62 protein-coding genes, 1 tRNA gene and 1 pseudogene (2 of these 64 cut by a window edge) are annotated in these 53754 nt (G+C 65.4%); 30 read left to right on the plus strand and 34 right to left on the minus strand.

Features of this window, described 5'->3' with window-relative positions; genetic code table 11:
• The 4 genes from ABEJ63_RS12145 to ABEJ63_RS12160 all read left to right on the plus strand — a co-directional run.
• Positions 1-1048 carry the 3' portion of a multicopper oxidase domain-containing protein gene (locus tag ABEJ63_RS12145; protein WP_375796637.1) on the plus strand. Its footprint begins 104 nt before the window's first position, so only the last 1048 of its 1152 coding nucleotides appear in the window; the start codon falls outside the window, past its left edge; the stop codon is at positions 1046-1048.
• 2 nt (positions 1049-1050) lie between these two features.
• Entirely contained in the window at positions 1051-2043 is a 993-nt protein-coding gene (locus tag ABEJ63_RS12150; protein WP_375796638.1) for a halocyanin domain-containing protein, read from the plus strand.
• A gap of 61 nt (positions 2044-2104) precedes the next feature.
• Entirely contained in the window at positions 2105-3082 is a 978-nt protein-coding gene (locus tag ABEJ63_RS12155; RefSeq protein WP_375796639.1) for a nucleoside recognition protein, read from the plus strand.
• A gap of 329 nt (positions 3083-3411) precedes the next feature.
• A complete protein-coding gene (locus ABEJ63_RS12160) occupies positions 3412-3594 on the plus strand; it encodes a hypothetical protein (RefSeq protein WP_375796640.1) in 183 nt (60 codons plus the stop codon).
• On the opposite strand, the gene ABEJ63_RS12165 is transcribed toward ABEJ63_RS12160, so the two are convergent.
• Entirely contained in the window at positions 3591-4484 is an 894-nt protein-coding gene (locus ABEJ63_RS12165; RefSeq protein ID WP_375796641.1) for a MaoC/PaaZ C-terminal domain-containing protein, read from the minus strand. The genes ABEJ63_RS12160 and ABEJ63_RS12165 overlap by 4 nt on opposite strands.
• Before the next feature lie 72 nt (positions 4485-4556).
• On the opposite strand from ABEJ63_RS12165, the gene ABEJ63_RS12170 reads away from it, so the two are divergent.
• Positions 4557-4709, plus strand: coding sequence for a hypothetical protein (locus ABEJ63_RS12170; protein WP_375796642.1), 153 nt, complete (start codon positions 4557-4559; stop codon positions 4707-4709).
• On the opposite strand, the gene ABEJ63_RS12175 is transcribed toward ABEJ63_RS12170, so the two are convergent.
• From ABEJ63_RS12175 to serB, 5 genes are all read right to left on the minus strand, one after another.
• Complete coding sequence (locus ABEJ63_RS12175) at positions 4706-4930, minus strand: hypothetical protein (protein WP_375796643.1); 225 nt, start codon at positions 4928-4930, stop codon at positions 4706-4708. The two genes, ABEJ63_RS12170 and ABEJ63_RS12175, sit on opposite strands and share 4 nt — an antisense overlap.
• Positions 4931-4990: 60 nt before the next feature.
• A complete protein-coding gene (locus ABEJ63_RS12180) occupies positions 4991-6256 on the minus strand; it encodes a YegP family protein (RefSeq protein WP_375796644.1) in 1266 nt (421 codons plus the stop codon).
• A gap of 447 nt (positions 6257-6703) precedes the next feature.
• The gene (locus ABEJ63_RS12185) at positions 6704-7972 is read right to left on the minus strand and encodes an RNA-guided endonuclease InsQ/TnpB family protein (protein ID WP_375796645.1); all 1269 of its coding nucleotides are present in this window, start codon (positions 7970-7972) and stop codon (positions 6704-6706) included.
• A 78-nt stretch (positions 7973-8050) separates the two neighbouring features.
• Positions 8051-8362: a hypothetical protein gene (locus ABEJ63_RS12190; protein ID WP_375796646.1), complete on the minus strand. Its 312-nt coding sequence runs from the start codon at positions 8360-8362 to the stop codon at positions 8051-8053.
• 48 nt (positions 8363-8410) lie between these two features.
• Positions 8411-9043: a phosphoserine phosphatase SerB gene (gene serB, locus ABEJ63_RS12195; protein WP_375796647.1), complete on the minus strand. Its 633-nt coding sequence runs from the start codon at positions 9041-9043 to the stop codon at positions 8411-8413.
• Positions 9044-9119: 76 nt separating this feature from the next.
• On the opposite strand from serB, the gene ABEJ63_RS12200 reads away from it, so the two are divergent.
• Complete coding sequence (locus ABEJ63_RS12200; RefSeq protein WP_375796648.1) at positions 9120-9554, plus strand: hypothetical protein; 435 nt, start codon at positions 9120-9122, stop codon at positions 9552-9554.
• A gap of 138 nt (positions 9555-9692) precedes the next feature.
• On the opposite strand, the gene ABEJ63_RS12205 is transcribed toward ABEJ63_RS12200, so the two are convergent.
• Complete coding sequence (locus ABEJ63_RS12205; protein WP_375796649.1) at positions 9693-10250, minus strand: recombinase RecA; 558 nt, start codon at positions 10248-10250, stop codon at positions 9693-9695.
• Between the two features lie 171 nt (positions 10251-10421).
• On the opposite strand from ABEJ63_RS12205, the gene serA reads away from it, so the two are divergent.
• On the plus strand, positions 10422-12026 hold the full coding sequence (gene serA, locus ABEJ63_RS12210; protein WP_375796650.1) for a phosphoglycerate dehydrogenase: 1605 nt from the start codon (positions 10422-10424) through the stop codon (positions 12024-12026).
• On the opposite strand, the gene thrC is transcribed toward serA, so the two are convergent.
• A complete protein-coding gene (thrC, locus tag ABEJ63_RS12215) occupies positions 12018-13322 on the minus strand; it encodes a threonine synthase (protein WP_375796651.1) in 1305 nt (434 codons plus the stop codon). The two genes, serA and thrC, sit on opposite strands and share 9 nt — an antisense overlap.
• A 48-nt stretch (positions 13323-13370) precedes the next feature.
• Positions 13371-13607: a hypothetical protein gene (locus ABEJ63_RS12220; RefSeq protein ID WP_375796652.1), complete on the minus strand. Its 237-nt coding sequence runs from the start codon at positions 13605-13607 to the stop codon at positions 13371-13373.
• An 87-nt stretch (positions 13608-13694) separates the two neighbouring features.
• On the opposite strand from ABEJ63_RS12220, the gene ABEJ63_RS12225 reads away from it, so the two are divergent.
• Positions 13695-13853, plus strand: coding sequence for a hypothetical protein (locus tag ABEJ63_RS12225; RefSeq protein WP_375796653.1), 159 nt, complete (start codon positions 13695-13697; stop codon positions 13851-13853).
• A gap of 6 nt (positions 13854-13859) precedes the next feature.
• Here ABEJ63_RS12225 and ABEJ63_RS12230 read toward each other — a convergent pair whose 3' ends face one another.
• Positions 13860-14207, minus strand: coding sequence for a winged helix-turn-helix transcriptional regulator (locus ABEJ63_RS12230; RefSeq protein WP_375796654.1), 348 nt, complete (start codon positions 14205-14207; stop codon positions 13860-13862).
• 86 nt (positions 14208-14293) lie between these two features.
• On the minus strand, positions 14294-14671 hold the full coding sequence (locus ABEJ63_RS12235; RefSeq protein ID WP_375796655.1) for a helix-turn-helix domain-containing protein: 378 nt from the start codon (positions 14669-14671) through the stop codon (positions 14294-14296).
• A gap of 152 nt (positions 14672-14823) precedes the next feature.
• Here ABEJ63_RS12235 and ABEJ63_RS12240 point away from each other — a divergent pair, with 152 nt between their 5' ends.
• Positions 14824-15291: a histidine kinase gene (locus ABEJ63_RS12240; RefSeq protein ID WP_375796656.1), complete on the plus strand. Its 468-nt coding sequence runs from the start codon at positions 14824-14826 to the stop codon at positions 15289-15291.
• On the opposite strand, the gene argF is transcribed toward ABEJ63_RS12240, so the two are convergent.
• The 11 genes from argF to ABEJ63_RS12295 form a co-directional block, all read right to left on the minus strand.
• Entirely contained in the window at positions 15286-16173 is an 888-nt protein-coding gene (gene argF, locus ABEJ63_RS12245; protein ID WP_375796657.1) for an ornithine carbamoyltransferase, read from the minus strand. The genes ABEJ63_RS12240 and argF overlap by 6 nt on opposite strands.
• Positions 16170-17222, minus strand: coding sequence for a [LysW]-lysine hydrolase (locus ABEJ63_RS12250; RefSeq protein ID WP_375796658.1), 1053 nt, complete (start codon positions 17220-17222; stop codon positions 16170-16172). The genes argF and ABEJ63_RS12250 overlap by 4 nt, the downstream gene beginning before the upstream one ends.
• Positions 17219-18346 carry an aspartate aminotransferase family protein gene (locus ABEJ63_RS12255; RefSeq protein WP_375796659.1) on the minus strand — a complete coding sequence of 376 codons (1128 nt, stop codon included), beginning with the start codon at positions 18344-18346 and terminating at the stop codon, positions 17219-17221. Before ABEJ63_RS12255 ends, ABEJ63_RS12250 begins: the two co-directional genes overlap by 4 nt.
• Positions 18343-19155, minus strand: coding sequence for an acetylglutamate/acetylaminoadipate kinase (locus tag ABEJ63_RS12260; RefSeq protein ID WP_375796660.1), 813 nt, complete (start codon positions 19153-19155; stop codon positions 18343-18345). Before ABEJ63_RS12260 ends, ABEJ63_RS12255 begins: the two co-directional genes overlap by 4 nt.
• Positions 19155-20186 (minus strand): N-acetyl-gamma-glutamyl-phosphate reductase, encoded by a 1032-nt coding sequence (gene argC, locus ABEJ63_RS12265; protein WP_375796661.1) that lies wholly within the window; start codon positions 20184-20186, stop codon positions 19155-19157. Before argC ends, ABEJ63_RS12260 begins: the two co-directional genes overlap by 1 nt.
• On the minus strand, positions 20183-21052 hold the full coding sequence (gene lysX / locus ABEJ63_RS12270) for a lysine biosynthesis protein LysX (protein WP_375796662.1): 870 nt from the start codon (positions 21050-21052) through the stop codon (positions 20183-20185). Before lysX ends, argC begins: the two co-directional genes overlap by 4 nt.
• A 19-nt stretch (positions 21053-21071) precedes the next feature.
• On the minus strand, positions 21072-21236 hold the full coding sequence (gene lysW / locus ABEJ63_RS12275; protein ID WP_375796663.1) for a lysine biosynthesis protein LysW: 165 nt from the start codon (positions 21234-21236) through the stop codon (positions 21072-21074).
• Between the two features lie 182 nt (positions 21237-21418).
• Positions 21419-22858, minus strand: a complete 1440-nt coding sequence (argH, locus tag ABEJ63_RS12280) for an argininosuccinate lyase (protein ID WP_375796664.1) — start codon at positions 22856-22858, stop codon at positions 21419-21421.
• A 1-nt stretch (position 22859) separates the two neighbouring features.
• A complete protein-coding gene (locus ABEJ63_RS12285; RefSeq protein WP_375796665.1) occupies positions 22860-24158 on the minus strand; it encodes an argininosuccinate synthase in 1299 nt (432 codons plus the stop codon).
• 225 nt (positions 24159-24383) lie between these two features.
• Positions 24384-24728 (minus strand): PGF-CTERM sorting domain-containing protein, encoded by a 345-nt coding sequence (locus tag ABEJ63_RS12290; protein ID WP_375796666.1) that lies wholly within the window; start codon positions 24726-24728, stop codon positions 24384-24386.
• Entirely contained in the window at positions 24729-25109 is a 381-nt protein-coding gene (locus tag ABEJ63_RS12295) for a hypothetical protein (RefSeq protein WP_375796667.1), read from the minus strand.
• A gap of 83 nt (positions 25110-25192) precedes the next feature.
• Between ABEJ63_RS12295 and ABEJ63_RS12300 the strand changes: the two genes are divergently transcribed.
• Positions 25193-25360 carry a hypothetical protein gene (locus tag ABEJ63_RS12300; RefSeq protein ID WP_375796668.1) on the plus strand — a complete coding sequence of 56 codons (168 nt, stop codon included), beginning with the start codon at positions 25193-25195 and terminating at the stop codon, positions 25358-25360.
• Positions 25361-25383: 23 nt separating this feature from the next.
• Positions 25384-25869 (plus strand): 2'-5' RNA ligase family protein, encoded by a 486-nt coding sequence (locus ABEJ63_RS12305; RefSeq protein ID WP_375796669.1) that lies wholly within the window; start codon positions 25384-25386, stop codon positions 25867-25869.
• Here the strand turns inward: ABEJ63_RS12305 and ABEJ63_RS12310 are convergent.
• Positions 25866-28025, minus strand: a complete 2160-nt coding sequence (locus ABEJ63_RS12310; RefSeq protein WP_375796670.1) for an ATP-dependent DNA helicase — start codon at positions 28023-28025, stop codon at positions 25866-25868. The genes ABEJ63_RS12305 and ABEJ63_RS12310 overlap by 4 nt on opposite strands.
• 68 nt (positions 28026-28093) lie before the next feature.
• Positions 28094-29053 (minus strand): cation diffusion facilitator family transporter, encoded by a 960-nt coding sequence (locus ABEJ63_RS12315; protein WP_375796671.1) that lies wholly within the window; start codon positions 29051-29053, stop codon positions 28094-28096.
• Positions 29054-29111: 58 nt separating this feature from the next.
• On the opposite strand from ABEJ63_RS12315, the gene ABEJ63_RS12320 reads away from it, so the two are divergent.
• Positions 29112-29633: a metallophosphoesterase gene (locus tag ABEJ63_RS12320; protein ID WP_375796672.1), complete on the plus strand. Its 522-nt coding sequence runs from the start codon at positions 29112-29114 to the stop codon at positions 29631-29633.
• Between the two features lie 72 nt (positions 29634-29705).
• On the opposite strand, the gene ABEJ63_RS12325 is transcribed toward ABEJ63_RS12320, so the two are convergent.
• Positions 29706-30392, minus strand: coding sequence for an ArsR/SmtB family transcription factor (locus tag ABEJ63_RS12325; RefSeq protein WP_375796673.1), 687 nt, complete (start codon positions 30390-30392; stop codon positions 29706-29708).
• 74 nt (positions 30393-30466) lie between these two features.
• Between ABEJ63_RS12325 and ABEJ63_RS12330 the strand changes: the two genes are divergently transcribed.
• Positions 30467-30601 (plus strand): hypothetical protein, encoded by a 135-nt coding sequence (locus ABEJ63_RS12330; RefSeq protein WP_375796674.1) that lies wholly within the window; start codon positions 30467-30469, stop codon positions 30599-30601.
• 40 nt (positions 30602-30641) lie between these two features.
• Here ABEJ63_RS12330 and ABEJ63_RS12335 read toward each other — a convergent pair.
• Together ABEJ63_RS12335 and ABEJ63_RS12340 are read right to left on the minus strand one after the other, a co-directional pair.
• Positions 30642-30917: pseudogene (locus tag ABEJ63_RS12335) on the minus strand (zinc ribbon domain-containing protein); the annotation flags it as partial.
• Positions 30917-31933, minus strand: a complete 1017-nt coding sequence (locus ABEJ63_RS12340; RefSeq protein ID WP_375796675.1) for a threonine aldolase family protein — start codon at positions 31931-31933, stop codon at positions 30917-30919. The pseudogene ABEJ63_RS12335 and the gene ABEJ63_RS12340, both read right to left, overlap by 1 nt.
• Before the next feature lie 84 nt (positions 31934-32017).
• On the opposite strand from ABEJ63_RS12340, the gene ABEJ63_RS12345 reads away from it, so the two are divergent.
• A complete protein-coding gene (locus tag ABEJ63_RS12345) occupies positions 32018-33100 on the plus strand; it encodes an aminopeptidase (protein ID WP_375796676.1) in 1083 nt (360 codons plus the stop codon).
• A gap of 411 nt (positions 33101-33511) precedes the next feature.
• Here ABEJ63_RS12345 and ABEJ63_RS12350 read toward each other — a convergent pair.
• Positions 33512-33617, minus strand: a tRNA-Arg gene (locus tag ABEJ63_RS12350).
• 270 nt (positions 33618-33887) lie between these two features.
• On the opposite strand from ABEJ63_RS12350, the gene ABEJ63_RS12355 reads away from it, so the two are divergent.
• From ABEJ63_RS12355 to ligA, 8 genes are all read left to right on the plus strand, one after another.
• Positions 33888-35309, plus strand: coding sequence for a DHHA1 domain-containing protein (locus ABEJ63_RS12355; RefSeq protein WP_375796677.1), 1422 nt, complete (start codon positions 33888-33890; stop codon positions 35307-35309).
• A gap of 110 nt (positions 35310-35419) precedes the next feature.
• On the plus strand, positions 35420-37084 hold the full coding sequence (locus tag ABEJ63_RS12360; protein WP_375796678.1) for an ATP-dependent DNA ligase: 1665 nt from the start codon (positions 35420-35422) through the stop codon (positions 37082-37084).
• Complete coding sequence (locus ABEJ63_RS12365) at positions 37081-38061, plus strand: mRNA 3'-end processing factor (RefSeq protein ID WP_375796679.1); 981 nt, start codon at positions 37081-37083, stop codon at positions 38059-38061. The genes ABEJ63_RS12360 and ABEJ63_RS12365 overlap by 4 nt, the downstream gene beginning before the upstream one ends.
• A gap of 37 nt (positions 38062-38098) precedes the next feature.
• Positions 38099-38422, plus strand: a complete 324-nt coding sequence (locus tag ABEJ63_RS12370) for a DUF5783 family protein (protein WP_375796680.1) — start codon at positions 38099-38101, stop codon at positions 38420-38422.
• Between the two features lie 55 nt (positions 38423-38477).
• Entirely contained in the window at positions 38478-38837 is a 360-nt protein-coding gene (locus tag ABEJ63_RS12375; protein WP_375796681.1) for a NifU family protein, read from the plus strand.
• 92 nt (positions 38838-38929) lie between these two features.
• Positions 38930-40138, plus strand: coding sequence for an MFS transporter (locus ABEJ63_RS12380; protein ID WP_375796682.1), 1209 nt, complete (start codon positions 38930-38932; stop codon positions 40136-40138).
• A 66-nt stretch (positions 40139-40204) separates the two neighbouring features.
• On the plus strand, positions 40205-41314 hold the full coding sequence (locus ABEJ63_RS12385; protein WP_375796683.1) for a pyridoxal-phosphate-dependent aminotransferase family protein: 1110 nt from the start codon (positions 40205-40207) through the stop codon (positions 41312-41314).
• A gap of 45 nt (positions 41315-41359) precedes the next feature.
• Positions 41360-43504, plus strand: a complete 2145-nt coding sequence (gene ligA / locus ABEJ63_RS12390; protein ID WP_375796684.1) for an NAD-dependent DNA ligase LigA — start codon at positions 41360-41362, stop codon at positions 43502-43504.
• Between the two features lie 103 nt (positions 43505-43607).
• On the opposite strand, the gene ABEJ63_RS12395 is transcribed toward ligA, so the two are convergent.
• Positions 43608-43769 carry a DUF6757 family protein gene (locus ABEJ63_RS12395; RefSeq protein ID WP_375796685.1) on the minus strand — a complete coding sequence of 54 codons (162 nt, stop codon included), beginning with the start codon at positions 43767-43769 and terminating at the stop codon, positions 43608-43610.
• Between the two features lie 32 nt (positions 43770-43801).
• Positions 43802-44596, minus strand: a complete 795-nt coding sequence (locus ABEJ63_RS12400; RefSeq protein WP_375796686.1) for a PHP domain-containing protein — start codon at positions 44594-44596, stop codon at positions 43802-43804.
• Between the two features lie 120 nt (positions 44597-44716).
• Here ABEJ63_RS12400 and ABEJ63_RS12405 point away from each other — a divergent pair, with 120 nt between their 5' ends.
• A complete protein-coding gene (locus ABEJ63_RS12405; protein WP_375796709.1) occupies positions 44717-45004 on the plus strand; it encodes a DUF2795 domain-containing protein in 288 nt (95 codons plus the stop codon).
• A gap of 39 nt (positions 45005-45043) precedes the next feature.
• Here the strand turns inward: ABEJ63_RS12405 and ABEJ63_RS12410 are convergent, their stop codons facing one another.
• Complete coding sequence (locus ABEJ63_RS12410; protein ID WP_375796687.1) at positions 45044-46042, minus strand: DUF5784 family protein; 999 nt, start codon at positions 46040-46042, stop codon at positions 45044-45046.
• A 111-nt stretch (positions 46043-46153) separates the two neighbouring features.
• On the opposite strand from ABEJ63_RS12410, the gene ABEJ63_RS12415 reads away from it, so the two are divergent.
• Positions 46154-46330, plus strand: a complete 177-nt coding sequence (locus ABEJ63_RS12415; protein ID WP_375796688.1) for a DUF5786 family protein — start codon at positions 46154-46156, stop codon at positions 46328-46330.
• On the opposite strand, the gene ABEJ63_RS12420 is transcribed toward ABEJ63_RS12415, so the two are convergent.
• Positions 46314-47045 (minus strand): hypothetical protein, encoded by a 732-nt coding sequence (locus ABEJ63_RS12420; protein ID WP_375796689.1) that lies wholly within the window; start codon positions 47043-47045, stop codon positions 46314-46316. The genes ABEJ63_RS12415 and ABEJ63_RS12420 overlap by 17 nt on opposite strands.
• Before the next feature lie 196 nt (positions 47046-47241).
• Here ABEJ63_RS12420 and ABEJ63_RS12425 point away from each other — a divergent pair, with 196 nt between their 5' ends.
• The 4 genes from ABEJ63_RS12425 to ABEJ63_RS12440 all read left to right on the plus strand — a co-directional run bounded on the left by ABEJ63_RS12425 (position 47242) and on the right by ABEJ63_RS12440 (position 50174).
• Positions 47242-47523 (plus strand): hypothetical protein, encoded by a 282-nt coding sequence (locus tag ABEJ63_RS12425; RefSeq protein ID WP_375796690.1) that lies wholly within the window; start codon positions 47242-47244, stop codon positions 47521-47523.
• A 39-nt stretch (positions 47524-47562) separates the two neighbouring features.
• Complete coding sequence (locus ABEJ63_RS12430) at positions 47563-47781, plus strand: hypothetical protein (protein WP_375796691.1); 219 nt, start codon at positions 47563-47565, stop codon at positions 47779-47781.
• A gap of 24 nt (positions 47782-47805) precedes the next feature.
• Positions 47806-49539 carry a helicase C-terminal domain-containing protein gene (locus ABEJ63_RS12435; RefSeq protein WP_375796692.1) on the plus strand — a complete coding sequence of 578 codons (1734 nt, stop codon included), beginning with the start codon at positions 47806-47808 and terminating at the stop codon, positions 49537-49539.
• Positions 49540-49703: 164 nt separating this feature from the next.
• A complete protein-coding gene (locus ABEJ63_RS12440) occupies positions 49704-50174 on the plus strand; it encodes a DUF4385 domain-containing protein (RefSeq protein WP_375796693.1) in 471 nt (156 codons plus the stop codon).
• Here ABEJ63_RS12440 and ABEJ63_RS12445 read toward each other — a convergent pair.
• Together ABEJ63_RS12445 and ABEJ63_RS12450 are read right to left on the minus strand one after the other, a co-directional pair.
• Complete coding sequence (locus ABEJ63_RS12445; protein ID WP_375796694.1) at positions 50171-51016, minus strand: hypothetical protein; 846 nt, start codon at positions 51014-51016, stop codon at positions 50171-50173. The two genes, ABEJ63_RS12440 and ABEJ63_RS12445, sit on opposite strands and share 4 nt — an antisense overlap.
• 31 nt (positions 51017-51047) lie before the next feature.
• Positions 51048-51716 carry a YqjF family protein gene (locus ABEJ63_RS12450; RefSeq protein ID WP_375796695.1) on the minus strand — a complete coding sequence of 223 codons (669 nt, stop codon included), beginning with the start codon at positions 51714-51716 and terminating at the stop codon, positions 51048-51050.
• Positions 51717-51799: 83 nt separating this feature from the next.
• On the opposite strand from ABEJ63_RS12450, the gene ABEJ63_RS12455 reads away from it, so the two are divergent.
• Both ABEJ63_RS12455 and ABEJ63_RS12460 read left to right on the plus strand, forming a co-directional pair.
• Positions 51800-52471, plus strand: a complete 672-nt coding sequence (locus tag ABEJ63_RS12455) for a lipoyl protein ligase domain-containing protein (RefSeq protein ID WP_375796696.1) — start codon at positions 51800-51802, stop codon at positions 52469-52471.
• Between the two features lie 38 nt (positions 52472-52509).
• Positions 52510-53754 carry the 5' portion of a dihydroorotase gene (locus ABEJ63_RS12460; protein ID WP_375796697.1) on the plus strand. The gene runs 39 nt beyond the window's last position, so only the first 1245 of its 1284 coding nucleotides appear in the window; its start codon is at positions 52510-52512; its stop codon lies off the right edge, out of view.

Below are 53754 nucleotides of genomic sequence, written 5' to 3' on the forward strand. Positions count from 1 at the left end.
CACAGAGCCCACTGTTGAGGAGCGGGGCGCAACTCGGACGACGGCGACTGGGACGGCGACGAGTCTGCCCACCACGGGTCCGCCGGAGGTTGTCGACCTCAACGAGCAGGGGAATTCGGTAACGCTCCGGACGGTGAAGGCAGCCCACGCAGCCCATCCGGGCGACACGATGGGGGGCCCAGTCGAACTGCCGGTCGTGTGGGCGTGGCAGGCAGACGACGGCACGCCGTCGGTACCAGGTCCAGTCTTGCGCGTCTCCGAGGGGACCAGCTTCGAGGTGACCCTCGACAACACCGGGATGAGTATGCCCCACACTTTCCACGTCCACGGCATCCAAAAGACGTGGAAGAACGACGGCGTGCCGACGACGACCGGCATTACCGTCGAGGGCGGTGAGAAACACACCTACGAGTTTACCGCGAACACACCGGGCACCCACATCTACCACTGCCACTACCAGACGCCACGGCACATGGAGATGGGGATGTACGGGACGCTCCGGGTCGACCCGGAAGGCTACGAGCCGGCTGACAAGGAGTACTTCATGACGGTGAAAGACTGGGATAGTCGGCTCTCTCGGCAGTTCGCTGGCGAGGACGTGAGCTTCGATCTGACAAACCGTCGGCCAGATGTGTTCACTGTCAACGGGAAGTGTGCCCCACGGACGCTCCACCCAGAGGACGGCAGCCCCATCATCGTCAAGCAGGGCGACACCGTTCGAGTCCACTGGACCAACGCGGGGTTCATGAGCCACCCGCTGCACACCCACAACCACCGATTCCGGGTCGTCGAGCGCGACGGCTCGCCGGTGCCCGAGGCCGCTCAGTACGCGCGTGACACTCAATCCATCGGCCCCGCGGAGCGGTACACCGTCGAGTTCGAGGCCGACGCCGACCCGGGCATCTACCTGATGCACTGTCACAAGGTCGATCACGTCCGCAACGGCGGCTCGTACCCTGGCGGGATGCTGACGGGGATTGTGTACGAGTCAGCCATGAAGACGGACCTGTTCGCGAATCTGATGAAGTACGCCGGCTACGAGGTGTAACTATGCCGACGCGACGCGAATTCGTGACGGCGCTGGCTGCCGGGAGTGCGGGCGTCGGCCTCGCGGCCCGACCGACCGCCGCGGAATCGGTCGACCTGACAAAGTGGCTCGCGGACACGGACGGCGTCAATGGCGTCGTCGACCGTCGTGGCCGCGAGGAGGTGGTCGTGACGGTCGGCGCCGAGGGGAACGGTGGCGCGTTTGGATTCGGACCACCGGTCGTCCGCGTCGATCCTGGCACGACCGTCCGCTGGAAGTGGACCGGAAAAGGTGGCGCACACAACGTGGTCGCGAGCGACGGTGCCTTCGAGTCTGATCTCCACAACTCGCAGGGGGCGACATTCACACACACGTTTGAGTCGACGGGTGTGACCCGCTACTACTGTGGCCCCCACCGGGCGATGGGGATGCGCGGTGCCGTCGTGGTCGGGTCTGTATCCGTCCAGCTCCCGGGCGAAGTGACGCCGACGCCAGCAGCGGGCGGAGGCGGCGAGGAATCGAATGCCGCCCGCTCGTTCGACGGCTGGCTCTCGGAGACAGACAACTACGACGGAGTCGTTGACCGTCGTGGCCGCGAGGAGGTGATTATAAAAGTGGGCGCCGAGGGGAACGGCGGGCCGCTAGCGTTTGAGCCGGCGGCCGTCCATGTCTCGCCAGGCACCACGGTCCGCTGGGAGTGGGTCGGTCCGCGCCGCTACGACGTAGTCGACCCCGAGCTGGGCTACGAGTCACGGCAGGTCGCCGGTGCGGGGTACAGCTACGCCGTTGAATTCGGCGGCGACGGACTCTCAACGTACGAGTGTACAAAATACGGCGATCGTGGGATGCGTGGAGTCGTCTTGGTCGGCGAGGGGCCCCGCGAGACGCTGAGTTGGCAAGGACTCGGCGCCGCCGGTGTCATCGGCGGGCTGCTGGCCGCGCCGCTTGCCGCGGGCATCCGGCTCCACAACCGTACTGCCACCCGGTCGGGGAAGTCATTCGGTCCCGAGGAGTAAATCGCCGCGGGGTCAAGCCCCGAGGAGTGAAGCTTAGTTGCTCCCGGTCATCCACGGGAGTATGTGGGAGGTGTGGAGCGTCCTGCCGGCAGTCGGACGGCGGGTGCTGACGGTTGCGGTGTTCATCGCCGTCGGGGTGAGCCTTGCGAACCTGCTCGTCGCCTTCGGCCTCATCGAACAGATTGCCCGTGGGTCGAAGTATCTCACCCGGCCAGCTAACCTCCCCGACGAGGTTGGGTCGGCCATCGTCACGACTGCCGCCTCTACGACGGCCGGGTACGGGATGTTGGCAGACTTCCGTGAGGCCGGTCGGCTGTCAGACCGCGCGACGCTCGTCGCCGTGACGGTGAACACGTTCTTCGGCTTCGTCCAGCATATCTTCACCTTTTACGCTCCTGTTCTGATTCCGATCCTCGGGGTGGAGGTTGGGCTGCTGTATGTCGGGTCACGGGCCGCAATCGCGCTCGCAATCACGCTCGCGGGCGTGCTCGCCGGCGCGCTCCTCCTCTCAACGCCCGACGGGCGCGGGTCCGCGATGCCGGTCGAAGCTGATGGCGGCGGCGTTGGCCGCGAGTATCCCGAGACCACCCGCGGAAAACTGTCGTACGCCGCGCGCACTGGCTATGAGAAGACGCGGTCGATTCTCCCGCGGCTGGCTGGAATCTACGCCATCGTTGCCGTGCTAACAGCGAATATTGACGTGACGCGGGCGACGAGTGCGGCCGAGCCGCTTGTCGCGGTGTTGGGGCTGCCGGGGGCGGCCCTCCCCGTGGTCGCCGTGTTCGCGCTCGATACGACCAACGGGGCACTGTTCCTCTCGTCGCTGCCTGCCGGCACGTTCACCCCCCGTGAGGCCGTCGCGACGATGCTCGTCGGCGGTATCGTCTCCTTTGCTGTCTCCACGTTCAAGCGGTCGATTCCGTTCCAGTACGGTATCTGGGGTGCCGAGTTTGGCTCGAAGGTCATCCTCGTCAACACGACGCTGAAGCTGGGATTCATCGCGACGGCCGTGGCGTTGCTGTTGTTCAGTCCAGTGTGACCGCCTCCTCAGCGTGAACCGCCTCGGGGTCAAGCCCCGTAGCATTCGCCTTGGACCGCCTGTAAACGACGGGATTCTCGCCTCGAAGAAAGATGTCCCTCGGATCGCTGTGATCCATCTTCTGGGCCCCACGCTCTCACGGCACGTGCCCGACCGTAGAGGCTGGTTGTGGCGCTTGCCAATGACCCACATGAACGACCATGTACGAACAGGAACATTCATTACAGACCCGCTCATCGTGATAGGTAAGGATGCTCGCTGTACACCCGCTTCGTTGCTAGTTCTTCCCGTCCCGCGTACAGCACCCGACCGACCACTTCCCACCCCAGATGAGCACGACAACACCCACCCAAGCACGCCCCGGCAGCCGAACAGCGACCCGCGTTGACGAGACGCGCTGGAACGACCAGCGGGCCGTCACCGCCGCCAACGCGCCCCGCACTTTTGACTACCGCCGCCCTGAGCGGCTCCCGAACACGACCGACCGCGAGAACGAGTCCGTTCCCCGTTAGGGCTGTTCGTCAACGAGCACGCGCGCCTCGCCGTCGAGGACGACCCGCTCGTCGCTGTCGATCACTAATGTCTGGAGTCTAAACTGACCGTCACCTAGCGACTCGACCACCTCCAATTCGACACGCACGCGCTCACCGGGGCGGACGGGAGCGGTGAATTCGCAGTCCTGGCCGAGGTAGATTATCATGCCAGGGAGTCGCGCGACAGCCGCTGAGACGACGCCCGCGGTGAGCAGACCGTGGGCGATACGGCCACCGAACCGCGTCTCGCGGGCATACTCGTCGTCGAGATGGAGCGGATTCGTGTCGCCGGACGCCTTTGCAAACGCCTCGACATCGGCGTCCGAGAGCGTCTTTTCGAAGCCGAACGTCTCTCCAACCGCCAGCGTCGCCTCGCCGGCGTCGACGGGAGAGTCGGTGCTCCGGCCCTCAAAGCGCCAGTCGGTCGCGTCGTACAGTTCACCGGGGTCGACCGGGGGCACCGTTGGCTGGCGGTCTGTCTCCTCGAGATGCGGGAGTGCGTACGCGAGGTCTGTCGCCGTCAGTACGCCCGCTAGCCCATCATTCTCAAGGACGATGAGATGGTGGACCGCGTGGGTACGCATCGTCGCGGCCGCTTGGCCGGCAGTCGTGTCGGGGCCGACAGTGACCAACTGTTCGGTCATCGTGCCGGCGACCCGCTCTTGATCCAGGTTCGCTCCTTCGGCGACGGCTTGGCTCAGATCCCGACTGGTAACGATGCCGACGGGAACGCCCTCGTCATCCGTCACGACCACCGAGCCGACGCCCGTACCATAGAGGTGCTCGGCGACGGCACGCAGTAGCGCAGCCGGCCCCACTGTCTCGACGTCCGTGCTCATCAGATCGCGGACGGACAACGGCGGTGACATACCCGGGGGGAAGTGGGGACTACACTAAAGCGTCCGGACAGCGCTTACGAGGGTCCCCTCCGTAACAGATGCGTGAGCGAGGACAAACAGGGCGGCGACGAGCCGAGCGACGCGGAGCTCCGCGCGCGTCTGCGGTTCCTCCGAATCCAGAAGCGGACGGCCAACATCGAGAACCGCGAGGCGGTTGCACGAAAGATACGCGAGCTCGAGGCGAAGTTGGACTAACCGTCAACGAACAGCAGTGTCGCAACACCGACGAGGATAGCCGCGGCGTATGCGGGGTGGCCCGTTGCAAACGCGAGCAGGTCGGCGGCCGTCGGCGTCGGGCCAGCGGCGAGATACGCTGCGGTGGTTCCGCCGAGGGCAGCGAGGCCACCAGACAGCCGCAGAGGGTGGTCGCTCAGCCAGCCACCGACGAATGCGAGGGGTCGTGCGAGGAGCCGCATCTACCCCTCCATTTCACGTGGAACAGCAAAAACTCTCGTACGACGACCGAACGACGTGTGTCAGACATCGGAATCCAGCCGCTCAACGGGGGCGTTGGGCGCGTGGCGCTTGACGCCGTTGACCGCCTCGATTGCGCCGGATCGCGAGGTGTACCCCTCTCCAGACGTTGCGAGGATTGTGCCATTTCGATGGCGGAGCCGCCAACGGTACTCGCCGCCGGCGTCCTCGTACACCTCGACAGCAGCCGTCGTCACCGTTAGCCGGTCGGCCTCCGGGGCGTATTCGCGTACCCGGTCAATCGCGTCCGCGAGCGCCGACCGGTCGGTGTATCCCTCGCCGGAGTCGGCAACGGATTCGCCGTTGGCCGCGACGAGCCGCCAGCGGTGTTCGCCGGCGGCATCCTCGTACGTCTCGAATCGGGGGCCTGTCTCGGCGTCTCGCTCGGCGTCGCTGGCGAGTTCCTGAAACCGATCCGCGGCCCGCCGGGCGTTCGACCGGGAGGCGTACCCTTCGCCGGAGTCGGCGAGGATATTCCCGTTGCGGTGGACGAGCCGCCAGCGATACTCACCGGCGGCGTCCTCGTACACCTCGACGCCCGCAGGGTCGAACTTGAGGTAATCAGCGGGGCCGACCGTTGCCTGCACCGTCTCGACGCCGGTCTCGGCGGCGCCACGCGAGAAGAATCCTCGCGTTGCGGCCGCGAGTATCTCGCCGTTATTGTGGCGGAGCCGCCAGCGGTACTCGTCGGTCTCGTCGCGGTACAGCTCAATCGTCGCCTGTGGTGCCTCGGCGACCGGGTCGGGCTCGGGGGCAGGCTCTTGCTCATCGCGCTGCCAGACAATTGCTGCGTCGAACGCGTTTCGCTGGACGCTGCGCATCCCGCGGCGGGCGTTGCAGTCGCTCGCGTACGATTCGCCGGAGGTCGCGATGATGTTGCCGTTGCGGTGGACGAGTCGCCAGCGCCATTTGCCCGACTTGTCGCGGTAGACATCGAAGGTTGCGCTGCTGTCGGCCAGCCGCTCGGCATGGGCGTGGGCCGCCTCAAGCTCCGTCTCCAGTTCCTCGACGCGTGCCTCGCGGTCAGCGATGGTCGCCGCGTCGGTCTCGTCGTCAGCCCGCGCGGCCGCCAGTTCACGCTCAATGCGTCGGCGGGCAGCCGACTGACCGACCGAGATGGGTGCGAGCGCGCCCGCCAGAGTGATCAACGCAACACCGACCACGTACAGGAGAACGACGCCCTGTGCGCTCCCGGAGGCGAGCCGCCATCCCTGCGGGAAGACAGTCAGGAACCACGCCATCGCGGCCAACGCCACGAGCACGCCCACGTAGACGAATAGGCGGGCGCGTCGGTCAACCGCCTTGGGGTCACGCCCCGAGGCTTGTCAGTGGACTCCCGTTCTACAGGCTGAGTAGGGCGAGTGCCTCGGGGCTTGACCCCGAGGGTGAAGCCCGTCAAAAGGTTTTAATTTACCACTTCTCGTATCGTGGATTAACGACCGTGACGGACATTAAAGACCTTAATGTGAAACGCTCGTTAGAAAGATTGGAAATGCGACTCCTCTCAAAACCCGCCACTGGCGGTGCGACAGGAGTTGTCGGGTCGTGGTGGAGCGACCGACCCTCACGGACACCAGCGGGGTGTTCGGGTGTTAATTCCAACCGACTTCGGGAGAAGGAGGTCGAGGGGAATTAAATTCGCCTGTGTCCATCCGTCCGTTTCTGGACGGCACGGACAAAAACGGTGGAGCCTCGGGGCTTGTCCCCGAGGTACTTCACCCCAATTGGGCAGGCGTGTAGTCGCCGTTCACGGTCAACGTCCCTGACTTGAGGGCCAGTTGACTGGTGGCCCATCCACCGCGAGACGTCTGCCCGCGATGGATATGCCCGCAGTACCGGGTGGCGATGTTCTTCGCCGCGTTGTAATCCGCATTCACCGCATACCCACAGTCCTGACACGCAAACTGCTTGTCGTCGCGGTTGTCCTCGTGGGTAAACCCACAGTGCGAACACCGCTGACTCGTGTACGCCGGATTTACGAAGTCAACGAACAACGCCGTGGATTCGATCTTGTACTCCACGAGTTCTATGAACGTCGCATACGCCCACTGTTGGAACTTTGACCCGTTGGCGATGTTCTCGCGGATGTGGTCGAGATTCTCGAAAATGATGCCGTCCACATCCGCGGCGTGGGCTTCCGCGATAAGATCGTTGGCGCGGTTGTGGAGCCAGTCCAGCGACCAATCCGAGAAGCGGCTGCCGATGGACTGAATCGTTTGGTGTGCCGACCGTGTCCCCGTCTGTTGCAGGCGTGCGCAGCGTTGTTCGTACTGGTCGCGTTTGTGGGCGAGGTAGTCTGCACTGCCGATGAACTCGCCCGTGGAGGTGACGGCGAACGCGCCGGTCACGTTCAAGTCCACGCCGAGAACCACTCCGTTCTCGGCACCATCATCATCGTGACTGGCTTCTTGGCGTTCCGTTCCGTCAACTGTGTAGTCGGGGTTCTTCAGCGTGACGTGCAGGTAGAACGTGTCGGTCTGCTTGTCGTACTGGAGCGTGGCACTTGAGGCGTCCCAGTCGTCGCTCTCGTAGTACCTGTCGAACGGCGTGTCTTCACGGTTGTCTTCAGGCGGGAGGACGTACTCGCAGGTGACTCTGCCGTTCGGCGTGGAGAGCGTGGCGTGGTCGTCGTTGAACGTTGCACTCCGCTTGTCGTACACGACGCTCCACGAGTCGAACTCAGGTTGACTCGTGTTTTCGCCTTGCTTCAGTTTCTCGACGCCACTTTGGACGGCGTCGATGGCGCGACGGATGCCTTTCTGGACGAGGTTGGCGGTGAGGTCAGTTTCTTCGCGCAACTCGTCGTATAGAGCGTTTTCGGCCTTGCTTTTGCTGGTGATGCAGAGGTCGTCGTAACGCCACGCCCACTCGCTGGTGCGGTTGGCACAGTAGATGAACTGGTCTTTGGTCTGGTGGAGGTCGTCACGACGCTCTCCGGGCACGTCGAGTCTGATCGGCACGGTGCGTCGTGGCGCGTCGTCCATCCGTCGTTCACACTCACGTTTGTTGGCTAATGAAAGGTTACGTGTGGGAGTCGGCCTCGGCATTGAGCGTGGTTTGTTTCATCTGGTGTCGGCTTCCTCCCCGACCGCAAGGGTCGGGGCATCCGCCTCGTACCGCCCGTGAAACGACTGACCGACGACGAGCCCGGCCAGCGCGGCGACGAGGCCGCTCCCAGCGAGCAGGTACGCTACCTCGCGGGTTCCGGACCGGCCGGCGCCCATCGACACGAGGAACAGCGCCATCCCGAGCACCGCGACGACGGTACCGGCGACGAACAGCCAGTAACCGTACACCTCGTCGGTTGTGAATGGCTCGCCGAAGCGATCCGAGTAGATGGCGACGAGCGCATTTTGTTCTCTCTCTGCGAACATATCTATTAAAATGATGCTGGGGAGATAAATAAACCCCGACGTTGGGTATTAAACGAGCCCGCGGTCGGCAAGCAGCGTCTCAAGGGCGGCCATGGAGTCGACCGTGACGTCACAGGCGGGCGCGACGGCCGGTTTGGGCGCGAACCCGACAGCGAGTCCCGCGGCCTCGAGCATCGGGAGGTCATTGGCTCCGTCACCGACCGCGACGGTGTCTGCGACGGGGACACCGTACTCCGTCGAGAGTCGCTCGAGGGCGTCGTCTTTTGTTCCTTCGATGAGTGGCCCCTCGACGGTGCCGGTGAGTTCGCCGTCGACGACGGGAAGCCGGTTAGCGACAACGGCGTCGACGGTGGTGCCAGCCCGCGCGAGCGCCGCCTCGACCCCGCGCTCGAACCCGCCTGTAAGCACCGCGACAGTGTGGCCAGCCGCTCGGAGTGCGTCGATAACGGCGGCGGCGTCCTCGCGGAGCCGCACCTCGTCGAATGCAGCCGCGGCCGCTTCCTCCGGAAGCCCCTTGAGCAGGGCCGCCCGCTCGCGCAGCGATGTCGCATAGTCGATCTCGTCGTTCATCGCCCGCTCGGTGATAGCGGCCATCTCATCTGCGACTCCCTGTCGGTCGCCCAGTAGGACAGTCATCTCGGAGTCGGAGAGCGTCCCGTCGAAGTCGAAGGCCACGAGCATACTCGCCATCTGCTCGGGACCGGCATGAACCGTGCGGTCCCCGTGTGTTTATGCCCGCCGCGTCGAACCGGGTGGTGTGGAAGAGCCCGCCACGGACCCAGAGGATCTCGACGAGGAGCTGGCCGAGTACGAGGGTGACCTCGCCGACGTCGATTCAGAGGTGCGCGGGCTCGTCTCCGCGCTGCGTGACCACCCCGACGCCTCCCTTCGGCTGGCGGTCCGCTACAGCGGCGAAGAGTACGACGCTGTCTACGTCCGCGAGGACGTTCGCGAGCGGTACACGGATGCAGAGCTGGAGGAGCGTATCGGCACGCTCGTATTGAAAGGCCACGGCGACCCGCCAGAGGAGGCGCCGCTTCGGGACTTTGGGTCGTTAGAGGCGGTAATGCGGTTTTACGAGGGTGTCATCGTCGCCCACTTTCCGGTCCGGGAGTGGTCTGGGCTCGTGTTCACCTTCGATCGTGAGGCGTCGCCTATCGTCGACCTCGCGAACCAGTATCTCGACGATTGACTGGAATTAGCTGAATGCAGGCGCTAAGCCCCCTCGCTTAAGGAGCCGCCGACGGCGGCGAGTAGGCAGGGGTAGTTCACCCGCTGCGTCGCCTTCCGCAAGGGGCGAGGCGAAGCCAAGTGACTAAGACGGGGTAGCTCACGGGTTATACTCGGTCCATGGTCGGGGGCCAAAGTCACCGCCACGCACCCGGAGCTGTGTCGTCGCGTCGGTCTCGCGTGTCTCCACGGCGGCGTCGAACAACTGGAGGAGCCGCTCGCGGGTCTCCGAGTCGCCCGCACTGGTGTCAAGGGCGAACGCGCCTGCGAAACCGGCCGACTGGACCCGCGTGGTGAGCGTGTGGACGAACTGGTAGACCCGGCGGATGTCGGCGTACATCAGCAGTGTCGACAGCGAGTGGATACCGACACGCGTACGGCGCCGGGTAGAGTCGTGGTAACAATCCTGCATGAATCCGGAGAGAGCGATGCCCAGCCCTGTCAGGTCGGCGGGCGTTGAGACGTAGCGGGTCACGTCGTCTTCGCGGGCGCTTCCGAAGCCGCCCTGGCTCACGCAGTCAACGACCGACAGCGACCAGTTGTCCCCGGGGAATTCCCGGCGAACCCGGGCGGCGTCGGCCTTGGTGGTTGCAACGACGGCCGACTGGTCGGGGCTGCCCGACAGCAGTTCGAAGACGAGCCCGCGCTTGTCGGTCATCGACGGGCCAACGATGAGGACGGTCGTCCCTGCTCGACTGCGCTTGGTTCAAGCGGGGAGTCGGAGGGCATCTGTCCGAACGGAACCGTTGGAGGCTTATCAAACCCGCCGCCGGCCGGCGACGGTGTCACGGAAGAAAGGGTTAACCACGGGCCGCCCGGCCTCCCGGATATGAAGGTACTCGTCACCGACCCTATCGCCGATGCCGGTCTCGAACGGCTCCGCGAGGCGGGCCACGGCGTCGAGACGGGCTATGACCTCGCGGGCGATGCGCTGTTCGAGGCCGTTGCCGACGCTCACGCGCTCATCGTCCGCTCGGGGACCGAGGTGACTCGCGAGCTGTTTGAGGCCGCCTCGAACCTCGTCATCGTCGGCCGAGCCGGCATCGGCGTCGACAATATCGACATCGAGGCGGCCACCGACCATGGCGTCATCGTCGCGAACGCTCCCGAGGGAAACGTCCGCGCAGCGGCGGAACACACCGTCGCGATGGCGTTCGCCACCGCGCGGTCGGTGCCACAGGCGCACATCCGGCTGAAGAACGGCGAGTGGGCGAAGGGCGACTACCTCGGCACAGAACTGAACGGCAAGACGCTCGGTGTCGTTGGACTCGGCCGGGTCGGTCAGGAGGTCGCGAAGCGACTCGCCGCGCTAGGGATGGAGTTGGTCGCCTACGATCCGTACATCTCCGAGGAGCGAGCCGACCAGATTGGTGCCGAACTCGCCGACCTCGACGAGACACTCGCGCGGGCGGACTTTCTCACCATCCACACGCCGCTGACGCCAGAGACGGAGAACCTCATCGGAGAGGAGGAACTCGCACAGCTGGAGGGCGGCTACGTTGTCAACTGCGCCCGCGGCGGCATCGTCGACGAGCCGGCGCTGGCGGCGGCCGTCGAGGACGGTGTACTGGCGGGCGCAGCAATTGACGTATTCGGTGAGGAGCCACTGCCAGCCGACTCACCGCTGCTCGATGTCGAAGACGTCGTCGTGACGCCCCACTTGGGCGCGTCCACTAGCGCTGCACAGGAGCACGTCGCTACCTCCACGGCCGAGCAGGTACTCGCGGCGTTCGCCGGCCAGCCAGTGGTGAACGCGCTCAACGCTCCTTCGATGGACGAGGCGGCATTCCCTCGCGTCGAGCCGTACATCGATATCGCAGAAACGGCCGGCACCATCGCCGTCCAGCTACTTGACGGCCGTATCGAGGGCGTCGACGTCACCTACGCGGGTGATATCGCCGAGGAGGACGTTGACCTTGTCACGGCCTATGCGCTGAAGGGCGTCTTCGAGCCCTCACAACTCCAGGTCAACAGCGTCAACGCTGGCCGAATCGCCGAGGAGCGGGGTATCGACGTCTCGGAGACGAAGCGACGCCAGTCGGCCGACTTCCAGAGTCTCGTTACCGTCACCGTCGAGGGCGACAGCGACTCGGTGTCGGTCTGCGGGACACTGTTCGCCGGCGATGACCCTCGTATCGTCCGCATCGACGGCTACCGGGTCGACGCCATCCCCGGCGGGAAGATGGTCGTCGCGCGTAACACCGACGAACCGGGCGTCATCGGGAAAATCGGGAGCGTGATGGGCGAGTACGATATCAATATTGCAGGGATGTACAACGCCCGCGAGACAATCGGCGGTGAGGCCGTTACCGTCTACAACGTCGACCAGCCCATTCCCCCGGAAGCTCGCGAGAAGCTGCTCGCCGACGAGCGTCTCCTTGACATTACGTATATCGAGTTGAACGGGACGGACGCCGTAGCGGAGCTACAGTAACCGACGGAGCCGCCCGAGCAACCCCCCGTCCACGTCCTTGCCGGCGAGGTGTGCAAGAATATCGTCTGTGTCGTTGGGCACCGGCTCTGGCTCGCTGCCCGCCTTTGCAGCGGCGTCGGGGTCTTTCAGCAGATGGCCGGTGGTGAGACAGACGACGTCTTCGCCGGCCGACACCTCGCCAGCGTCGGCGAGCTTGCGCAGCCCGGCCAGCGAGGCGGCGCTGGCTGGCTCGACGCCCACTCCCTCGCCCGCGAGCTCGCGTTGAGCGTCGGTTATTTCCGCGTCGCTGACGGCGACGGCCGTCCCGCCCGTCTCGCGGATGCCCGGTAGCGCCTTTGGTGCGTTCACCGGGTTGCCGATGCGGATGGCCGTCGCGATGGTCTCGACATCCGGCCAGCGGCGGGTCTCCGCGTTCCCCTCGCGGATTGCTTCGACCATCGGGGCGGCCCCCTCCGCTTGGACGCCCGTGAGCTTGGGGACATCGCCCGGCGCGAGTGCGCCCGACTGGACTAACTCGCGGAAGCACTTGTACAGCGCCGCGGTGTTGCCCGCGTTCCCGACAGGGAGAACGATACGGTCGGGGAACCGGCCTTCCTCGGCGTAGAACCGCTCGAGAATCTCGAGACCGATCGTCTTCTGGCCTTCGAGCCGGAACGGGTTCAGCGAATTGAGGAGGTACGCCTCCCCACGCTCGGCGAGGTCCTGTACCCGGTCGAGACAGTCGTCGAAGTTGCCGTCCACCTCGAGAATGCGCGCGCCGTGGAGACTCGCTTGGGCGATTTTGCCGGCGGCTACCTTTCCTGCGGGCAGGAGGACCAGCGTCTCAAGACCGGCACGAGCGCCGTAGGCCGCGAGGGCCGCGCTCGTGTTGCCTGTCGACGCACAGGCGAGCCGGTCGACGCCCAGTTCCTGTGCGACGCGGACACCGACGGTCATCCCGCGGTCTTTGAACGAGCCGGTGGGATTCATGCCCTCGTGTTTCACTCGGAGGTTGCGTACGCCGACCGACTCCTCGATGCGCGGGACTTCGTGGAGTTGAGTCCCGCCCTCAGGAAGCGAGACGCCCTCCTCGAAGGGGAGGGCTGCGGCGTACCGCCAGACACGCTCGTCGCCCTCGAAGTCTGCGAACGTCGGGTACGTTGCGTACCGCACCTCGAGTAGCCCGTCACATTCCGGGCAGGTGAACACGACGCCGTCGAACGGCGGGAGGGTGTGTCCACACTCGATACAGTGGAGCCACACGTCCTCGGCGCCCTCAGGCGGCTCGGGGCGGGTGGGCAGCGTCAGGTCAGCCATTACAGGCGTTCGACACCGCGCGCGCAAAAAGCGGCCGGTCCCGTCCAATCATGCGTCCGGGTCCGCGTACCCTTGCTGTTCGATACAGGCGCGCATCTCCGCCTCATCGTCGTGCTTGTGAAGCCGCGTCGGCGTGTCACAGTAGAACGTCTCGCCGTCGTACCGGAGCGTGACCTCGCGAAGCTCACCCAGAAATTCAGTGCGGACGACCACCCGCTCGCCCTCGCGGAGTCGCTCGATGAGTTCGTCGGCGTCAAACTCGCCGGCGTCGATAGTAATCGTCATACTCGGGCCAGGACCCGGGTCGATATGAACGCGGCGACCGGGCGTGGTAACGCTTAACAGATGGCCAATCGAATTCACGGAGTCGCCATGAGCCTGCCCGACACGGTGGACGCGGGGCTACCGGTCGTCAATCGCTCATTCACGGCCATCGACCGGCCAGATGGCGGGCTGGTCGTCTATGACCTCTCCAAGCCAGCCGCGTGGCTCCGGACGGACGCCCCGGTCACACTCACAGAGTGGGAGTGACGCGACTCAGGCCGGCGCGAGGTGCGTTTGGCCCCACTCCCGCATCGACTCGATGACTGGCTCCAGCGAGCGGCCCCGCTCGGTCAGCGAGTAGCGCACTCGGAACGGCTTCTCCGAGACCACTTCCCGCTCGACCAACCCGTACTCGTCGAGATCCTCCAGCGAGTCCGACAGCACCTTCGAAGAGATGCCGTCGACCGAGCGTTTCAGTTCGTTGAATCCCTGTGGCTCCTCGAACAGCCGGTGGACGATGACTGGGTGCCACTTTTTGCCCAGAACGGTCGCCGTCGCCGTAATAGCACACCACTCCTCACCGGAACACCACACGGAGAGTGGCTCGTCGGTCTCGCTCATACGCGTCGTTGGGACGGCGAGTAGATAAGGTTACCTCGTGTCATCGGGTTACCGTTTGTCACTTGCATGGCTCGCAGCGCCGATAGTCACTCTCCGAACTCGTCGATGCGGTCGTGGACGTAGGCGGTCCACTCGTCGAGCGTCTCGTGCATCAGCTCGCGCGCCTCGTCGACAGGCGTGGCGGTGTACTGGTAGACGTGGCCCCCGGAGTCGAGCAGGCGGCGCTCTCGCTCGGCGAGCCCCTTCTCGCGGAGTGTCGACAGCGATCGGTTCACGTTCGATCGGTCGCGCTCCAGCGACTCGGCTAACTCCTCGACCGTACTGCCAGGCTGGTCGACCAGCGTCAGGTAGGTCCGGACCTCGTGGCGCTGGATGCCGAACACGCACGCGAGAACGTCCTCGAATCCCGGCTCTTCGTCAAGCATCAGCTCCCGGAACCGCTCCGGACTCGGGTCGCTTTGCATACCACCACTACAGGCTCGGACGTAAGAAGTCCTCGCTTCCCGTCATATCGGGAGACGTGCCAATCGAGTGGCTGGTCGCGGCCGCGACACAGCCACACAGACACACGGTCGCCACGGGTACTTTCCGGGGACGGCCGTCGACCTGACCGACGATGGGTATCAATGAGACGACGGCAACTAGTATCGACACGGGTATCTCCTGGCAGCGGGGCGTCCTCGCCGGTCTCGCGGGTGGTCTCGCGATGACCGCACTGATGCTGGCGATGGGAGCGACACCAGTCATCGCCGGCGCGATACCCGGCTTGTACGGGTTAGCGCTCCCGCCGAACCTGCTGGCCGGGATCGTCGTCCACCTCTCACATGGGGCGGTGCTGGGCGTCGTCCTCGCTGGTCTCGTCAGCGCAATCGACCTCGACGCTGCGGCGGCGATTGTCAGCACAGGCGTTGTCTACGGCGTCGTGACGTGGCTTCTGCTTGCAGCACTCGTGATGCCGCTGTGGCTGAGCGCAGTCGGGTTCGCGATGGCACCGCCGTTCCCAAATTTCGCTCCTCCGAGCCTGCTGTGGCACGTCACGTATGGCGCCGTCGCCGGCGCTGTGCTCGCGGGCGTCGAGCTATAGTAGAAAGGTCAGTAGTCCCTTCTGTGCGTGCAGGCGGTTTTCGGCCTGCTGCCACACCGCTGCATTGTCGCTCTCGAGGACAGCGTCGGTCACCTCCTCGCCGCGGTGGGCCGGCAAACAGTGCATCAGCGTCCGGTCGCCCAGCAAATCAGTGTCGACCTGAAACCCCTCGAAGGCCGCCAGCTTCTCAGCCCGCTCGTCCTCTTGGCCCATCGACACCCACACGTCGGTGTAGACGATGTCGGCGCTTTCGACAGCTGTCTCGGGGTCGTTGGTGAGCGTCGGCGCGCCGCCGAGGGCGGCCGCCCGGTCAACGACGACGGGGTCCGGCCCGTAGCCGTCCGGTGTCGCAACGGTCAGGTCGATATCCGTCATCGCGGCCCCCTTGATGAACGACTGACAGACGTTATTACCGTCGCCGACCCACGCGACGCTCGCGTCTAAGCCAACCCGCTCGCGCACCGTGAGCAGATCCGCCAGTGTCTGGCACGGATGAGCATCGTCGGTCAGCCCATTAATCACGGGAACGGTGGCATACTCGGCGAGTTCGGTCACGTCCGAGTGGTCGAACATCCGACCCATCACGCAGTCGACGTACCGGGAGATGGCGCGGGCGGTATCCTTCACTGGCTCGCCGTGCCCCAGTTGGATGTCGTCTGGCCCGAGGAAGAGCGCGTGGCCCCCCAGCTGGGTCATCCCCGTCTCGAAGGAGATGCGCGTGCGTGTCGATGGTTTCTCGAAGATCATCGCCAGCGACGAGCCCGCGAGTTCGGGGTGAGCCTTCCCCCGGCGAGTCCGCTCTTTAAGATCCTCCGCGCGGGTGAGCACATCCGCGAGTTCCGCGTGTGTCAGGTCGTCGACGTCAGTGAAGTGGCGGGTCATAGCCGCTCGACCACCTCCTCCAGCACGGCGGTCGCGCGGTCCAGTTCTGGCAGGGAGAGCCGTTCGTTGGGCGCGTGGTCCAGTTCGGAGTCGCCCGGACCATACGTAGCCATCGGGACATCCCACGCGGCGTAGAGGTTCATGTCGCTGGTCCCCGTCTTGCGGAGCAGCCGGGGGTCGCCGCCGGCCGAGCGGATGGCCGCGCGGAACGCGCGGGCAACAGGGCCACGCGGCGAGGCCATCACCGGCGGTACCCGGTCGTGCCAGTTCACGTGGCCGGCAGCCGCCTCGGCATCCGCGAGTTCTCGTACCTCATCGACGGTCATGGCCGGCGGCACGCGCAGTTGCACGTCGAGCGTCGCTTCAACGCTGAGCCCGTCGTCGCTGGGGCCACCGTCGACGGTGACTGGCTTTGCGGTCACCTGCTCGAACGTCGGCTCGTATGGATCATGCTCGAACCGCTCTTCGACGCGGCTCCACCACCGGAGTGCGTCCTGTATCGCGTTCGGTTCCGGCCGGGAGGTGTGGCCCGACTCACTGGTGGCGACGTAGGTGCCGGAGAGGATACCCCGATAGCCAAGCGTCACGCCGTCCCAGCCAGACGGCTCGCCGTTGATGACAGCGTCCGGGGCGGCGCGGTCGGCGACAAGGTGGCGTGCCCCTCGGGAGTCAACCTCTTCGCCGACGACGCCAGCGAAGGAGACACCTGTCCGGACGGCTGCGACGGCCATCGCCGCCAGCGGGCCAGTTGCGTCGACGCTGCCGCGACCCCACAGCACCGGTGGCTCGTATGTCTCATCTTCCTCCGATACGCGCACGGGGATATCGCCCGGTACGGTGTCGATATGGGAGGTCAGCAGTACAGCGTCGTCGGCGGGCGCGCGTACGTTGCCGGCCTCATCGCGATATGCCTCGCGGCCGTTGGCCTCGAAGAACTCGACCAGTCGCTCGGCGGCGGCCTGTTCCTCGCCGGTCGGGGAGGGAATCGATACGAGCGCACGCAGCAGGTCGCGGACCTCGCGGTCGGGGTCCGCGGTCAGCGTGCTCACGAGACCACCTCTGCCAGCGCGTCGACAACGGCGTCACAGTGTGTCTCTTCGGCAACGAGCGGCGGGAGCAACCGGAGCACCGTCCGCCCGGCCGGGAGTGCGAGCAGCTGGTGATTCAATGCGAGCTCGCGCAGCAGCCGGTTTGCCCCTCGCTTCACCTCGACGCCAATCATCAGTCCCTCACCACGCACGTCACGGACATCGTCACCGAGCCGCCGCTCAAGTTCTGCCCGCAGATATTGACCCATCTCTGCGGCGTTATCGACGAGCGATTCCGACTCGATGACGTCGAGTGTCGCACCAGCTGCGGCACAGACGACAGGGGTACCCGAGAATGTCGAGCCGTGGCTGGCGGCGCCGTCGGCCACCCAGTCGCGCACGAGGGTTGCCCCGAGCGGCAGCCCGGAGGCGATCCCCTTTGCGGACGTGAGCACGTCCGGCACCACGTCGTGACGCTGGGTAGCCCACATTGCCCCGGTGCGGCCGAGCCCGGTCTGGATTTCGTCCATCACGAGCGCGGCGCCGTGCTGAGCGGTGTGGACGCGGGCCGTCTGCAGGAACTCTGTCGACGGCGGGTTGATTCCCCCCTCCCCCTGCAATGGCTCGAGAATGACCGCCGCAGTCTCGTCGTCGATAGCGTCGGCCATCGCCTCGCTGTCGCCGTAGGAGACGAACTCCACGCCGTCGATGAGCGGCTCGTACGGCTTCTTATACTTGTCTTTCCAGGTGGTAGCGAGCGCGCCCATCGTACGGCCGTGGAAGCCGCGCGTGGTCGCGATTATTTTCGAGCGACCCGTTGCGGACCGGGCGAACTTCAGGGCCGCTTCGTTGGCCTCCGTTCCGGAGTTGCACAGCCAAACGTTGTCCACGTCGCCAGGGGCGATATCTGCCAGTTGTTCGTACAGCGCTGTCCGCGCAGCCTGCGGATACGACGCCTGTACGTACGTCAGTTGCTCTGCCTGCCGACCGATGGCGTCAACGACCGCCGGATGTGAGTGACCAACGGGGACACAGGCGTAGGAGGCACCAAAGTCGAGATACTCTGTCCCGTCTGTCGCGGTAAGATACATTCCGTCGCCAGATTCGATCTGAATCGGCTTCTCGGAGAAGACAAACGAGCTCATTGGACTGCCTCCGGGTAGACATGGGTCCCATCGCCGTCGAGTGCACCCGTGATGGGCGTCTCAGCGTTCGCGCTTGCAATGATGACCTCGCTGGCGCCCGCCTCCAGCGCCTCGGTCGCGGCCATCACCTTCCGTGTCATGAACCCCTCGGCGGCCGTTTTGAGGGTCTCATAGTCGGCGGGCGTCTCGACAGCGTCGATGCGGGTGGCGGGATCGTCAGGGTCGGCGTAGACGCCTTCGACGTCGGTAAGGACGACGAGGCGCGCGCCAAGCGCACCTGCGATGGCCGCAGCCGCGCGGTCGGCATCCGTGTTGACCGCGACACCGTCATCGGCCAGCATCGGCGGCGAGACGACGGGCGTGTAGCCGGTCGCCAGCAGCGTCTCCAGCAGGTCGGCGTTCACTGCATCAATGCTTCCGGAGTGATCGCCGCGGCGTATCTTCCGCTTGCCGTTCTCAATCACCCGTACGGCCGATTTGCGCGGGCCCGTCAGCAGGCCTCCGTCGACGCCCGACAGACCGACGGCGTCGACGCCTACCTCTTGGAGTCCCGTGACAAGGTCTGTATTGACGAGCCCAGGAAGCGACATCTTGAATACATCCATCGTCGCCTCGTCGGTGAATCGTCCAACGACGCCGTCGGGCGTTTCGACGTACTCCGGTTCCTCCCCCATCGCCTCAAGCGTATCGTCGACAGCGGTTGAGCCGCCGTGAACGACGACACAGTCCGCCTCAAGGGCAGCGACATCCGCGAGCGCCCCAGCGGGGTTGACAGCCCGGGCGCCGCCAATCTTCACGACGACCGTCATCAGGGCGCCCCCACCGGGTGGAACCCGGTCGACTCGAGTCCGGCAGTCTCCGCCAGTCCGACGGCGATGTTCGCGGCATGAATCGCTTGGCCCGCAGAGCCTTTCATCATGTTGTCGATAGCCGAGAAGACGACCAGCCGACGGTTCGCGGGGTCGAGTTCGAAGCCAACCTCTGCGAAGTTCGAGCCGGCGACAGCCTTCGGCTCCGGGTAGCGGTAAACCCCACCCCCGCCGGCGGCCAGCCGGACGAACGGTTCCTCCTCGTAGCTGCCGCGGTATGCGCTCCAGAGGTCTCCCTTCGATACCGGCTCGTCGGGGAAGACATGACACGTCGCGGCAGCGCCACGCACCATGTCGACAGCATGGACAGTAAAAGAGACATCGAGTCCAAGGAAGTCTTGAATCTCGGCCTCGTGGCGGTGGCCCGTTGGCGCATACGGCCGGACGACCCCAGACCGTTCGGCATGGCTTGACGCGCGGCCGCCGCCAGCGCCGCCCTCCGAGGAGCCCACCTTCACGTCCACGACCACCTGCTCGTCGCCCGAGAGCACGTCCGCCTCGAAGAGCGGGAGCAGGCCAAGAATTGTAGCTGTCGCGTTACAGCCGCCAGCGGCGATGAGATCAGCGCCAGGGAGATTCTCGCGGTTCAGCTCCGGTAGGGCATACTCGGCCTCGGCGAGCAGCTCTGGCCGGTCGTGGCCGTCGTACCACTCGTCGTAGGCGGCCTCGTTGCTCAACCGGAAGTCTGCCGACAGGTCGACAACAGTGTCAGCTGCCGCGCGGAATGCGTCGACATTGTTCATCGAAACGCCGTGGGGCGTCGCGGCGAACAGCACGTCCACGCGCTCCAACTCGTCTGGCTCCGTAAACCGAAGGTCAACGTGTCTGAGGTTCGGATGGACGTGGCCGACGGTCCGGTTGGCGTATTCGCGGGAGGTGGCCTGGGCAAGCTCGAATTCGGGGTGGCCGTCGACCAGCCGGCAGAGTTCGCCGCCGGTGAATCCGGAGGCGCCAACGACGCTCGCCTTCATACAGGGGCCTCCTGAACGCCCGCGCGAGCGCGTTCTTCGAGCCAGTCGACAACAACGCTCGGTACATCTGCCTCTGCAACCTCGTTGAGCGCTTTGAACTCGACGGTGTGGTTCACCTCATGGACGGTGTAAGCGTCGCCTGTCTCCATCAGGTCGACGCCGAGCAGGCCACCGCCGACCGCGTCGGAGGCCCGTTCGACTAATTCGCGCATCTGGTCGTCCACCTCGATGCGCTCTGTCTCGGCGCCCTTGGCGGCGTTGGTAAGCCAGTGGTCCGACGAGCGGGCCATCGCCCCGACTGGCTCGCCGTCGACAGTCACCACGCGGATGTCTCGGCCTGGCTTCTCGACGAATTCCTGCACATAGAACACCTTGTGTTCGTAGTGGCCGAGCGTCTCCTTGTGCTCGAGGATTGCCTCCGCGGCGTTCCGTGAGTCCACCTTCGCCATCAGTCGGCCCCATGAGCCGACGACGGGCTTGAGCACACAGGGGTAGCCGAACGATTCGATAGCCTCGAGAGCAGCTTCCTTTGTGAACGCCACTTCCGTCGCGGGCGTCGGAATCCCGGCGTCCGCGAGTACGAGGCTGTTACGCGCCTTGTCGGCACAGACCGCCGCAGTCTCGGGGTGGTTCACTACCGGCACGTCGTAGTGCTCGACGAACCGGGTAACGTACCGCGACCGCGAGGTCGCCAGACACCGGTCGAGTACGAGGTCACACTCTCCGATACCGCCCGGCGGGTCCGCCAGCCCGAACCGCTGTTTTCGGACGTCGATCTTGACGACATCGTGGCCGCGCTCGCGCAGTTCCGAGAGCAGCAGCTTCTCGTCCCGGCGGATGCGCGAGTAGAGCATTCCAATCTGCATCGGTCTGTGCCAGCGGGGGCTACTCGCCCCAGTCCTCCTCGAGTTCGGGCGCGGAGTCCAGCTCGACGGGGTCGGTCCCCAGCACTTCAAGCTCCGCACCGCAGGTTGCACAGTCGACTATCTCTCCCACTTCGAGGTTGTCGTGCAGGGTCACGTCGGCCCCGCACTCGATGCATTCTGCCATCACCTGTCTCTCCACGCTTCAGACCCTTAAGCGCATCGAACTTGTCAAGAAATAATAACAACACAGCGCCGCCGCTGACGACGGAATCGGGCGTCCGAGGTCGTGTCCTAGTTCGTGTATCAGGATGTTGTTAGGTGTCCCCCGGAGGGGACGGCGGCAGCGGTCGTGGGCCGGCGGCCGACTCACACATACGTTGCCACCTCCGCGGCCAGCCGCTCCTCGGCGTCCGCGAGCGCTTCACGGCGTGCTGCGACGGCTGTCTCTGCTTCGGCGGCATCGCTGGCCGCTCGCTCCACCGCGGCAGATACTGTCTCGGGCGCGGGTCCACCGAGCGAGTCACGCGACTGCACGCTCTTGGCAGGATCAAGCGCTGCCTCAAGGGCTGCGTCGTCCACCGCGAGCTCCACGTCGGCCGCGGCGGCTGCGGCCTCGACTGCCTCGCGGTCGCCGCCCCGCTCGGCCGCGTCAGCGACAATCTCGTGAGCCGTCCGGAACGGGACTCCCGCGGCCGCAAGCAGGTCTGCCACACCAGTCGCTGTCGAGAACCCCTCGCCGGCGGCCGCAGCGAGCGCATCCTTCTCCCACGTCGCGGTGGCGACAGCACCAGCCGCGACATCGGTTGCCTCGCGGACGGCGTCGACCGCTTCGAACGCATGGTCGTGGGCGCGCTGGAGATCGCGGTTGTACGCCCGTGGCAGTCCTTTCAGCGTCGTGAGCAGACCGTTCAGCCCTGCGGTCGCGTCGCCAGCACTTGCCCGGACCAGCTCCAGGGTATCCGGATTCTTCTTTTGGGGCATAATAGAAGAGGTGGAGGCATAATCGTCGTCGAGTTCGACGAATCCCTTGTTTGCGTAGACAATGATATCCTCCGCCAGCCCCGACAGCGTTGTCGCGAGCGTCGCCGCTGCGGCGGTCGTCTCCGTCAGGAAGTCCCGCGCAGAAACGGCGTCTGTCGCGTTCTCCAGGACGGTGTCGAAGCCAAGCAGTTCGGCTGTCCGCTCGCGGTTCACGTCGAAGGTGGTGCCGGCGAACGCGGCCGCGCCCAGCGGCGACCGGTTGGTACGATCGTATGCTGCCAGCAGCCGCTCCGTGTCGCGGGCCAGCGCCGACTCATACGAGAGCAGGTGGTGGGCGAGCGTAGTCGGCTGGGCTGGCTGGAGGTGAGTGAAGCCGGGCATCACCGTCTCCACGTGGGTGCTGGCTGTCTCCACAAGCGCCTCCCGGGCAGCGAGAACCGTCTCGACAAGATCGAGGGTGTCCGCCCGCAGCCGGTGGCGCAGACAGGTCGCCACTTCGTCGTTGCGCGACCGGGCGGTATGCATCTTCCCGCCGACGGGGCCAATCCGGTCGATGACGGCTGTCTCGATGGCCGCGTGGACGTCCTCGCCGTTTGGGAGTGCACCGTGGCCAGCCGCCTCCACCTCGGCGAGCGCGCTGAGTATCTCGCTGGCCTCGTCGTCTCCGAGAATTCCCTGTTCCGCGAGCATGACCACATGGGCGCGGTCTACCTGCAGATCCGCCCAGAAAATGCGCTCATCGGCCGCCAGCGACGAGAGGAACCCGCGGGCGGGGCCGCTGCTGAACCGCTCGCGTCGCACCACATCCTCGGGTTCCTCGCTCATCTCAGTCCTCGTACTCGCTTGCCGTCTCGTCGACGTCCGTTCCCGACAGAGGCGACTCGTCCCCGAGCGTCGGCCGGTCGCCGCCGTCGGTCGCGGTGACGCCCTCCGACTGGTTGGCCGCCTCGCTGCTGCGATTCGCCAACCGCTCTTGGAAGCCGTGGTACTTGGCGACGCCGGTGGCGTCCGCCTGCTCGATGCCGCCTGTGACGTCCTCTGTATTGAACGAGGCTGCCTCTGCGGAGTAGACAGCGTACGGCGACTCGCGGCCGACGACACGAGCCTGACCGCCCTCGAACCGGACGGTGACGGTGCCGGTCACTCGCTCGTTGGTCTTCGCGACGAAGGCGTCGAGCGCACCGACCAGCGGCGCGTCCACGAGCCCCTGGTACCCCTTTTCAGCCCATTCGTTGTCAACGAGTGTTTTGAATGACCGCTCCTCCTTCGTCAGCACAAGATCCTCTAGCCCGGCGTGAGCGTTCAGCAGCGTCGTCGCCGCCGGGTGCTCGTAATTCTCGCGTACCTTCAGTCCGAGCATGCGGTCCTCCATCGCATCCGTGCGCCCGACCCCATAGCTGCCCGCGAGTTCGTTGAGGTGGTCAATGAGCGCGACCGGTTCCATCTCCTCACCGTTCACGGCGACCGGGTAGCCCTGCTCGAACTTGATGGTCACCTCCTCGGTGTCAGCACCCGGCGGCTCTGTCCACTCGTATATCTCCTCGCCAGGGACGTAGCTCGGCTCCTCTAGTTCTTTCCCCTCGACGGAGCGGGACCAGAGGTTCGTGTCGATAGAGTAGTCGCCGCCATTGCCCCCCTGGACGGGGAGGTTCCGTTCGGCAGCGTACTCTTTTTCCCACTCACGGGTGAGCCCCAGCTCGCGCACCGGCGCGATAACCTCCAGTTCGGAGTCGCGCCAGACGGCCTCGAACCGAAGCTGATCGTTCCCCTTCCCCGTGCAGCCGTGTGCAATACCCGTACAGCCTTCCGATTCTGCCACCGAGAGGATAGCCGAAGCGATGACGGGCCGCGCGAGGGCGGTGCCCAGCGGGTACCCTTGGTATGTGGCGTTCGCGCGGACGGCATCAAGGGCAAGCGCGGCGAACTCTTCTTTCGCGTCGACCACGTGGATGTCCAGCCCGAGCGCGTCGGCCGTCTCCTGGGCTTCATCGAACTCTTCGGCCGGCTGGCCGACATCGACCGTCACGGCCACGACTTCGTCGTAGCCGTACTCCTCTTTCAGCAGCGGTACGCAAACCGTCGTATCGAGCCCCCCTGAGAAGGCGAGCGCGACTTTCTCCGTCATGTGTGTTGTGTATGGTGTGTAGTCACCGCCGAACCGGGCGGTGTGTCGTCAAGAGCGGTGCGACCGTCGTGGAAGTGGGTACTAATACGGGCTCAAAGGCCCGGTCGCGGTCGCGGCGAGAAGGTGGAGGCACCGCTGGATGCCGGCGAACGGCGGGACGGCACGGTGCTCGTCATGTGTGCATAGGGTCTGTGTCGACGTATTAAAACCTTCCGAGACGCGGTCTCAGCGGCGCGCGACGAGGACGGCCGCAAGCGCGACCAGCGCCGCGACGACGCCAAAGCCTGGCTGACCGCCCGTCTCAGTCGGTTCGCCGCCGCCGTCCGTCGTCGTACCAGTCGACTCCGTCTCTGTCGGCGCGAGCGACACTGCGAAGCCGTCGAGGCCCGTCTCCGCCTCGTAACGCCCCGACCAGTCGTCGGTCGCCGTCGGCTGCGACGCCGCCTCGCTCACGGCGTAACCCTCCGGTCCGCGGACGACGAACAGTCGATCCGGCTCGAAGCCGCTCGCGAACGGCTCGGTCACCACGAGCCGGTCGCCATCGACGGCCGCCAGCCCACTGTAGGTCACTCACAGCGTGACGTTACCGGTCTCGCCGCCGTCAGTCGTCGATAGTGCGATGCGGGCGTCCTCAATGCTCATCTCGCGACCGGTGGCGTTCTCGGCGTCGGCGACGGTTGCCTCCATTCGCGCCCGGAACCGGTCGCGATACTCGGTGCCGTTCTCGATGGCCGCCTGGAGTGTCTCGAAGGCCTCTGTCGCGTTCTCGTCGTCAAGCCGAAATCGGTGTTCTACGGTCCACGTCGCCGCACCATCGGCGTCAATGGCTGCCTGCAGGAGGACACCGTCGGGCGAAGGTGCTCCCGTGCCTGCGCTCGTGCCCGCCGCGCCAGCGAGCGTACCGCTGGCGACGACGAGTAACACCGCCACGACGACACTGACACGAGTCACGGACGAGCGGAGGCGCCGTCTCCACAGATCGCTTGTTGCCGTCCGGCCGGACGGCTTAACGGGCCGGCTATCGCAGCCATCGTATGGTAGACGCCGACGACCTGCTGAAGGTGATACTCGTGCTTGTGCTCATCTGGATTGGCCTCGAGGTGCTTGATTTCGCGTTGGGAGTACTACTTGGGCCGTTCAGCTCGATTATCGGGTTGCTACTGGTGGTGCTTATTGTGCTGTTCTTTCTCGACAGGATTTAGCCGTCAGACCCCGTCGGTCAATCGTGTACAGCGTCAACGTCCCTGTCCCAGGGGAGGTGGTGCGGCTGGCCCGCGGGCTTGCCGCTGAACTGGTCACTGCGACGCCCCGGCGCGGTCATAGTCTCGTCGCTAAACGGCTCCCTGACGATCGGTTTGCGACAATGGCGCGCCAGGCCCGGGAAACACTTGCTGGGACAGCGCCGTTCGCCGCCCGCGTAACCGGCGTCGATGTCTTTCGCGAGCCACCGACCGGACCGGCGCCTGTCGCCTATCTCGCTATCGAGTCGCCTGGGCTCGAGCGGGTCCACCGCCGACTCTGCGAGACGTTCGACCCCGTTGAGGGATTCGAGGGCGACGAGTACGACCCGCACGTCACGATTGCCCGGGGCGGTGACGCCGCGGATCTGTTGGGCCGCGAGGTGGAGTCGTACGAGTGGACCGTTGAGCGGCTGGCGCTGTGGCACCCCGGGAAAGAACTGACCGTAGAGTCTATTTCGCTTCCAGCTTAGGGTGTCGGCGGCGTCCCGTCGAAAGCGTCCATGTCGACGTAGAAGTTCAGCATCGCGTACTTGAGTTTGCCTGGGCGGACATCGATGTGCTCGCGCCGTTCCTCAGGGGGAAACGTCTCGTGGACCGAGTAGTCGCCGAGTTCAGCAGCGTTGCGCGCAGTGTACCGCTCGTCAAGCAGGATGCGCACGCCGAAATCCTCGGGTGAGCGGACGACCCGCCCGAGCGCTTGCCGTGTCTTGCGAACCGTCGGCACCTCGACTGCGTACTCCCAGCCGGCGGCCTCGTCGAATGTCTCCGCATACGCCCGCTCGACAGCTTCGAGCCGGTCGTCCAGCCGGGGATAGGGGACGCCGACAACAACGACAGTCCGGGCGTCGTCGCCATCGTAGCTCACTCCTTCGCCGAGCGTTCCCCACAGCGACGTGAACAGGACGCCGTCATCGTCGGCGACGAACTCCTCTTTCAGTTCCTGTGCGCGCACGCCCGGTCGGTCGAGGTACGGCGTTGCGTCCGTGCCGAGCCGGTGGTAGTAGCGCTCAGCCTCCGCATACGACGGGAAAAAGACGAGCGTGTTACCTGGCGTGAACCGGACGGCATCGGTCAGCAGTTCGGTCACCGTCTCTTGGGTGCCGGGGTCATCGCGGGTAGAGGCGAACAGCGCCGGCACGTCGACGGCGAACGTTCGGCGCCGCTCTTCGGGGAACTGCTCACCGTAGGCCATCCTAACGGGGTCTTCGATGCCGAGGACGTCGCCGAGGACGTCGAAGGGCCGCAACGTCGCTGACATCAGAACCGAGGCGTGGAGGTTCTCGAACAGCGGCGCCGTCACCGATCGCGGGAGACAGGCGTACAACTCCGCGCGTCCATAGATACCACCATCGCCGCGGCGGACGGAGACGACCGGGTATGCGTCGGCGGCGATGGCTCGAGTCATCCACTCATCAATGAATCCCGCCGCTTGCAGGACGCGACACTCCTTGCGGCTCGTTGTCTCACCATTCTTGTACTGCTCCTGGTAGCGGCGGTCAAGCGTCTCGCCCAACTCGAGGGCGGCATCGAGATCCTGCCGAAATCCCGGTCCCTCGTAGGCCTCAAGGAAGGCCACAGTGAGGTCGTCTCGGCCTGTCTCCGATTCGACCGTGAGATCGGTCCACTCCTCGTCGACGGCCTCGCGGTCGCCGACCGACAGCGCCTCGTCGTAGACGCCCGCAAGCGCATCGCGGTACGCACCGATTACGCGGTCGGCAGCCTCCGTGCGGTAGTCGTCGACATCCCCGAGTTCATCGAGTGCGCTCGTCAGCGTCGTCTCTGTCAGGTCACTGGTGGCGTGCTCACGGGCGGCCGCCTCGACGTTGTGCGCCTCGTCGAAGACGGTGATGACGTCCTCGGGGTCTCGACCAAGCCATCGGAAGAACTGCTCGCGCACCATTGGATCGAGCAGGTGGTGATAGTTGCAGATGACGAGATCGACCCCCTCCATTCCTTCCTTCAGCAGCTCGTAACCGCAGTAGCCCGCCGATTCGGCGTACTCGTACACCTCCTCGGGGGTGCGGACGTTCCCGTCGAGCCATGCGTAGAACTCCTCGGTGTCATCGGTGAGATTCGCGTGGAATCGCTCGCAGATGTTCCCCTCCTCGCGGAGCGTCTCGACGTCGTCCAAGAGTACCTCGAGTTCCTCCATCACCGCCGAGCGGGCTTCAGCGGCCTCCTCGTTGCCTTCCTGTGCGGCCGCAAGCAATTCCTCCTCACGGGCCTCCAGCTCCGCCAGCTCCTCTTCATTGTCGACGAGTTCGCGGGTTGTGTCCCGCAGCGCCTGACACTCCTCGTAGTCAACGTCGATATGACACATCGACCCCTTGCCGCGAAACACGACGGCTCGAAGCGGCTGCTGGTCCGTGATGGCGCGAGCCTCTTCGATGAACTGTCTGGTCTGCTGGTGGACGTTTGTCGAGATGACGACGGTCTTGTCCTCGCGGTCAGCGTACGCCAGCGCTGGCGCCAGCGCAGCGAGCGTCTTCCCCGTGCCGCAGGCCCCCTCAAACAGCACGTCCCGCTCGTCGGCGAGCGCCTCGTCGATGCGCTCCATCGCATCGCGCTGGTGGTCGTAGGGTTCCTCGTACGGGAAATACCGGAGGAACGACGCCGTCTCTGCCACACCGGTTCTGTGGCACTCTTGTATAAAAAGGGTCGCCCCCCGTGGTGGAAATAAAGCTGGCCAGTGCGTCAGCGCTCCGGCTCGATATATACCTTCGAGACATCTGGCGCTCGCTCGCGTATCGCGTCCTCGATGGCCGTGATGTGCTCGTCCATCGCCGCGGTGTCGAGGTTGGGATCAAAGGAGACGTCTGCGACTACGAGCACCTTCGCTGGGCCGAAGTAGACCGTCCGGAAGTCAACGATATCGGTAACGCCGTCCCAGTCAGTGACAAGCGTCCGCAGCTCCCGCTCCTGAGCGGGCGGCAGCGATTCGCCGAGCAGGAGCCGCTTGTTCTCCCACGCAAGCGCGACGGCAAAGCTCATCAACATCACACCGATGAGCGCTGCCGACACGGAGTCATAGATAGGGTTGCCAGTCACCCGCGAGAGGTACACACCCAGCAGCGCTAACCCGGCGCCGCCCATTGCGATGGCGTCTTCGGTGAGCGCCGTAAGCACGGTCACGTCGGCCGTCTTTTTGAACGCTTCCCGCAGCCCAGACCAGCTGTGCTCGTCGATCTGCTTTTTGATCGCAGCGTACGCCTTCTTCAGCGCGTACGATTCAAAGGCGATGGCACCCAGCAGGACGGCGTAGTTCACCCAGACGCTCGGTACCTCCGTCCCAACAGCCGGCAGTGCGACGGGGAGGGTTACCGATCCTGTCGCCACCGGCTCGGGATGGGTGATGGCGTGATAGCCGTGTTTCAGCGACTCCCAGCCCGCAATGCCGAATAAGAGCACGCTCACTAAAAACGAGTAGAAGAACTGCGCCTTCCCATAGCCGAACGGGTGGTCGCGGGTTGCCTCTTTCCGGCCGTAGAAGATGCCAACGAGCAGGAAGACCTGGTTGCCTGTATCCGAGACGGAGTGATACGTCTCCGAGAGCATCGCCGGCGATCCGGTCAAGAGATACCCCCCGAATTTCAGCACGGCGATGGCGCCGTTTGCGAACAGCGCCGCGAGTACCACGGCCACGCTACTTGCCATTGGACGGACGTGGCAGGGATACGGCAAAGGCCTTGTCACGCCCCAACTACCTCTAGGCGTGATTGTCGTCCTCTCAGACACCCACGGCCGTGAGGACCACCGGCTGAGGGGCCGCACCCGCGAGGCGGTCGCCGAAGCCGAGTTGGTCTGTCACTGCGGTGACTTCACCACCGAGCGTGTGTTCAATGCCTTCGAGGCCAAGGTGGGGAGCGACTCATTCACGGCCGTCTACGGCAACAATGACCCACCCGCGGTTCGCGACCGGACAGCCGATACGCGCGTCGTTCGCCACGAGGGCATACGGCTGGCGCTGGCACACGGCCACGAGCACACCGCCACAGCCCTGGAGCTGTTTGGCCGCCAAGCGAACGCTGACCTCGTCTGCGTCGGCCATTCACACAATCCCGGGTTCGAGCGGCTCGGTCCTATCCCAGTCTGCAACCCCGGGAGCCACGCCGACCCGCGGTGGCACCGCCCAGCCCATGCAGAACTGACGATCAAGGCGGAGACGCTGGAGGGCCGGCTGGTGACACCCGATGATGAACGACTCGAGTCGTTCACTATCGAGTATGCCGGCTGACTGACAGGGATGGAGGGCCGACCGCGCCAGCACCGGAACATTGGCCGGGGATGGAAAGACGGTAATGCAGGCTCAAACGGTGGTTTTAGCGTACACCAGTGTCACTAGGATGAGTCCAAACAGTCCGCCGAGAAAGAAGAGCAGTCCCGGGGGGAGCGTCCCCACGAGGTCGCCGCCGCCGGCGCTGACCGCGGCTGGTGTCTGGGTAGCCACCTCCGCGGCTGTCGGCTCTGGCGCCGGCGTGGGCGTCGTAGTGGCGGCTGCATCCGATTCTCCCGAGGCGCCACCGCCGGCGCCACTGGTCCCCGCGAAGGGGCCGGGCAGAAGCCCGTCGCCGATCACCTGCTGGACGGCCGCGCTCCCGACAAGCAAGACAGCGACAGCGCCGAGCAGCCGTGACACCACCCCGCGTAGCCCGGCCGTCTCCTCCTCGTCAGCAGCGACGATGACGAGCGGCTCGTCGGCGGGCGCGTACACGTCCATTTCGCGGCCCTTCTCGGAGTAGGCGGTTCCGGCCACCTCAACGACGCCGGCATCGTCCAGCTGCGAGAGGTGATATTGGACGTTCTGGATAGTGCTGTCGACACGATCGGCGAGTTCGGAGGGTGGGGCAGGTTCCTCATGCAGTTCAGTAACGATGCGGCGGGCGGTCGACGAAGAGAGCGCGGAGAGGACGGCCTCGGCATCCTCACCGTCGAGGCCGACGACTCGCGGCTCACCGTCCGCGGAGATGTCCGGCTTGGAGGGCAGCAGACTCACAGCCAACCGTCCGAGGCCGACGGTATCAGCCTTTGGAGGGAAACGCCTTTGCGCCGGAGGACCGACCCCGCAGCATGCTCAGCGTCGACCCATGGCTCGTAGCCATCATCGCGGCCATCCTCCTTGTCGTTCTTGTCGTCTATTTGTTCGTCCGGCGGACACTGCTGGCCTTCGCTGACGGACTCCGCGAGGGCTCCCGACGCGAGTAGACAGCCTCGGGCGCGGTGGCCCGAGACTTTTATGATTCTCTCAGCCGTGCGCTAGCACTCCCTGTTCGGCAAGCGAGCGGGATGAGGTTGGGCGGCTTACACGCCTCGACCCGAACAGACGCACCAACCGCACCTGCGGTTGGATTTTGTGAGTCCGGTAATTCGTCGTGTTACCGTCGAGTTTTGCCTTCTCGCGCCACGCGATGTTCACTGATGCGTTCCGGTCGGCGTGGTCTTGCACCACGTCACACTCGTCGTTCGTACAGCGGAACCGCAGACCCTGCCGATACCCACGCTCACCACAGCACGAGGTGGTTAGACGGCCGCAGCGACGGCGCGTTCCGCCGCCGCCACCGCCTCAGCGACATCCGTCTCGTCGACATCCCAGTGTGTACAAAATCGGACCTGGTGTGTGCCGAACTCCGAGGCCCGCACGCCCTCGGTGGCGAGGGCGTCAAGAAACGTCTGGGCGGGCATCTCAGTGTCGACGAGCACGATGTTTGTCTCCGGTGTGTGGACTGTAAGCCGATCGATGTCGGCCAGTCCGTCGGCAAGTGCGCGCGCATGTTCATGATCTTCAGCGAGCCGACTGCGGTTCTCCAGCGCGCAGAGCCCGGGAGCGGCGACCATCCCGGCCTGTCGCATCCCGCCGCCGAACAGCTTCCGGGTTCGGCGGGCTCGTTCGATGAAGTCGCTCGGGCCGGCAAGCACTGACCCGACAGGCGCACCGAGCCCCTTCGAGAGGCAGAACAGGACAGTATCGACCGGGTCGACGAGTGCGCTCGCGTCAACGCCGAGTGCGGCTGCAGCATTGAACAGCCGTGCACCGTCGAGATGAACCGCGAGGTTGTGCTCGCGAGCGGCCGCGGCCGCCGCGGCGATGTTCTCGGGAGCGATGGCCGTTCCACCCTTGCTGTTGTGGGTGTTCTCCAGGCACAGCAGGCTCGTTCCCGGTCGGTGACCGCTCTCGGGAACGTACCCCTCGTGGACCTGCTCTGGAGTGATGACCCCCCGCTCGTCGCCCGCGACGGTGCGGGCCTGCACGCCCGAGTGCTGGGCGATGCCGCCCAGTTCCCACTTGTAGACGTGACTCTCCACCTCACATAGCAGTTCGTCGCCGCGGTCGGTATGCGTGCGGATGGCGACCTGATTTCCCATCGTCCCAGACGGGACGTACAGTGCCGCCTCTGTACCGACGACATCAGCGGCGCGGCGTTCCAGTTCGTTGACCGTGGGGTCTTCGGCGTACACATCGTCGCCGACATCGGCATCCCGAGCGGCCTCACGCATCGCCTCCGAGGGGCGCGTGACGGTGTCCGAGCGGAAGTCCATACGCCACGGTTCGGCTCGCGGGACAAGTACGCGACGGTCGCGGGGAGCCGAAACCCGTTTTCACGCTCCGATGTATCCACGCCCATGGACCCACGTGTACGCGAACACGCGGCCGTCATCGTCAACCATTCCATCGGCGTCGAATCCGGTGACGACGTCGTCATCGACGCCCACTCGGTCGCCGAGGACCTTGTGACCGCGCTTCACGAGAAATTAGCCGACGTCGGCGCGAACCCGCTGGTCGTCCAAAGCCGGACTGGGACGCGATTCCGGCGGGCGTACCTCCGCAACCACGACGGCGACTTCGACCTGCCGACCCACGAGATGGCGCTGTTCGAGGCGATGGATAGTTACATCGCGGTTCGGGGAGACGCGAACGTCACCGAGGAGGCGGATATCAACGGAGCGACCCAGTCGGCTTATTCACAGGCCCGCCAGCCATTACTGGAAGAACGACTGGGGAAGACGTGGTGTCTCACCCAGCACCCCGCACCGGCGAACGCCCAGCTCGCGGAGATGTCCACCGAGGGCTACGAGAACTTCGTCTACGACGCCGTCCTGAAGGACTGGGACGCCGTCCGCGAGCACCAAGCGCAGATGAAAGAGCGGCTGGACGCGGCCGACGAGGTGCGGATTGTCTCGGGGGAGGCGACGGACGTGCGAATGAGCATCGCCGGCAACCACACACTCAACGACTACGGAGAGGCAAACCTTCCTGGCGGCGAGGTGTTCACTGCGCCGGTCCCGGACAGCGTCGAGGGAGAGGTGCTGTTCGACAAGCCCGTCTACCAGCGCGGCCGCGAGATAACCGGCGCGCGCCTTCGCTTCGAGGACGGTGAGGCCGTCGAGTGGAGCGCCGAGAAGAACGAGGACGTGCTTGATGATATCCTTACCACCGATGAGGGGGCACGACGACCCGGCGAGCTCGGGATCGGGATGAACCGGGATATCGACCGATTCACGTATAATATGCTGTTCGATGAGAAGATGGGGGATACCGTCCATCTCGCGGTTGGGCGTGCCTACGATGAGACGGTCGGCGAGGCCGTCGAGCAGAATGACTCAGCGGTCCATGTCGACATGATAATTGACATGAGTAGCGACTCGCGCATCGAGCTCGACGGCGAGGTTGTCCAGCGGGACGGGACCTTCGTCTTCGAGGAGTGACGACGTCACGGGGTATCGGCGAATAGGACGCCAGTGGCGAGCGGTTGTCCCGCCGAGACGACGGCGGGACAGACGGACCACACCAGACACGAGAGTGGGATGCGAGCTGTCTGAGCACGACCGCACCCCGGGCATCATGGTACAACCAAGAGTCGTAGCCGCGTGCTCAACTGACCACCTCCATGTGCTGTTTGTGCCCGAACGTTACCCTCCACGCCGGGTAGTTGCTGGTTCGTGAGTGGTTCACGGACATTACACTCCATTCGTCCTGTCGGGGAGTGATAAGAATTTCCCTGCATCAAATTCTAAGTCAAGATACGATGCAAACGTCTTTATATTCGTCTATATACTCCAGCGGCGCTTTCCGCTCTCGCCTAGGAAGCATTGTTTGTCAATTTTGAGGCAGGGGGACGAGCACGGTGGGATTCGAACCCACGGCCATCGGATGTCTTCCGTCCGCGCGAAATCTCACGGACGATAGAAGTCCGACGCTCTGTCCGAGCTGAGCTACGTGCCCTCGAGCCGCTGGAGTTAGTCGACTCTGTTGTAGCCTTGCGTCCAGTTTATACCCTTCGTCTGGCTGTTTCTGGGAGAGTTGACAACGGGAACAGCCTGAAAGCCGGCCGCTGTCGTCGTGCGAGGAAGCACGTCCGCGTCTATTGGCCCCCTATACCAACAACTCTGTTTCACGGGCCCTGAAGCGGTCGGTGAGACGGACAGTCTGTCAACCAGCTCCGAATTCGGCGCGACTGTAGATTTAACTCCGAGCGCGCGGAACCACCAGTAGATGAGCGCGACACCTGTCCCCGAGATGGCCGACCGCGCGGCGACCTGTGCCGAGCGGCTTCGCGCGGCCGAGAGGGTGCTCGTCGTCTCCCACATCGACGCCGACGGGTTGACGAGCGCTGCCATCGCCGGGACAGCCCTCAAGCGCGCTGGAATCCCCCACGAGCAGACATTCTACAAGCAACTGGACGAGACGGCAGTTGCGGAACTCGCAGCGACGGACTACGAAACGGTACTGTTCACCGATTTCGGCTCCGGTCAGCTTCCGGAGATTCTCGCCCACGCCGAGGGAGACGGGTTCACTCCTGTCATTGTCGACCACCACCAGCCGGCTGAGACCGACGTCAATCCACCGTACCACCTCAATCCGCTCCTTTTCGGCATCAACGGCGCCCGGGAACTCTCGGGCGCGGGCGCAGCGTACGTACTCGCGCGAGCGCTGGAGTCATCGGGTGTCGACAATCGCGACCTCGCAGCGACGGCGGTCGTCGGCGCCGTTGGCGACATGCAGGATTCGGGCGGCCAACTCCACGGTGCGAACGCCGCTATCGTTGAGGAGGGGGTCGCCGCCGGCGCGCTCGCGGAGGGGAAAGATCTCGCCGTCTACGGGAAGCAGACCCGTCCCCTGCCAAAGCTGCTCGAATACGCTACAGACACCCACGTGCCGGGCATCTCGAGTTCGTACGCAGGCGCTGTCGAGTTCCTCGACGGGCTCGATGTTGACTGTCAGGTCGAGGGCGACTGGAAGCGATGGGTTGACCTGACGGACGCAGAGCGACGCCGGGTCGCGAGCGCGCTCGTCCAGCATGCCGTCCGGCGAGGCGTTCCCGCCCGGAAGATAGAGCAACTGGTCGCGACAACGTACACCCTGACGGCCGAGCCCGAGGGGACAGAGCTACGTGATGCCTCGGAGTTCTCGACCCTGCTGAATGCGACGGCCCGCTACGAGCGGGCCGATGTAGGGCTGGCGGTGTGTCTTGGCGACCGGACCGGCGCCTTAAAACGCGCGCGCGAACTGCTGCGAACGCATCGACGCAACCTCTCGGAGGGGCTCAACTGGGTGAAACGCCAGGGAGTTACCGACGCCGGCAGCATCCAGTGGTTCGACGCTGGCGACGAAATACGCGAGACTATCGTCGGCATCGTCGCTGGGATGTCGATGGGCGTCGACGGCGTCGACCGCTCGAAGCCTGTCGTCGCGTTCGCCGAAGAGAGCGGCACAGAGACGAAGGTATCCGCCCGCGGGACAGCTGGGCTCGTCCGAGAGGGACTCGACCTGTCTGTTGTCATGTCGGAGGCAAGCGCGGCCGTCGGCGGCAACGGCGGCGGTCACGATATCGCTGCCGGTGCGACCATTCCCGCCGGGAAGGAAGAAACGTTTATCCAGCACGCCGACCAGCTGGTGGCCGACCAGCTCGGGTGACCGGAGCGGAACTGAACGACCGCCGACAGAACCGCCCGCAGGCGGCGAGGTTGGACCGGAAGCGGAGGGGTCCGACAGTGGGCTTTTGCGCGTCACGAACCTACCGAAGTATGATGGAGTACGCGGCGCTTGCGTCCGTCTATCGCGACGTCGAGCGGACAGACGCCGACACAGAGAAGACGACCGCACTCGCCACGCTGTTCCGGGAGGCGGGTGACCGGCTCGTGGCCGTCGTTCGGCTCACGCGGGGACGGGTCTATCCCCGCCACGCGGACGCCGAGCTCGGCGTCTCCTCAGCGCTGACAACGGCGGCCGTCGAGAAGGCTACTGGCGTCGACGCCGACCAGCTCGAAAAGTGGTGGCGGGAGACGGGCGACTTGGGATCAGCCGCCGAGCGGGCCGTCGCCGAGCGGTCACAGCAGACGCTCGCGTCGGTGCCGCTCACTGTCGACCGGGTGTACGAGACACTCCGTAAGTTGGCGGGCTACGAGGGGAGCGGCAGCCGCGACCGGAAGGTGGACGCCGTCGCCGGGCTGGTGAGCGACGCTGAGCCGATGTCCGCGCGGTTCGTCGTCCGGACGGCGCTCGGTCACCTCCGCATCGGCGTCGGTGACGGCACCGTCCGAGCGGCGCTCGCCGAAGCGTTCGACACCCCGGCTGACATCGTCGAGCGTGCTCATCAGCTGACGAACGATCTCGGGCTGGTGGCCGAGCGAGCACGTGCAGAGGGGGCCGCCGGACTGGAAAGCCTGGACGTCGCGGTGGGCCGGCCCGTCGAGTCGATGCTCGCGAGAGCCGGGGAGGACCTCGCGGACGAGATAGCGGCCGTCGGCGATGGCGAGACGGCATACCTTGAGGTGAAATACGACGGAATTCGCGTACAGATTCACATCGATGGCGACGACGTGCGCGTGTTCACCCGTCGGTTAGAGGAGGTCACCGCGCAGTTCCCCGAGGTCGTCACGGCGGTCCAAGCGGGCGTCGACGCCGACCAGTGCATTCTCGACGGCGAATTAGTCGGCTACGACCCTGACACGGGACAGCCAGTGGCCTTCCAGCGACTCTCCCAGCGTGTTCGGCGAAAACACGATGTCGAGCGGCTGGCCGAGGAGGTGCCTGTCACCGTCCATCTCTTCGATTGCCTATACGACGGCGAATCGCTGCTCGAGGCATCCCTCAGTGACCGTCTCAGCCGGCTGGCGGCGCTGGTCGAGGAGACCTCAGGGCTCGAGCGCGCCGAGCATCTATGGGCCGCAGACGAGACGGCGGCCCGCGAGTTCTACCGGACCGCCCTCGAGGCCGGCCACGAGGGCGTGATGTGCAAGAACCCCGACGCGCCGTACACGCCGGGGCGGCGCGTAGACACCATGACCAAGGTGAAGCCGACGATGGAGCCGCTCGATCTGGTGGTGACGCGAGCCACCTACAGCGAGGGGCGTCGGGCCGAACAGCTCGGCCGGCTCTACCTAGCCTGCTACGACGCCGACCGTGAGACATTTCGCGAGGTTGGGCGGCTCTCGACCGGCTACACGGACGAGCAGCTAGCGGCGCTGACCGAGCGGCTGGAGTCGCTGGTGCGCGAGCGGGACGGCCGCGACGTTGAGCTCGTGCCGGACGTGGTGGTGCAAGTTGCCTACGAAGAGATACAAGCCTCCTCAGAGTACGAGTCCGGCTATGCGCTCCGGTTTCCCCGTTTTGAAGGAATCCGCGAGGACCTCGCACCGACGGAGGCGGACCAGCATGAACGCGTCGAGCAGCTTTATGAAGATCAATGAGTGAGGGCAGGCTCCCGCGGGTTCGCTATCGGGACGGCATCGAAATTGAACGTGCGGATGGTTGGCTCGTTGCCGACGCCGACACGCCGCCGGCAACGGGGCTGCTCAGCCACGCTCACGGCGACCACCTGTTTTCCGAGCCGCCCAATCAGCTGATTTGCTCGGAGCTGACAGCCGCGCTCGCAGCCCGACGGACAGATACGGACGTGACGGCAGCACACCATCCGGCGGTCGATCTGCGACCGGCAGGCCACATCGCCGGGTCGCGGGCTGCGCTCATCGAGGCCGACGGCGGAACCGTCCTTTATACAGGCGATGTCTCGACCCGCGACCGGTTCTATCTCGATGGGTTCGAGCCACCGTCGGCAGACGTGCTGGTCGTCGAGTCGACGTACGGTACTCCGGAGTATGTCTTCCCGCCACAGTGGGCTGTCGAGCAGGATATCGTCGACTGGCTCGATGACGTCGACGGACCAGTCGTCCTGTTTGGCTACGCACTGGGACGTGCACAGAAGCTACAGTTGCTCGTCAAGCGGTCGCGCCGCAATCGGCTGTTCGTTTCTGACGCGATTGCTGCCCTCAACGAACCAATCGCGGCGGCGACGGGCGTCACGTTTGGCGCCGAGCGGTGGGACCACGATCGGGCGCTAGCTGATGAAGATGCGCTCGTGCTCCCGACACAGCTCAACGGCTTCGCGTGGGTAGAGTCGCTTATCGAGTCGGCGGGCGCGGCCACGGCCGGCGTCTCGGGGTGGGCAGTCGACGAGTCATTCCGCTATCAGGGCGGTTACGACGCGACGTTCCCGCTGTCAGATCACTGTGACTTCGAAGAGCTGTGTCGGCTCGTAGAGGCGGTCGACCCCGAGCAGGTGTATACCCACCACGGCTTCGCAGACGCATTTGCCCGCCACCTCACCGCCAAGGGGTACGACGCGACGGCACTCCGAGCGAACCAGACATCGCTCTCGGAGTTCTGACCGGCACGCTTTCGTGGCGGACGTGCCGACAGTCCGTATGGACGACATCGACCCGGAGACGTTCGAGGCGGAGAAATATGTCGACTATTTCCCACAGCTCCAGCAGGCGTACCGGAACGCCTTCGAGCGGATGAACGAGCGGTACGACTCGACGCTTATCCACGGCATCGACCAGACGGTGCTCAGCGAATCCGAGCCATTCTACGAGGGCGACGACGAGGGGTTCCGCGTTGAACTGCCCGACGATCCCGCCGCCCGGCTTGAGGGGGTTGTGGTCGTCGACGACGAGAAGCTCGAAACGATACTCGACCACTACGTCGAGACGCTCCGTGAGGAGCTCCGGGCGACGTTCGGTGTGTGATTTCGGGTCGAGCGGGAGGGCAAACCCTAAGCGTCGTGACGACGTAACCTGCACTATGAGTACGGAATCCGCTGACGGCGACGACCTGCGCGACCGCATCTCCAATTTCCTGCGGCGCAACTTCCCGCAGATTCAGATGCACGGCGGTAGTGCCGCCATCCAGAACATCGACCGGGAGGAGGGGTCGGTGTCCATCCAGCTGGGCGGTGCTTGCTCCGGCTGTGGTATCTCGCCGATGACGATTCAGGCGATCAAATCGCGGATGACAAAGGAGATTCCGGAGATCAACACAGTCCACGCCGACACGGGTACGGCGGCCGGCGGCGGCGACGGGATGGGAGGCGGCAACGTCTCTCCGTCGTTCCCTGGCGAGTCCAGTTCGGACGACGACGAAGGCCCACAGGCCCCGTTCTGACAGCGTACTCCTCCGCATTTTCGCGCTGTAAACAGCTCAGCGGCTGCGCCACCTGGAGCCACCTCTAAGCAGCCGGGTGTCGTAACACCGCCGTGGGACGCCACCGGACGGCCCGCGGCGCACTTGCGGGCGTCGTGTTCGCCGTGCTATTCGCGCAGGTGCTCCTCTATCCAGGGGTACCGGAACTGGTCGCTGCGCTCGGCGGGAGCGGACCGCTTGACGCCGGCCGGTGGTTCCTCGGCGCAGAGTTCGCAGGATTCGTCCTATTCGCCGGGGCGTGGGGTGCCGTCTCCGACCGGGCCGGCCGCCGCGGCCCGTTCATCGCTGCTGGCGCGCTTGGGGGCGCTGTCGGCTATCTTGTGCTCGCGGGGATTCCAGCGGTTCCCTTCTGGGCCGTTGTCCTCGTGCGATTCATCCAAGGAGCTGCCACCATCGGCGCCTTCTCGCTAGCCGTCGCGGCACTGATGGACCTCTCGGGCGGCAGCGGTCGGAACATGGGGGCAGCCGGCATCGCAATCGGCCTCGGAACAGGACTGGGCGCACCCGTCGGCGGGCAGCTGTACGCGCTTGGCGTCCGCGCACCGCTCGTCGCAGCAGCAGGGCTGCTCACGGTCGCGGGAGTCGCGGCACTCAAGCTCGACGAACAGACAGACGCGGGCGGCGGGGTTGACGGCCATCTGCTCGCAGTCGTGCGGACTGTCCGTGACCGGCCGGCGCTGTCGGTGCCGTTCGCGTTCGGCTTTGCTGACCGGTTTACTGCCGGGTTTTTCGCACTTGTCGGCGTTGCCTTCTTCCAGGCACGGTTCGGGCTGGACGCCGGCGGGACCGGCCTCCTGTTAGGGGCGTTCTTCCTCCCGTTCGCGCTCCTGCAGTACCCGCTTGGTGTGCTCTCGGATCGGGTGGGACGGGTCGGTCCGGTCGCAGTCGGCTCGTTCGCGTACGGACTCGTCGTGGTTGGGGTAGCGCTGGCGCCGACGGTTACCGTCGCGGCCATCGTGATGGCGCTGGTTGGCGCGTTCGGTGCACTGTGTGCGCCAGCGACGCTTGCGCTGGTAAACGACCTCGCGGCCGCCGACGAGCGAGGGACAGCTACCGGCGGCTTCAACATCGTCGGGTCGCTGGGATTCCTCGCAGGCGTCGTTGGCGGGGGTGGGCTGGCGGCCCGGTTCGGGTTCGTCGACGCCTTCCTGCTTGCGGGTGCACTCGAGATACTACTCGCGGTGGCACTGCTGCCGGCGCTGTTGCGGCTTGACGGCGACCGAGTGGCGACGTTCGCGGGCGACCAATCGGGCGGTGACTGAGTCCGTGGCGGTATCACAACGACCTTGCACAGGGGCATCGAAGTCGGCCTACGGAGACTGGTTCACGTGACCGAGAAACAGGAGTACACGGGAAACTATCCCGACAAGACGCTGTATCTCCCCGGCCCGACCGAGGTTCGCGAGGACGTCATCGACGCGATGGCCGAGCCGATGTTCGGCCACCGGATGGACCGGATGACCGACCTCTACACCACGATCGTCGAGGACACGAAAGAATTCCTCAGCACGGACGACGACGTCATCGTGCTTACGGCCTCGGGGACGGAGTTTTGGGAGGCGACGACGCTCAACCTCGTCGACGAGCGAATGCTCGTTCCCACGTCCGGGGCGTTCAGCAAGCGGCAGGCGAACGTCGCCGAGCGGCTCGGTAAATCGGTCGACCGCATCGAGTACGAATGGGGCGAGCCTGTCAGGCCCGCCGATGTTCGGGCTGCGCTTGAGGCGAGCGACGAGGGGTACGACGCCGTCGGGATGGTGATGAACGAGACGTCCACCGGCGTACGCAACCCTGTCGAGGCAATTGGCGACCTGCTGGGAGAGTACCCAGACACATACTTTGTCGTCGACGCCATTTCGTGTCTCGGCGGTGATTACATCGATGTGGAGGCACACAACATCGACTGCATCTTCACCTCCACGCAGAAAGCGTTCGCCATGCCCCCAGGGCTCGCGGTTTGTACCGTGAGCGACGCGGCTTACGAGCGGGAACTCGAAAAGGACGAGGCGTCGTGGTACGGTGGCTTCCAGCGCTGTCTTGACTATTATGACCGGAAGGGTCAGACCCACTCAACGCCGGCCATCCCGCTGATGTTGGCCTACCGCGAGCAGATGAAGCACATGCTTGAGGAAAGTCATGAGGCCCGCAACGACCGGCACCGCGAGATGGCCGAGTACACCCGCGAGTGGGCCCGCGAGCACTTCGGCCTCTTCCCCGAGGAAGGGTACGAGTCACAGACGGTCACCTGCGTCGAGAACACCCGCGGCATCGATGTCGCCGCGACTATCGACGCGGTCAGTGAAGAGTACGACATGGTGTTCTCGAACGGGTACGGCGACATCGGCGAGGAGACGTTCCGTATCGGCCATATGGGCGAGCACACCGTCGAGAGCATCCGAGCGCTGACGGACGCCATCGAGGACGTCGCCGGCCTGTAGCGGCGACGCGACCGATTTTTCCCCGGGGGACACGCAACACGGACGATGACCGACCAGGCGGACATCTCGTCGTTCACAGATGGAGGCGGTGACGAGGGGGAGTCAGACGCGTCCGCCGACGTTCCGCAGGATGCGCCGGCGGATAATCCGTATATTCGCGAGCCAGATACGGAATTCGCGCCTGTCGACGAGCTCGATCCAGAGGAGGCCCGCGAGCAGGCCGCTCAGCTTCGCGAGGCGGTCCGCTATCACGACTACCGCTACTACGTCACGGCATCACCGATCATCGGTGACCGAACATACGACCGGCTGTTCACCCGGCTGCGGACCCTTGAGGAGACGTTCGATCTCGACACCGAGGGATCGCCGACGGCGCGGGTCGGTGGCGAACCCGTCGACGAGTTCGAGACGGTCGAGCACGTCGCACCCATGCTGTCCATCGAGTCGTCGGGCGAGAAGTCAGATGTGCGGGAGTTTGCAGACCGGGTAGAGCGGGCCGTAGGGTCTGTCGCGTACGTCTGCGAGCCGAAGTTCGACGGTGTCTCCATCGAGGTGGTGTACGAGGACGGCGTCTACGAGCGGGCCGTCACCCGGGGCGACGGCGAGGTGGGCGACGATGTCACCCGGAATGTGCGCACCGTCGCGTCCGTACCGGAAGAGCTCCGTGGCGACCATCCCGCCTTCCTTGCCGTCCGAGGAGAACTATTCATGCCACGGGCAGCATTCAACGACTACAACCGCGAGCGGGTCGAACGAGGTGACGAACCATTCGCCAACCCACGCAACGCGACCGCCGGTACCATTCGCCAACAGGATCCGCGCATCGTCGCTGAGCGGCCGCTTGATTGTTTCTTTTTTGAGACGCTCGCGGGCACAAGCTTCGAGACCCACTGGGAGCGCCACCGCCGGCTCCCGTCGTGGGGGCTCCCCGTGAACAATGAAGTCCGGCGGGTGGATGACATCGAGGACGCCCTTGATTACCGAGACGACTTGCTTGCCCGACGAGACGAGCTCGACTACGAGGTTGACGGTGTCGTAATCAAGGTCGATGATCGGGCTGCTTGCGAGCAGCTGGGTGCGACCGCGCGGGCGCCTCGCTGGGCGTTCGCATACAAATTCCCCGCTCGCTCAGAGGAGACAATCGTCCGCGACATCGCCGTCCAAGTGGGCCGGACGGGCCGGCTCACGCCGGTCGCGCTGCTTGATCCTGTTGAGGTGGGCGGCGTCACTGTCTCGCGGGCGTCACTCCACAATCCAGAGCAGATTGAGGAGCTGGGTGTCGGTATCGGCGACCGCGTCAGCGTCCAACGGGCCGGCGACGTCATCCCGTACGTGGATGCGGTCGTTGAGGACGACGGTGAGGCTCATTTCACGTTCCCCGACCACTGTCCGGTCTGTGATTCCGCTGTCGAGCGGGACGGGCCATTGGCCTTCTGTACCGGCGGACTGGCATGCGACGCACAGCTCCAGCGCGCACTCGAGCATTACGCGAGTCGCGATGCGCTCGATATCGAGGGGCTCGGCGAGCGGACAGTCCGTCAACTGTTCGAGGCGGGACTCGTTGAGTCGCTGCCAGATCTCTACGACCTTGATCGCCAAGCCGTCGCCGAACTCGATGGTTGGGGGGAGACGAGCGCCGACAACCTCGTCTCCGCGGTAGAGGCGAGCCGCAAGCCGCCGCTTGCTGACTTCCTTGTGGCGCTTGGTGTCCCAGAAGTCGGCCCAACCGTCGCACGTGACCTGGCGCGCCACTTCGGCACCTTCGAGGCCGTCCGGACGGCGACCCGCGACCAGTTGGAGGCTGTCGACGGCATTGGGGAGGTGGTCGCCGCGGAGATACGGGAGTTCTTCGACTCTGAGCGCAACGAACAGGTCATTGCCGCCCTCCTCGAGTACGTCTCGCCACAGCCAGCCGACACAGAAACCGGCAACGCACTTGCCGGCGAGACGTTCGTCTTCACCGGGTCGCTATCAGGCCTGACTCGTGAGGAGGCACAAGAACTGGTCGAGCGACACGGCGGCGACGCCACCTCGTCGGTGTCGAGCAACACCGACTACCTTGTCGCCGGCGAGCGCCCGGGCCAGAGCAAGCTGGACGACGCCGACAGCGAGGATGTTCCCGTGCTGGACGGCTCCGAGTTTCGCGAGTTACTCGCAGAGCGAGGCATCGAGGTCGAAAGCGAGGCATGAGTCCGCCGGCTTCACGGCCGGCGGACGACGCGGGTCGGTGGAATGTCGCGGGAGTCGAGAGGATTCCGGCCAACCGAACGGGACAATCGAGGGCAAAAGGTGACTAAGAGCGGTCGATGTCAAGTTCCTCCTGGAGGTCTTCGAGCCACCCCTCGTTTTTGAGTTCCTCCAGTCGGTCACGGAAGTGATCCTCACAGAGGCCAACCTTGATATGGTCTTTCTCAACAGCGACGGCGGCCTCCGACTCGCAGTAGTGACACTGCATACCGACCGGTATGCGGCCGGCCGTAAAAACGCCTACGGGTGTGGCAACCCCGCCGCGGCGCAGAATCGCTCGTAGCCGTCGGCGTCAAGTCCCGCCCGGCCAAGGGTGTGATCGTGGGCGTCGCTGCCCCCCGTTGGAATCAAGTCGTACCGATCGATCGCTCGGTCGACGGGTGCAGAATCAACGGGTCGGTCGTACGGATAGAATAGTTCGACTGCATCGAGTCGGTCACATAGTCCGAGTGCGGCGGTGGGATCCTCGTATCGGAGCGGGTGTGCGAGACCAACCAAGCCGGCAGCCTCGGCCAGCAGGTCACAGGCCGTCTCGAAGTCGGGGAGGTCTCGGGAGACATAACACGGGCCATTGTCGCCGATGAGCTGTGTGAACACCTCGCCGACCGACAGGTCTGTCGCGGCAGCGGTCGCACGAGCGATGTGTGGGCGGCCGATGCCGGGGGTAGCCTCGAGGTCGAGGTCGACGCCCAACCGGTCTTCCACCTTCTCTATGATGGCGGCACCGCGCCGCTTTCTGTCGGCCTGGAGACGATCAGTCTCGGCGGTCAGCGTGTCGGTCGGTTCGACGCCGTAACCGAGCAGGTCGACCCGACCGGCGGGGCTCTCTACCCGGAGTTCGATGCCGTGGATAAGCGTGAGACCGTCCCGTTGCTCGACAGGAGCGTCGACGTCCGGGTGGAGTCGGTCGTGGTCGGTGACGGCGACGGCATCGAGCCCGGCCGTGCGGGCGGCCGCGATCAGGTCCGTGAGCGTCATCTCGCCGTCGGAGTTGGTCGTGTGCGCGTGGAGGTCAGCGACGAGCGGGGCGTCCATACCACGGGTTCGGCCCCGCGAGACAAACGCCTTCTCCACCCTAGGGAACCTTAATGAATTATGAGTCTGGAAGTCCATCCCTACACAACGTTCATGAAGGATACCCAGATACATACGGATATGCGATTCATTGACGACGCCGACGCGGAACTCGACGCCCACAACTACCCGGCGACTGGCGAGGAACTCATTGACGCGTACGGCGAGACCGAACTTGACCTGCCGAACGGGTCGGAGACGTTCGGCGAAGTCATGGGCCGGCTCGGCGACACCACCTACGAGAACTCCGAGGATGCCAAGCTGGCCGCGCTGTCGGCCGTCTCCGAGGAGGCCATCGGCCGGAAGGGATACTCCGACCGGGATGCGCCCGCGATCGGCGAGCAGGGTCCGACGCAGCTCAGCTTCTAACCACCTCTTTCACTGTTTTCTGCTCCGTTGGCAGACCCGTCAGTCCAGCCAGTTGATCGCCCCATCTAGCTCGAACGGGAGCGTGCCGATCCGATAGCCCTCAATGTGTCCGTCCGGCCGCGCTCGGAACACGACGGTCGGCCGGTGGCTGACGGCCGGCTGTTCGGCCCGGACAGCTGCCCACTCGTCGTCGCGAAAGGAGGTGCAGTCGACGAACAGGGTTGCGTCCGGATGGGCTCGGAGCTGGTCGTCGGTCTTGGCGTCGGCCGTCTCTCGGACAGCTGCCGTCGGCGTATCCGCTCGCGAGCGGTGCGTGGGCGGCCGAGGGCGAGTCACCTCGACGAGATGATTGCCGTCGACCCGGAAATCGAGGGCGTGACCGCTGTCGAGCTGCACCTCGGGCTCGAAGGCGAGTCCAGCGTCCGCGAGCAGCTTTGCGACGATAAATTCCGCCATCGTCGCGCTCATACGACCGATATCAAGCCCCTCGCTAGTGCCGAGCTTCGCGGCCATCGTGTAGCGGTAGGCATCGAGCGCGCCCGTTGCAAGCGCGTCCTCAAAGAAGCCGAGCGCCTCGTCGCGGCTTGCGTCTGGAAAGCCGGCCGCGTGGTCCGCGAAGAAGGCACGGGTTGTCTCGCGGCCGTCCTTCGAGAGAAAGACCGGCAGGAAGAACCACGCGACGTGGTCGTAGTCGGCCAGCCACGGGTCGACCAACTCAAGCCGGGCGAGCAGTTCCCGCTGGGCCCACCGCGCAACAGGGTAGGGTACCTCGGTGAACGCGGACTTGTCCGTACGCCATAGTGCCTCGGGTGTTTTCGTGTTGCCAAGCCAGTAGGCCGTCGAGTCGGTCCAGCAGAACAGCGCGACATCGCCATTGTCCATCTCCAGTCGCCGGGCCTCGTAGCCGTCTGGCGGTGTGAACCACGGCGTCTCGAGGTGAGCACCGAATGATGCCGCAAGGGGCGTTAGCAGTCGCTCGCGGACCCGGGCTTCGGTCCATGACTCTTCGGACACCCGAAAGCGAAGTGGCCCGGCCACATCTCGCCTCTACGGCTCCGCGGGCTTACTCGTTGTGTCGCGGGCCTAAGTCACGTCATTATACCCACCAATACATTAATGAAGGACAGTTCGCAAGTGTGAACGAGTACCATGAGCATGGGAGCATACGACGAAGACGAACACGAACGTCGCGAGCAGAAGGCGACGTCGGTCGACGCGAACATGGACGACACGCGTGCAGAGTACGACGGCAGCGTCAACTACGACGCTGGCGAGTCTGCGGAGGCGCTGCTCGACCAGTTCGAGCAGATCAAGTCGGACGACTGAACGGACCGCTTTTTACCCGCAGTAGTGTCACTGACAGCCCTGTAGCCGCCACCACGGCGACCACATGGCCGACGAGCGCGAACAGTAAGACTGGGTACTCGAGGATGAACGGGACGAGCACCAACTGGACGACGCCGAACCCCATCGTCTCCAAGTCCACCCGGGCGAGTGTCCGACGAGTGTCGCGGTCGAACTCATAGCGGGCCGACCGCCATACCGCCACCACCGCCGCCCACCAGTTCGTCCCGATACGGTAGCAGACATCCCACAGCACGAGTAAAGTCAGGTAAACGACGACGACAGGCGGTTGCTCGCCGAACAGCGACGTTACGAGGGGCTCCGAGGCCGTCGCCGGATCGAAGACAAACAGGTGAGTGACGAGTGCGACGAACGCCAGCACGCCGAGCACCACCTCCACACTCGACCCGAATAGCAACCGCGAGTATGTCTCCGGCACGTCGGCGGTCCGCGATAGTGAACCGATCCGGAGCATCTCGACGCTGCCTACAGCAGCGATGAAGACAGCACCAGTGCCGGCGACCGCCGCCGGCCACAGATCGTAGTACCAGGCCAGTAGTACCAGGCCAGTCTGGAAGACAGCCAGTTGGATGGCGATGGCGACGGCTCGGGACAGGGAGATACCTGGCAGGGCGCCGATTATGGATTCGTACACCCACGTCTCGCCGAACTCCGGCGTCTGCGGCTCCGTGCTCACGGCACCACCCGCATCCGGTCGGTCGCCGCGCTCATGTCCCACCGCTGGGGCGGCGGCGACTTAATCCCACGCCGACCGCCCGCCGTCCCACCAGGTTCGAGAGGAAACCAGCTGATAAGTTATGACGATGGGACCTGGAGAGCGCGTGTTACTTTTTTGTACCATGAGCCGCTATTAGTGGCTGAGGTGTCCTGCGATGAGCGAGCCCCAGTCTCCCAGCGACCGCATCGTCTCGCGAACAGTCGACGGCGTGACGACCGTGAGTCGCTACGATCTCGTGCTCGCGGTGGTTCCGGTGGCATTCCTGCTGGCCGTCGGCGGGGGACTGCTCTCGTCGGTTCCGCTACACGCGGCGATGGCAGTCGGCTCGCTCGTCGGCGCCGCAGCCGTCGCCGACGCGCTATTCGTCACCCCGCCGGGCGAGACCGGTTCTAAGTCTGGACGGCGGGAGGGGCGTCGGCAGGAACCCGGTGACTGACAGCCACAGGCTCTTTGCGGCGACCTGTATAGTGGAGACATGGCCTCTGAGCCGTGTGCCGGCTGTGGGTGCGATGTCCGGGTAGCCGGCGGCATCGCGAATCTCTGGACCTTCGGCGGAGACAACGCCGAGGGGCTGGCGCTCGAACTGGTTGACGGGACTGATCATCTGCTGTGTTACGACTGCATCGAGCAGCTCTCCGACGAGGCAACAGCCGCGGACGTGGCGGCGCTTCCGGAGCGACACGGAGACGTTTAGTGGCGGCAGTGACTCCGTACTGTCGTGCGACCAGCGCGGATGCGTGCGGAGTTTCCTGCTCCCGAGTTCCGCGGCCGTCAGGAGGCGGCCATCGAGCGTATCCGTGAGGCCTTCGCCGCCGGTAACGATGTCGTCCTCGTGCGCGCGCCGACGGGCAGCGGCAAGTCACTGCTCGCACGGGCCATCGCCGGCTGCGCTCGCCGGCCCGGCGAGTCTGACGGCATCGAGGCGACCGGCGCTTATTACACTACCCCCCAAGTATCACAGCTTGACGACGTGGCGGGCGATGAGTTGCTCGAGGATTTCGCTGTCATTCGTGGGAAAGGAAACTACGACTGCATTCTCCCCGGCGAGACGGAGACACCGGTGACGGAGGCGCCGTGTGCCCGCGAGACGGGCTTTGACTGCCCGGTGAAACACCGGTGTCCGTACTTTTCAGACCGCTCTATCGCCGCCAACCGTAATATCGCAGCAATGACACTCGCGTACTTTATGCAGACGGCCGGCTCGGACGTATTCGGCCAGCGAGACGTAGTCGTCGTCGACGAGGCACATGGGCTCGCAGAGTGGGCCGAGATGTACGCGACCATCGAGCTGTCTCCAGAGCGGATTCCCGTTTGGGACGCCTGCGAGCCGCCCGACATCGATGGGCTGACCGATGTAGCCGGCTATGCCGAACGGCTCGGCCGGGTCTGCAAGCGCCGACTTGAGGAACTGCGTGGCCGGACGGAGCTCTCCCGCCGGGAGGTAAGCGAGCGTGACCGGCTGCGGGAGCTGCAACGTGAGCTGTCGTGGTTCCTTGAGGACGTCCGCGACCCGGAGAGCCCGACGACGTGGGTGGTCGATCAGCCCGACCGCGCGGTGACGGTGAAGCCGATGGACCCGGCTCGGTATCTCCACCATACGGTGTGGGACCGCGGGCGCAAGTTCGCGTTACTGTCGGCGACCATCCTCGATAAGGACGCCTTCTGTGCCGGGACAGGGCTGAATCCGGCAGACGTTGCGCTCGTCGATATCCCTCACACGTTCCCGCTTGAGCACCGGCCGCTGTACGATGTTACCTGCGGCAAGATGACCTACGAGCGGCGCGACGAGACAATTCCGAAGATAGCACGGACCATCGGCCAACTGATGGCCCACCACCCCGACGAGAAGGGGCTAGTCCACGCTCACAGCTACGCCATTGCTGACCGGCTGGCCGAGCGCCTGCGCGAGTTGGGTGTGGGCGACCGAGTGCGCACTCACGACAGCGACACGCGCGACGCCGCGCTTGCAAGCTGGAAGCGAGAGGACTCCAACGCCGTTTTCGTCGCCGTCAAGATGGAGGAGGCACTCGACCTTCGAGGAGATCTCTGCCGGTGGCAGGTGCTCTGCAAGGCACCGTACCCGAACACGCGCGACTCGCGGGTAGCCCGCCGATTGGAAGAGGGTCAGTGGGGCTGGTACTACCGGACGGCGCTCCGGACAGTTATCCAAGCGGCGGGTCGGGTCGTCCGCGCGCCCGACGATCATGGTGCGACGTACCTCGCCGACACGTCGCTGCTGGATCTGTTCGAGCGGGCCCGGGGTGCAATGCCCGACTGGTTCGCCGCACAGGTCGACGCGATGAAGACGCCGGCCCTGCCGGCGTTCGATCCGGCGGTCGCGAGCACGGGTACCGACGCCGGCACGGAGCCGGTCAGCGGACGAACGGCCACCGAGGAGGAGACTGCCTCGCTGGAGGATCACCCGCTCGGTGATGTCTGGGAGACGGATTAGAAGACGAGCGAGGCGGCGTAGGCGATAGACGAAAACACCATCAACAGCACCATCGCAAGCGCAAACGCCTGTTGGCGGTCCATACTGAGGCTACGCGCCAGCGGCCAAAGGCCTGACGGGCGCCCGACCACACCACTGACGCCCTTGGCGACCCCAGTACAGTTGTGAGCGAGGACGACCCGCGACCAAACGAGACGGAGGGGCCGGAGTACGATATCGACTTCCGGGCGGAGCCGGAGCGGTACCGCGTCGAGCGGGGCGAGCAGGGCGTGTTCAAGGTTGAGCCGTATAAGTCGGAGCTCCTCCCGCTTTGGGGATACGCCGACCGCGAGACAGCAGACGAGGCTGGCGAGGCGATCTATGGGAAGTTCCGCGAGTACTGCGAACGTGGCGAGTTTCCTGGGATGGATATGGGCCGAAAGTACCTCCAGATGGGGTACACGCGGGCGATGCGGTACGCCCGGTACCCAGGTGGCCAGAAGTACGACGACGACGGGACCCCACGAGAGCCACAGCGGTGGGCCGACCACGACAAGCGGGAGGCAGCACTCGTTTTCGAGGCGTGGTGGGAGCGCGTTGAGGCCGAAGAGGCGTACGTTCGCGAGCGAGAGAAGTGGCGCGAGCGGTGGGGTTAGCCGAGCTGAACCGGATCGGCCGTCGGGTTCACGCCCACGGTGAGAGAGTCACCGACTGCGAAGTCGTGCCCCTTGTGGAAGACAAGTTTCGCTCCCACAGGCATGCGCGTTGCAAATAGCGACAGCCCTGTCGCCCGTCGGCCGTTCGCGGTGATGGCCACGTCCGCCCACGTCACGTCCCGCCCCGCGGCAATCCCGACCGGACAGTCGAGCAGCGAGATGAGCCCCTCATATGACCGGAACGTCCCGCCGCCGGCGTAGTGGGCCAACCCGCCGTCGAGAGGGATTCCCTCATCGCTGGCAAGCGCCGCGAACCTAGTTCCGTCGCTGTCTGGAGTCGGCGCGTCCAGCAAGACATGCTCCGGCCCTGTTGCGACGACAGTGCCGGTACCATCCCACGAGAGTGCCCGCACGTCGACGTCGAGGGCAAGCGGGAGCGACCCTGACGCCCGATAATGGTTGGCGTCTGGGGGCCGGAAGCCGAGGTGGATGTGGTCGTCGACCCACCGGCCGAAAAACCCTGATCGGACGAGCTGACCCAGCGGGTCGCCGATTGCCACTCGGTCACCAGCCGAGACGGCAGGGTCGACGTGGAGTATCCGGGCGACGTAGTCGTCGGTGTCGACGAGAATCAGGTGATCCTCCTCAGCGGCGTACGGCCGGGATGGGCAGGCAACCGTCCGCGTGTCGAGCACCTTGCCGGCGACGGGTGACGGGGCGAGGCCACCATTCTCGCCGGGGTAGAGATCTATCGCATTGCCGCCGTCGTGGGCCGGGTACGGGGAGTTGTACAGCGAGAACCGCTCGTAGCGGCCAACGACCGACCCCGGCAGCGTGACCATACGTCAGACAGACGCGCCGGCGGTGTGGTGTTTACGACTTCGCTCGCCGGAGCGGTCGGACATCCATCCCATAACCCGGGCTGTAGTGGACAGTTGGTGCGGCTGACAGTGGTAGGTCTAACGCCTGCCCGAGCGTGTTCGTCCGGAGCGTCGCGCTGGCGGGCGCCACCTGCCACGGCTCCCGCTCGATACGACCGACACGGACCGGACTGTCGTCGACGTACCAGCGCGTCCGCTCGATGAGGAACGCTGCGAGCGATCCCGACTCGACTGTCGTCGCCTTTCCTGTCGGCCGGTAATGGGCGTCGAACCGAACATCGCCGCCGGGACGGGCCCGGTGTGATCGAACGGTGTAGCGGTCGCCCGAGGCGTCGAACCGCATCTCTGCCCGATGGAACGGGATATCGAAGGCCCGGCGGGCGATGACGGCACCGAACCGGTCGCCGGTCTCGCAGTCGAGAAAGAACACCCCCTGCGTGTCTCCGTGGCGTACGTACGTCCGCACATTCAGTTGCGGAAAGCCGACCGGGATGTGCTGACCGGCCAGTTGCAGGCCGCTAATTCGGTGGGGGAGGACCGTCACCCACGCCGACCCGTCATAGGTGTCGACTGACAGGTCAGCCGGGAGTCGCTCGCGGATAGCCGCAACGGGTACAGGCCAGTGGGCAAACAGCACGTCAGCACCCTCGACAGCGAACACGCCTGATGTAGGTGTGGCGGCTTCTTCGTGGTTCGGCTTCCGGCGAGCGCGACGCTTTAGCCGCCAGCAGCCCCACCCAAGATATGCGCATCCTCCGCGGCCGGGCCGGCGCCCCCGAGGCCGATCGCGCCGTCACCGCGCGGCTAGCCGAGGATGTCGCCGAGACGGATGAGCCAGCCGTCCGGGTGTGGACTCCCCACCGACAAGTGGCATTTGGCCGTCGAGACGCCCGCGCGGCGAGGTATGAGCAGGCGCGCCGGGCCGCCAGCGCGCGTGGCTTTCCACCGTACGAGCGGGCGACCGGCGGTCGTGCTGTCGCGTATACTGGGTCAACAGTGGCGTTTGTCCGTCTCCAGCCCGTCGCGGACGCACGTCAAGGACTCACAGCGCGGTACGAGTCGACGCTCGCGGCCGTCGAGCGGGCGCTTGCAGCCGTCGGAGTCGACACAGAACGGGGGGAACCACCGGATGCCTTCTGTCCAGGGGCACACTCGCTGTCCGCAGACGGCAAACTCGTCGGACTCGCACAGCGGGTCGGAACCGTCGCGCGAGTGGCCGGCATCGTCGTCGTCCGCGATCACGAGGCGATAGCGGATGTCCTCGGGCCCGTCTACGACGCACTGGGAGTCCCCTTCGACCCGGCGTCGGTAGGGAGCGTCGCCCGCGCCGGCGGTGACGCCGACCCGACGGCCGTCGCCCGCGCGCTTGAGCGGGCGCTCGCCAGCGACGACGCAGAGATTGAACGAGTTGGGTGAACGGGACACTTACCAGACCAGGCCGCTCACCCGCGGGCATGAGCCTACTGTTCACCGATGCCGAACTTGGCGACGGCCGGGTCGTCGACGTTCGCGTCGAAGGCGAGACGGTGTCGGCTGTCGACGCAACGCTCGAGCGCCGCCCCGAGGATGAACCAATCGACGTAGCCGGCAAGCTGCTCCTTCCGGGGATGGTCGATGTCCACGTTCACTTCCGCCAGCCGGGCTTCCCGCATAAGGAGACATGGGCGACGGGATCTCGCTCGGCGGCGGCCGGCGGCGTCACCACTGTCGTTGACCAGCCGAACACCGATCCGCCAACGGTCGATAGAGACGCCTTCGATGAGAAGGCGGCACTGGCGGCCGACTCGCTCGTCGACTACGGACTCAACGGCGGCGTCACGGCTGACTGGGCCCCCGACTCGCTGTTCGACCGGCCGTTGTTCGCGCTCGGCGAGGTGTTTCTCGCCGATTCCACGGGCGAAATGGGTATCGACACAGCGCTGTTCGCCGACGCGGTGGCTGCCGCCTGCGGCCGTGACGTTCCCGTCACCGTCCACGCGGAGGACGCGACGCTGTTCGACGAGTCCGCTCGCGACCGGAGCGACGCCGACGCGTGGAGCGCGTACCGCACCGCCGAGGCGGAGGCAAGCGCTGTCGAGCAAGCCTGCTCGGTCGCTGCCGACACCGGCGGCCGCATCCACGTCGCTCACGCGTCGACGCCGGCTGGCATCGATGCCGCCGACGCCGCGGGGATGACCTGTGAGGTGACACCCCACCACCTGCTGCTCTCGCGGGCTGATCTCGAGGAACTGGGGACTCACGGGCGGATGAACCCGCCGCTGCGCTCGGAGTCGCGGCGGGAAGCCGTCTTTGAGCGGGTCGTTGACGGCACTGTCGATATGGTGGCGACGGACCATGCGCCTCACACCCGTGCCGAGAAAGACACCGATATCTGGTCGGCACCTTCAGGAGTGCCGGGCGTTGAGACGGCACTGCCGCTCCTGCTCGGGCTTGCGGCCCGCGGCGAGATGAGCTACGAGCGGGTGCGCGAATTGACGGCTACGGCGCCGGCCAAGCGATTCGACCTATCGTCAAAGGGACGAATCGAGGTAGGGCGTGACGCCGACCTCGTGGTCGTCGACCCTACGGCAGCGGAACCGGTTCGGGCCAACCGGCTCCACACGAAGTGCGACTGGACCCCTTTCGAAGGCCACGAAGCCGTCTTCCCGGAGCTGACGCTCGTGCGCGGCGAGGTTGTCTACAGGCGGGCGACGGATACC

Source organism: Halosegnis sp. (genome assembly GCF_042216475.1).
Classification (GTDB): Archaea; Halobacteriota; Halobacteria; order Halobacteriales; family Haloarculaceae; genus Halosegnis.

Excerpts from the sequence above, each read along its gene's own strand:
- ABEJ63_RS12415 (WP_375796688.1), top strand. The coding sequence starts at position 46,154 with ATGAGCATGGGAGCATACGACGAAGACGAACACGAACGTCGCGAGCAG.
- ABEJ63_RS12330 (WP_375796674.1), top strand. The coding sequence starts at position 30,467 with ATGCTCAGCGTCGACCCATGGCTCGTAGCCATCATCGCGGCCATCCTC.
- thrC (WP_375796651.1), bottom strand. The coding sequence starts at position 13,322 with ATGGCTGACCTGACGCTGCCCACCCGCCCCGAGCCGCCTGAGGGCGCC.
- argH (WP_375796664.1), bottom strand. The coding sequence starts at position 22,858 with ATGAGCGAGGAACCCGAGGATGTGGTGCGACGCGAGCGGTTCAGCAGC.
- ABEJ63_RS12360 (WP_375796678.1), top strand. The coding sequence starts at position 35,420 with ATGATGGAGTACGCGGCGCTTGCGTCCGTCTATCGCGACGTCGAGCGG.
- ABEJ63_RS12240 (WP_375796656.1), top strand. The coding sequence starts at position 14,824 with ATGGGTATCAATGAGACGACGGCAACTAGTATCGACACGGGTATCTCC.
- ABEJ63_RS12455 (WP_375796696.1), top strand. The coding sequence starts at position 51,800 with ATGCGCATCCTCCGCGGCCGGGCCGGCGCCCCCGAGGCCGATCGCGCC.
- ABEJ63_RS12425 (WP_375796690.1), top strand. The coding sequence starts at position 47,242 with ATGAGCGAGCCCCAGTCTCCCAGCGACCGCATCGTCTCGCGAACAGTC.
- ABEJ63_RS12255 (WP_375796659.1), bottom strand. The coding sequence starts at position 18,346 with ATGAGCTCGTTTGTCTTCTCCGAGAAGCCGATTCAGATCGAATCTGGC.
- ABEJ63_RS12340 (WP_375796675.1), bottom strand. The coding sequence starts at position 31,933 with ATGGACTTCCGCTCGGACACCGTCACGCGCCCCTCGGAGGCGATGCGT.
- ABEJ63_RS12430 (WP_375796691.1), top strand. The coding sequence starts at position 47,563 with ATGGCCTCTGAGCCGTGTGCCGGCTGTGGGTGCGATGTCCGGGTAGCC.
- lysW (WP_375796663.1), bottom strand. The coding sequence starts at position 21,236 with ATGGCAGAATGCATCGAGTGCGGGGCCGACGTGACCCTGCACGACAAC.
- ABEJ63_RS12260 (WP_375796660.1), bottom strand. The coding sequence starts at position 19,155 with ATGACGGTCGTCGTGAAGATTGGCGGCGCCCGGGCTGTCAACCCCGCT.
- ABEJ63_RS12315 (WP_375796671.1), bottom strand. The coding sequence starts at position 29,053 with ATGGCAAGTAGCGTGGCCGTGGTACTCGCGGCGCTGTTCGCAAACGGC.
- ABEJ63_RS12445 (WP_375796694.1), bottom strand. The coding sequence starts at position 51,016 with ATGGTCACGCTGCCGGGGTCGGTCGTTGGCCGCTACGAGCGGTTCTCG.
- ABEJ63_RS12355 (WP_375796677.1), top strand. The coding sequence starts at position 33,888 with ATGAGCGCGACACCTGTCCCCGAGATGGCCGACCGCGCGGCGACCTGT.
- ligA (WP_375796684.1), top strand. The coding sequence starts at position 41,360 with ATGACCGACCAGGCGGACATCTCGTCGTTCACAGATGGAGGCGGTGAC.
- ABEJ63_RS12160 (WP_375796640.1), top strand. The coding sequence starts at position 3,412 with ATGAGCACGACAACACCCACCCAAGCACGCCCCGGCAGCCGAACAGCG.
- ABEJ63_RS12285 (WP_375796665.1), bottom strand. The coding sequence starts at position 24,158 with ATGACGGAGAAAGTCGCGCTCGCCTTCTCAGGGGGGCTCGATACGACG.
- ABEJ63_RS12185 (WP_375796645.1), bottom strand. The coding sequence starts at position 7,972 with ATGGACGACGCGCCACGACGCACCGTGCCGATCAGACTCGACGTGCCC.
- ABEJ63_RS12225 (WP_375796653.1), top strand. The coding sequence starts at position 13,695 with ATGAGCCTGCCCGACACGGTGGACGCGGGGCTACCGGTCGTCAATCGC.
- serB (WP_375796647.1), bottom strand. The coding sequence starts at position 9,043 with ATGCTCGTGGCCTTCGACTTCGACGGGACGCTCTCCGACTCCGAGATG.
- ABEJ63_RS12155 (WP_375796639.1), top strand. The coding sequence starts at position 2,105 with ATGTGGGAGGTGTGGAGCGTCCTGCCGGCAGTCGGACGGCGGGTGCTG.
- ABEJ63_RS12220 (WP_375796652.1), bottom strand. The coding sequence starts at position 13,607 with ATGACGATTACTATCGACGCCGGCGAGTTTGACGCCGACGAACTCATC.
- ABEJ63_RS12370 (WP_375796680.1), top strand. The coding sequence starts at position 38,099 with ATGGACGACATCGACCCGGAGACGTTCGAGGCGGAGAAATATGTCGAC.
- argF (WP_375796657.1), bottom strand. The coding sequence starts at position 16,173 with ATGACCCGCCACTTCACTGACGTCGACGACCTGACACACGCGGAACTC.
- ABEJ63_RS12395 (WP_375796685.1), bottom strand. The coding sequence starts at position 43,769 with ATGCAGTGTCACTACTGCGAGTCGGAGGCCGCCGTCGCTGTTGAGAAA.
- ABEJ63_RS12400 (WP_375796686.1), bottom strand. The coding sequence starts at position 44,596 with ATGGACGCCCCGCTCGTCGCTGACCTCCACGCGCACACGACCAACTCC.
- ABEJ63_RS12175 (WP_375796643.1), bottom strand. The coding sequence starts at position 4,930 with ATGCGGCTCCTCGCACGACCCCTCGCATTCGTCGGTGGCTGGCTGAGC.
- ABEJ63_RS12300 (WP_375796668.1), top strand. The coding sequence starts at position 25,193 with ATGGTAGACGCCGACGACCTGCTGAAGGTGATACTCGTGCTTGTGCTC.
- ABEJ63_RS12150 (WP_375796638.1), top strand. The coding sequence starts at position 1,051 with ATGCCGACGCGACGCGAATTCGTGACGGCGCTGGCTGCCGGGAGTGCG.
- serA (WP_375796650.1), top strand. The coding sequence starts at position 10,422 with ATGAAGGTACTCGTCACCGACCCTATCGCCGATGCCGGTCTCGAACGG.
- ABEJ63_RS12205 (WP_375796649.1), bottom strand. The coding sequence starts at position 10,250 with ATGACCGACAAGCGCGGGCTCGTCTTCGAACTGCTGTCGGGCAGCCCC.
- ABEJ63_RS12235 (WP_375796655.1), bottom strand. The coding sequence starts at position 14,671 with ATGCAAAGCGACCCGAGTCCGGAGCGGTTCCGGGAGCTGATGCTTGAC.
- ABEJ63_RS12365 (WP_375796679.1), top strand. The coding sequence starts at position 37,081 with ATGAGTGAGGGCAGGCTCCCGCGGGTTCGCTATCGGGACGGCATCGAA.
- lysX (WP_375796662.1), bottom strand. The coding sequence starts at position 21,052 with ATGCAGATTGGAATGCTCTACTCGCGCATCCGCCGGGACGAGAAGCTG.
- ABEJ63_RS12165 (WP_375796641.1), bottom strand. The coding sequence starts at position 4,484 with ATGTCACCGCCGTTGTCCGTCCGCGATCTGATGAGCACGGACGTCGAG.
- ABEJ63_RS12375 (WP_375796681.1), top strand. The coding sequence starts at position 38,478 with ATGAGTACGGAATCCGCTGACGGCGACGACCTGCGCGACCGCATCTCC.
- ABEJ63_RS12190 (WP_375796646.1), bottom strand. The coding sequence starts at position 8,362 with ATGTTCGCAGAGAGAGAACAAAATGCGCTCGTCGCCATCTACTCGGAT.
- ABEJ63_RS12405 (WP_375796709.1), top strand. The coding sequence starts at position 44,717 with ATGCGATTCATTGACGACGCCGACGCGGAACTCGACGCCCACAACTAC.
- ABEJ63_RS12345 (WP_375796676.1), top strand. The coding sequence starts at position 32,018 with ATGGACCCACGTGTACGCGAACACGCGGCCGTCATCGTCAACCATTCC.
- ABEJ63_RS12230 (WP_375796654.1), bottom strand. The coding sequence starts at position 14,207 with ATGAGCGAGACCGACGAGCCACTCTCCGTGTGGTGTTCCGGTGAGGAG.
- argC (WP_375796661.1), bottom strand. The coding sequence starts at position 20,186 with ATGAAGGCGAGCGTCGTTGGCGCCTCCGGATTCACCGGCGGCGAACTC.